Origin of the sequence: Streptomyces sp. NPDC057099 (assembly GCF_042671245.1) — a bacterium.
GTDB classification, from domain to species: domain Bacteria; phylum Actinomycetota; class Actinomycetes; order Streptomycetales; family Streptomycetaceae; genus Streptomyces; species Streptomyces purpurascens.
In genome coordinates, this window is record NZ_JBHUTX010000026.1 from 1 (window position 1) to 54487 (window position 54487).

Genomic DNA, 54487 nt, shown 5'->3' on the forward strand with positions numbered 1-54487 from the left:
AAACGCCCGGTTACATTCCGAACCCGGAAGCTAAGCCTTTCAGCGCCGATGGTACTGCAGGGGGGACCCTGTGGGAGAGTAGGACGCCGCCGAACAATCATTCAAAGGAAACCCCCGTATCTTCGGATACGGGGGTTTTCTGCGTTTCAGGGCAGTCACGACGGCTCGACCAGTTTCGTGTCGTACGCCAGGATGACCGCCTGAATGCGGTCTCGGGAGCCCGTCTTCGCGAGGATGCGGCCCACATGGGTTTTCACCGTCGACTCGGCCAGATGAAGGCGAGTGGCTATCTCCGTGTTCGTCCAGCCCTGGCCGATGACCGTGAGGATTTCGCGTTCCCGGTCGGTGAGGGACGCGAGGCGTGCGTCCTCTTGGGGCAGGTCCTCGGTCGAGGAGTCGGTCGGCAGGTGGTGGACGTAGGCGTCCAGGAGGCGGCGGGTCAGGCTGGGGGCGACGACCGCGTCGCCGGTGGCCACCGCGCGGATGCCGGAGAGGAGTTCCTCGGGCTGGGCGTCCTTGACCAGGAATCCGGAGGCGCCGGCGCGTAGGCCGGCGTAGGCGTATTCGTCCAGGTCGAAGGTGGTGACGATCAGGATGCGGGTGCGGTCGCCGGCGGCGGCGATGCGGCGGGTCGCCTCGATGCCGTCCAGGCCGGGCATGCGGATGTCCATGAGGACGACGTCGGGGTGGAGCTCAGCCGTCATGCGGACCGCTTCGCTGCCGTTCGCGGCCTCGCCGACGACCGTCATGTCGTCCTGGCTCTCCAGGAGCATGCGGGAGCCGAAGCGCTGGAGGGGCTGGTCGTCGGCGATGAGGACCGTGGTCACTGCGGGGATTCCTCCGGGAGATGGAGACGGACGCGCCAGCCCTGCTCCGGGTGGGGGCGAGGGCCGGCCTCAAGTGTGCCGTCGTACAAGGCGGTTCGCTCGCGCATTCCGGGTAGTCCACGACCGTCCCGCGGAGGATCGTCGTCCGTTCTGCGGCCGTTGCCTGTGTCCGTGATGTCGATGGTGACGGCGGCCTTCTCCTCGTAGGACAGGGCTATCTCCGCGGTGGCGCCGGGGCCTGCGTGTTTGAGGGTGTTGGTCAGGGCTTCCTGGATGACGCGGTAGACGGTGAGCTGGCGGCCCGGGGGGAGTGTGGGGGTGCCGTGGGTCGTGAGGTGGACGGGGAGGCCTGCGGAGCGTACGCCGTCGAGGAGTTGGTCGAGGTCGGTGAGGCCGGGCTGGGGGGTCAGTTCTGCCTTGTTCTTCTCCTCCTCCCGTAGGACGTCGAGGAGGCGGCGGAGTTCGGTCAGGGCCTGGCGGCTGGTGGTGGCGATGGCCTCGAGGGCCTGGGCGGCACGCTCGGGGGACTTGGCGGCGGCGTATCTGCCGCCGTCGGCGAGGCCGGTGATGACGGAGAGGTTGTGGCCGATGATGTCGTGCATCTCGCGGGCGATGCGGGCGCGTTCGGCGGCGGTGGCGAGTTGGGCCTGCTGGTCGCGTTCGGTCTCCAGACGGCGGGCGCGGTCCTCCAGGGCCTCGGTGTAGTTGCGGCGGGTGCGGACCGTGATGCCGATGAGGGCGGCCACGGTGACGGACATCAGCTGGGAGCCAATCTGCTGGTCCCAGCTTCCCTCGCCGTAGCGGGTGATCGATACGAGGACCGGGGCCATCACCAGGGCCGTGGCCCACCACAGGTCGTGCAGGGTGCGGCGCAGGGCGATGTGGTAGATCACGGCCAGCTGGAGCAGGGCTGCTTGGAGCGCGGCGCCGGTCCATGCGTTGACGAGGGCGAAGGGCACCATCGCGGCCAGGACGGCGCCGGGGTGGGTGCGGCGCCGGAGCAGGGGGACCGAGAGGCCGAGGCTCAGGGTGAAGAGGAGCCAGCCGGGGACATCCAGGTTGTGCGCGTTGTGGCGCCAGCCACCGCCGCCGTAGTCGATCAGGGCCGCCGTCACCCAGAAGCCGGTGAAGTGCAGGTCCCACAGCAGCGGGTGGCGTTGGTCGAAGGCGCGCACCTTGCGGGTGATGCGGTGGGCGTACTCGGTGAGGGGCTCCGGCGCCCTGTCTTCCGTCACGGGGTCCATCGTGGGGGCTTCCGATGCCGCGTGTCAGACGTCTCGGCGGCGTAGGACCGTCGCGGCAAGCGCCAGAGTCGCCGTCGTCCACAGGAGCATGGCCAGCAGGGCCGTGCTCGGGGAGGTCGCGCCGGGCAGCGGCTGGGCCGTGGTGAGGGCTTCCAGGGCCTTGCCGGGGAAGTGGCGGACGGCGTCGTCGACGAACTCGTACGGGAGCATGGCCAGGATCTCCGGGACGATCATGACGAGGCCGATGAAGGCGCCGATGGCCATCGGGACCGAGCGGACCAGGGCGCCGATGCCGAGGGCGAGGACGGCGAGCAGGGTGAGGCCGGCCGCGTTGCCGGCGAGGGCGCGCAGGACGCCCGGGTCGCCGAGGGCGGCGGACTGGTCCGTGCCGGAGAGGAAGGACTGGGCGAGGGGGAAGGTGAGGAGGTTCGTCGCCAGGGTGAGGGGGAACGCCACCGCGGCCAGGACGGCGGCCTTCGACCACAGGACGGGCAGGCGGCGGGGGACCGCGGTCATCGTGGCCCGGATCTGGCCCGTGGAGTACTCGCCCGCGGTGGCCAGGATGCCCAGGACGGCGAGGTTGATCTGGGCGAACTGGGTGCCGAGGAGGACGAAGAGGACCGTGTCCATCCCGCCTTCGCCGGAGCCGTCGTAGGAGGCGGCGAGGCCCGCGCCCATGGCGGCGGTCAGGGCGCTGGTGACGGCGAGGGTGACCCAGGTGGAGCGCAGGGTCCGGAGCTTGTGCCACTCGGAGCGCAGGACGCGGGCCGGGGTCACGCGGTAGGGGAGGGCCGTCGTGGTCATGCTGCCGCTCCTTCCAGGGTCGCCGTGTACTCGACCGCGTCGCGGGTGAGGTCCATGAAGGCCTCTTCCAGGGAGGCGGTGTTCGGGGTCAGTTCGTAGAGGGGGATGCCGTGGGCGGCTGCCGTGCGGCCGATGTGTTCGGCGTCCGTGCCGCGGATCTGGAGGGTGCCGGGGGTGTCGGTGGTGATGGCGATGCCGGGGGCGGTGAGGAGGTCTACGAGGGCGGCGGCCTCCGGGGTGACGACCTTGGTGGTGCCCGCGCCGGAGTCGCGGACGAAGTCGGTGACCGTGGTGTCGGCGAGGAGGCGGCCGCGGCCGATGATGACCAGGTGCTCGGCGGTCAGGGCCATCTCGCTCATCAGGTGGGAGGAGACGAAGACCGTGCGGCCCTCGGCGGCGAGGGACTTGAGGAGGGTGCGGATCCACAGGACGCCCTCGGGGTCGAGGCCGTTGACCGGTTCGTCGAGGACGACGGTGGCCGGGTCGCCGAGGAGGGCGGCGGCGATGCCGAGGCGTTGGCCCATGCCGAGGGAGAAGCCCTTGACGCGGCGGTGGGCGACGTCCGTGAGGCCGGTGAGGGCGAGGACCTGGTCGACGCGTGCGCGGGGGATGCCGTGGGTGTGGGCGAGGGCGCGCAGGTGGTGGTAGGCGGTGCGGCCGGGGTGGACCGAGCGGGCCTCCAGCAGGGTGCCGACCTCGGTGAGGGGCGCGGGGTGGGCGGCGTAGGAGCGTCCGCCCACGGTCGCGTGGCCGCGGGTGGGGGCGTCGAGGCCCAGGAGCATCCGCATGGTCGTGGACTTGCCGGCGCCGTTCGGGCCGAGGAAGCCGGTGACGGTGCCGGGGCGGACGGTGAAGGACAGGTCCGTGACGACCGTCCGGTCGCCGTAGCGTTTGGTCAGTTCGTGTGCCGTCAGCATGCTTCGATGCTCGTGCGCGCGGGGGCGGCGGGCGTCGGACCGGCGGGGGAATCGGGGTGAGGGGTGTCGTACCCGGGTACTACCGTGGCCCGCATGAGCTATGTGATCCGGTCCGTCCGTGCTGATGAGTGGCCTGCGGCGAAGGAGCTGCGGCTCGCGGCGCTGCGGGACCCGGTGGCGCACCTCGCCTTCCTGGAGACGTACGAGGAGGCCGTGGCCAAGCCGGACTCCTTCTGGCAGGAGCGGACCGCGCGGGCCTCCGAAGGGGCGGACGCGGTGCAGCAGATCATCGCCGAGGGGCCGGACGGGCGGTGGGTGGCGACGCTGACCGTGCTTGTGGAGGAGCCCGGGACGACGGACTGGGCCGGGTTCGAGGTGGAGCGGAAGCAGGGGCACGTCGTCGCGGTGTTCGTACGGCCCGAGGAACGCGGGAGCGGGCTGACCGAGGTGCTGTTCGACGCGGCCCTGGAGTGGTCGTGGGCGCAGGGGCTCGAGCGGGTGCGGCTCATCGTGCACGAGGAGAACGGGCGGGCGCAGCGGTTCTATCGCCGGGCGGGGTTCGTGCCGAGCGGGGTGACCGTGCCGCTGGGGGACGCGGGGGAGCGGGAGTTGGAGTTCGTGCTCGAGCGGGAGTGAGCGCGGCTATACGGGCAGCTCGTCGTGCGGCCAGCGGGCGCGGGCCTGTTCGCGGGACCGGAGCAGGGCCAGGGTCGGCATGCCCCGGTCCGCTCCGGTGGCCAGCAGCTCCGGCAGCTGGGGAAGCGGAGCCACGGCTGCGACGTCGTCCAGGACGAGCGTCATTGGTGGGTCGAGGCGACCGGAGGATGACCGTTCGGCCATGTGCCGGCCGCGCTCGACCACGCTGGAGACGAGGGCCGTCAGGAGGGGCATCGCGCCCGGCTGTGTCCTGGGGTCCTCGATGGATTCCCCCACCACATAAAGCGTGCCCCCTTCGTGGACGAAGGAATCCAAGGCGAGGGCATCACTTCGGTTGGGAGTGCAGGCTTCGCGGATGTTGACCGTGGAGAGGGCGGCGAGGGCGCGGGTGGTCAACTGCTGGGCCATGTCCCGGCGTTCGGGGTGGGCGGTGAGGGTGCCCTCGAGTTCGCCTGCCGCGCCGGGGGCCGCCTTGGGGTTCGTACGGAGGATGCGTACGGCGTCCTGGATCTGGGTGCCCTGTGACCAGCGGTGGACGTGGCGGATGGTGCGGCCGTCGATGGCCGCGGCGTGCAGGTAGCTCCGCAGGAGGGTCTCGGCTGTGTCGCTGAGGGCTTGGTCGAGTTTGGCGGTGGGGCGGACGGGGGTGAGGAGCGCGGTGGCTCTCGCGGTCGCCGTTGCCTTGTCCTCGCAGCCGGCTGTGGGGGACCAGTGGAGGCGGGACGGGGTGTCGCAGAGGTGGGTGGGGTCGTAGAGGTGGGTGGGGCCCAGTTTGGCTCTGGCGTCCTTGGTGCTGTGCCAGAGGGCGGGGTTCGAGGTGACGATGAGGGCTGGGCCCTCCGCGTCGCGTACCGCCTGGGTGGCTGTGGTGTGGCGGGTTTCCCTTGGGGCTACGAGGATTTTTTCCCACCCGGCCACCCGTTCCTGGGCGAACGGAGATGCCGGGGTCGCTGACGCGTCCAGGGGGCTCGTGGGGTCGGAGGGCGAGCGGCGGGGGGTGGGGAGCTCGTGTTGCGGTGCTGGGGGTGTGTGCCCGTGTGCCGCTGCCTGGAGCGTGTGCTGGGCTGCCGGGGAGGCGGGCTCCTGCGTCGCTGCCGGGATCTCGTGCTGCGCCGCTCCCCGGACGTCGTACTGCTCCCGCGCCGGGACCTCGTGCTGTGCTGCCGGGAGTGTGCGCTCCTGCGCCGCCGCCCGGGTCTCCTGCCGCGCCGGGGCGTGTGCCTCGTACGGGCCCGATACCGCAGCCGTCGCCCTCTCCTCGCGGCGTCTCGCCCGTACCGCCCGCCACCGGGCCACCGTGCCCATCACGAAGACCGTCAGGACGACCAGGATCATCAGCTGGCCGATGAACAGGCCCCAGAACAGGCCGTAGCCCGAGAGGTCGCCGGGGGGTGTGTCCGGCCAGGCGGCGGGGATGTCGTGGGGCTGGGCGATGAGGCCGCGCATGGCGAGGGGGGTGCGGGTGAAGGTGACGCCGGACGGCCAGGAGCCGTGGGCGAACAGGGCGGCGAGGCCGGTGGCCGTCCACACCAGCAGGGTCATGCCGAGGAGGAACGCGAGTATGCCGATCAGCAGGCCGTCGGGGATGCCTCCCTGGCTGTCCCGCTGGGTGCGGCGGTCGTCCGGTCTCACGCGTTCTCCCTCTACGCCACCGTCGATTCGGAGTCGCCCAGGTGGTGTTCCACGAAGGCCGCGGCCCGTTCCTCCGCCTCCAGTTCGGCGGCGCGCAGGGCGTCGTCGTTCGCGAGGTCTGCGGAGGACTCGGTCATCGCGCGGTCGGTGAAGACCAGCGGGCGTTCGGTCTCCGTGATCAGGTGTTTGACGACCTGGACGTTGCCGTTGACGTCCCAGACGGCGATGCCGGGGGTGAGGGTCGGGATGATCTCGACCGCCCAGCGCGGGAGGCCCAGCACTCTGCCCGTCGCCCGTGCCTCGTCGGCTTTCTGGGCATAGATCGTCCGCGTCGAGGCCATCTTCAGGATGGCCGCCGCCTCTCTCGCCGCCGCGCCGTCGACGACGTCCGAGAGGTGGTGGACGACCGCGACGAAGGACAGGCCGAGCCGTCGGCCGAACTTCAGCAGGCGCTGGAACAGCTGCGCCACGAAGGGGCTGTTGATGATGTGCCAGGCCTCCTCGACCAGGAAGATGCGCTTCTTCCGGTCGGGGCGGATCCAGGTGTGCTCCAGCCACACGCCGACGATCGCCATCAGGATGGGCATGGCGATGGAGTTGCGGTCGATGTGGGACAGGTCGAAGACGATGAGGGGCGCGTCGAGGTCGATGCCGACCGTCGTCGGGCCGTCGAACATGCCTCGGAGGTCACCGTCGACCAGACGGTCCAGGACCAGCGCGACGTCCAGGCCCCAGGCCCGTACGTCGTCTATGGCGACGTTCATCGCCTCCGCGGACTCCGGCTCGGGGTGGCGGAGCTGCTCGACGATGTCGGTGAGGACCGGCTGGCGGTCGACGATGGTCTCGTTGACGTAGGCGTGCGCGACCTTCAGGGCGAAGCCGGAGCGTTCGTCCAGGCCGTGGCCCATCGCGACCTCGATGATCGTGCGGAGCAGCGCGAGCTGGCCCGTCGTCGTGATCGCCGGGTCGAGCGGGTTGAGGCGGATCCCCATGTCCAGGGCGGCCATCGGGTCCAGGCGGATGGGGGTTATACCCAGCTCCTGGGCGATGAGGTTCCACTCGCCGACCCCGTCCTCGCCCTGGGCGTCCAGGACGACGACCTGGCGGTCGCGGAAGCGGAGCTGGCGCAGGACGTACGTCTTCTCCAGCGCCGACTTGCCGTTGCCGGACTCGCCGAGGACCAGCCAGTGGGGGGCGGGGAGCTGCTGGCCGTAGAGCTGGAAGGGGTCGTAGATGTAGCCCTTTCCGGAGTACACCTCGCGGCCGATGATGACGCCGGAGTCGCCGAGGCCCGGGGCCGCCGTCGGCAGGTAGACCGCCTGGGCCTGGCCCGTGGACGTGCGCACCGGGAGCCTGGTCGTCTCGACCTTCCCGAAGAGGAAGGACGTGAAGGCGTCGGTGAGGACGGACAGCGGGTCCCGCATCAGGTCCTACCTCCGAATGCCGGTGGCGAAGGGAAGGGTGTTCACGAAGGCGCGGTGGTGCTCGCGGTCGCACCATTCCAGCTTCAGGTACGACTTTCCGGCCGAGGCCCTTATCGTCCGCTTGTCGCGGGCGAGGGCGTCGGGGGTACGCGAGGAGACGGTGATGTAGCCGACGAGGTTGACGCCGGCCGCGCCGCTGGCGAGGTCCTCGCCGCGCTGGTCGAGCCGGGAGTTCGCGGCGACGTCGCGCGGGTCGACGGTGCGGTTCATCTTGGCGGCGCGGGACGCCTCGGCCTCGTCGTTGGTCTTCTCGGTGAGCATGCGCTCGATGGCGACCTCGGTGGGTTCGAGGTCCATCGTGACGGCGACCGTGCGGATGACGTCCGGGGTGTGGACGAGGAGCGGGGCGAGGAAGTTGACCCCGACGGGGGTCATCGGCCACTCCTTCACCCAGGCGGTGGCGTGGCACCAGGGGGCGCGGGTGCTGGACTCCCGGGTCTTGGCCTGGAGGAACGTGGGCTCCATGGCGTCCAGCTCGGCCGGCCAGGCATTGCGCTTCGACATCGCCTGGATGTGGTCGATCGGGTGGTCCGGGTCGTACATGGAGTGGATCAGCGAGGACAGTCGCCCCTGACCGAGCGGCTGCCGTACGCGGATGTCGGCCTCCTGGAGGCGCGAGCAGATGTCGGTCAGCTCGCGGGCCATGACGACGGCGAGTCCGCCGTCCCGGTCGACCTTGCCGCCGTGGCCGCGGGCGGCCCGGGCCATGGCGTTGGCCTCGGCGGCGAGCTCGCGCGTGTAGTGCATGCAGGCGACGAGGTAGGCGCGGTGCTGCTCGCTGCTCGTGGACACCATCGACTGGAGCTGGTCGTACGACTGCTGCAGCCACGGCGGTGACTTCTCGTCGCCGCGGACGGAGACGTCCTTGGCGTGCGCGTCCGGGTCGGCGGGGAGGGTGCGGGCGAGCATCTGCAGGCGGGTGACGAAGCCGTCGCCGTTGGCCACGTGCTTGAGCAGGGTGCCGAAGCGGTCGACCAGGGCCTCCTGGTCCTCGGAGTCGCGCAGGCCGACGCCGGGGCCCTCGATCTCGATGGCCGCGGTGACGGTCTTGCGGTCGGCGTGCAGCAGTACGGCGATCTCGTCGGGCCCGAAGGGGGCGGCCAGCCAGGTGACGCGGCCGATGCCCGGGGGCGGTCCTACCTCGACCTCACGGCCGTCCAGCCGGGTGCCGGCCTCGACGGCCGTCGAGCGGTAGGTGGTGCCCCGCTTGAGGGTCCTCTTGTAGCTGCGGTTGATCTCGAACCACTTGTAGAACGTGCGGTGCTTGAAGGGCACGTACACCGCGGCCAGCGCCAGCATCGGGAACCCGGCCAGCAGCACGATGCGCAGGGACAGCACGGGGACGAGGAGTCCGCACATCATGCCGAGGAACGCGCCCACGACGATCAGGGCGATCTCGCCGGTCTCGCGGTTGCGGCCGATGATCGCGTTCGGCCGGGCGCGACCGATCAGATATGTACGGCGGGGCGTGACCGGATGGGACACGTGGGACTCGGTCGTCAACGCCCTTCACCTCCCGTGCGGTTGCTGCTGCTGTTGCGGGTGTTGCTGGCGTGGGGAGTGTTGACGGGGCTGCTCGAACGGGGTGCGGGTGCGGCGGAGGGGACAGATCCGCCGCCGCTGTTCGAGGGGCGCGAGCTGTGTGCGGCGACTCCGCCGGAGGCGGGGTTGCTCGGGCGGGGGGCGGAGGACTGGCTGCCTCCGCCGCCCTTGTTGTCCGCGCGGGAGCTGTGGGTCTTGATGCCCTGCGCGACCAGGGTCGCCGGGGAGCTGATGACCGCGGCGGCCTTGCCCTCGGCGCCCTGCATGAGGCGGTTGTTGCGGGAGCCGGCGATCTCGTCGCCGAAGCCGGGGACGAAGCGGTAGATCATCGCGCTGGCGAAGATGGCGAGCAGGATGATGGCGAGGCCGGAGACGACGGCGGAGAAGGCGTCCGGGCCGTCGTCGGCGGAGAGCGCGCCGGCGAGGCCGAGCACGATGACGATGACGGGCTTGATCAGGATCACCGCGATCATGATGCCCGCCCAGCGGCGGACGTGGCCCCAGAGGTTCTTGTCGACGAGGCCGGCGTAGACGACGGTGCCGAGGAGGGCGCCGACGTAGAGCAGGGCGGCGCGGATGACGAGCTCCAGCCAGAGGACGCCGGCGGCGAGGATGCTGACCAGGGAGACGACGATCAGCATGATGGGGCCGCCGCCGATGTCCTCGCCCTTCTTGAGGGCCTCGGAGAACGTGCCGAAGAAGGCGTCGGTCTGGTCGCCGGTGGCTTTCGCGAGGACCTCGGTGATGCCGTCCGTGGCCGATACGACGGTGTAGAGGATCAGGGGGGTGAAGGCGGAGGCCAGCACGGTCAGCCAGAGGAAGCCGATGGCTTCGCCGATGGCGGTGCTGAGGGGGACGCCGCGGACGGCTCGCTTGGCCACGGCCATGAGCCAGAGCAGGAGCGTGAGGACCGTCGAGGCGGCGAAGACGACGGCGTACTGCTGGAGGAACTTGGGGTTGGTGAAGTCGACGTTGGCCGTCTCCTTCACGGCGACGCTGAGCTTGTCGACGGTCCAGGAGGCGGCTTCGGCGCAGCCCTTGGCGAGGGAGGAGAGGGGGTCGAGGGTGGAGGTGGGGTCGAGGCGGGACGTACCGCCTCCGCCGCCACCGGCGCTTCCGGTGTCGCCTTCGCAGATCTCTCTGGCCCTGCCGGAGAGCAGGGAGCAGTTGTCGTCGCTGGGCGTGGGCGAAGGCGTGGGCGCCGCGACCGCTCTGCCGGCGAGCAGGACCACGGTGGTCTGTACGGCTGTGAGGGTGGCGGCGAGCTTGACTGCGCGGCGCGGGCTACCGGCCATACGTGAACCCTCCGAACTCCTCGACGGCCTTCGAGATGTCGTCCGACGTCGACACCTTGTTGTCGCCGTTGACCGGCGCGGGGCCTTCCTTCTGGGAGAAGCTGTCGACCTTCCAGTCGCCGTCGGTCCAGCGCAACTTCAGGGTCATCGTGAACCAGTCGTTGGTGACCGGGTTCTGCGAGCTCTCCCCCGTCATCCCGAACACGCCGGTGCACCAGACCTCGACGGTGGCGGCGCTGCCCGAGTATTCGGTGGTCCTGGTGCCGACCGGCATGGTGCGGGAGACGTAGGTGCTGCCCTTCGGGGCTTCGCCGTTCTCGTCCAGGCCGACCTTGTCGAGGAACGCCTTGTCGTACACCTGGTCGAGGTTTCTCTCCAGCTCGGAGACTCGGCCGGCGTCGAACACCTGCCGGACGATCTCGGTGCGCCGCACGGGCTTGAGGATGTCGGCCGAGACCAGCACCACGGCGTAGTTCGCCGCCGCGCTCTCCGCCCCCACCTGGTCCTGCCCGAAGCCCGACGGGATGTCGCCTGACTTGGACTGGACGGGGCGTTGGCCCGAGGGCGCTGTCGCCGCTGTCTCCGGTTTGTTGCCGGAGGAGTCGGTCTTGTCGGGGTCGCCGTCCCCGCGGTTCGCGAAGGCGATGGCTGCGAGGAGGAGGACTACTACACCGACCACCGTGACCAGGCTGCGGGATGAGGAGCGGGGGGTGCGGCGGGGCTGGCCGTAGGCGTCGGGGTCGGTGTCGGGGAGGCGGGTGCGGGTCTGGCCCGTGCCGCCGTAGCCGCCGGAGGCCTCGTGCTCGTCACCGAGACTCATGCCGCGTACGCCCCCTCGACGTCGTGCGGAAACACTTGGTACCGGTCGTACTTCTCATACTCCTCGTACGACGGTAGCCGTGCTGGTTCCCGCGCGGGCGCGGTGTGGTGACTCGACATCAGGGAAACGCAACCTCAGCCGGTGGGCACGACGGGCGGGTGGGATGGAGAGGAGCCGGGCGCGCCCGGCCGGGCGGACGGTGCCCGGGCTACACGGCCATGCCGTACACGATGGTGAACAGCGTGCCGAGGGAGCCGATGATGAAGACTCCTGTGAGGCCGGCGATGATGAGGCCCTTGCCCTGTTCCGCGCTGAAGGTGTCCCGGAGGGCAGTGGCGCCGATGCGCTGCTTGGCCGCGCCCCAGATGGCGATGCCGAGGCAGAGCAGGATGGCGACCGCCATCACGACCTCGATCATCACCTTGGCCTCGTTGCCCAGGCTGCCGAAGGGGCCCCAGTCCGGAGCGATCCCGCCGATGATCGTGTTGATGTCTCCCTTGTCGGCCGCAAAGAGCATGTAAGTCACCGCCCCTGTTGGGTAGTTACGTACCCTCTGCGGTCGTGCAGAGGTCAGGCCTCATTGTCGCCGACAATGACGCTGTCGGATGTCGACTTGGCGTCATTGATTGGCGGGTTTCGTACGAATACCTTGCCACCGTTCCGCGCTTGCCCCTAGGGGAGGCGATGGAAGGTGTGCGAAGGATCGTATGGTCACTCTGTGTATCACGGCAGGTCACGACGGGCAATGAGGCCTGAGCGAAACCTGTCGTGAGGTTCCGTCGTTGTTCCTTTTTACGTCCCGTGTCACCTTTATGGACCGTTTTTGACGGTCGGTCGGGTGAGTGGTCGTGCCCGTGTTCTCCGGGTGAAGGCTACCGAACGCGGCGAACGGGCCGCTGCTGGGATGCCGCGGCCCGTTCCCCGGTGACGTTCCGTCACGAGGTCGGAGGGGTCAGCCGGTGAAGGCGCCGAGTCCCTCGGGAGTGCCCCAGCCGGTCGGGCCGTCGTAGCCCGTCCGGGCGGTGCAGAAGTAACCGGTGGTGCAGCTGCCGTTGGAGCCGCTGGTGACGTCGTTCAGGGCGGAGGTGTTCGCGTAGGGGAACTTGGCCGGGTACGAGCCGCCGGACGGGGTGCCGGCCAGGGCGGAGGCGCTGGTGCCGCCGTAGGTGGCCCAGCCCTGGCCGTCGGCGCCGTAGGTGTCGTAGGCGGAGCAGCCGGAGCCGGTGCCTTCGGTGCTGCTGGTCTTCCAGACGCTCTCGGTCCAGCCGCGGCTGGTGAAGGACGTGGCGAGCTTGGTGCCGCCCACGGCCGTCACGTACCTGGAGGCCGCCGGGTACTCGGCGCCCGACTCGCCGCCGCCGTAGCTGTTGGAGACGTACCTGGCGCGCTCGCCATGTCGAGGTCGAGGGAGATCTCGCCGGCCCAGCCGCTGTCGGCGGTGGGGAGGGAGGTGGTGGAGCCGGTCTGGCTCACCTTCTTGAAGCAGTCGTTGGCGGTGGTGCAGGCGGGCGGGCCGTAGTGCGAGCGGTGCGTGGCGAGGTCGGACTCGGCGTTCGGGTCGTCGTAGGCGTCGACGACGGCGATGGTCCGGCCGGAGCCGTTGCTCGCGGCGGCGGAGGTCAGGCCGTAGGCGTCCTGGAGGTCGGCGGGGCCGTAGCCGGAGGGGGCGGTGGCGTCGGCTGCCGCGGGGGTCTTGGGGGAGACGCCGTGCTGCTGCTGGAAGGCGGTGCGGCCGCCAGTGACGCGCAGGGCGTCGCAGGCCATCTCGTCCTTGTGCCGGGGGACGGCGCAGGAGCGGGTCCAGGTGACCTTGGCGGAGCCGGCCGGGGCCGCGTCCGCGTGAGCAGGAGCGCGGCGGTGGCGGTGAGGGCGGAGCCGATGCGGCGCCATCTGCGGGCAGGCCGTAGTGCGAGCAATACGTGGCGAGGTCCGACTCGGCGTTCGGGTCGTCCTGAAGGGGAGGCCGGGCTTACCCGTCGATGGCGGCTCGATGGCCGGGGGAAGGGCGCGGCTTGACCAAGGGGCCCGGGGTCAGCGGGGCTTGAGGCCGTGCAGCAGGAGGTGGACGAGCTCCTCGATGCCGTCCAGGGCCGCCTCGGGGGCGAGCATGCCGCCCGCCGCGAAGGAGGCGATGCCCTGGAGGGTGGCGCCGGTCAGCAGGGTGAGGTGCTGCGGGTCGCCCGCGATGATCTCGCCGCGCTCCTGGGCGTCGGCGATGACCCGCTCCAGGGAGCCCACGGTCCGGTCGACTGCCGCGGCCATCTGCTCCGAGGCGTCGGGCTCGTGCTTGCGGGCGTACATGAGCTCCAGCAGCTCGGCGTTGTCGATCGCGAAGGCGAGATAGCTCCGGGCGAGGGCGGTGAGCCGCCGCTCCAGCGGGAGGGTGTCGTCGTCGGCGCCGTCCAGCGCCTGGCCCAGCCGGTCGTATCCGGCGAGCGCCAAGGCGTTGAGCAGGGCCTGCTTGTCCTTGAAGTGGCGGCCGGGCGCGGCATGGCTGACGCCGGCCTCGCGGGCCAGTTCGCGCAGCGAGAGCGCGCCGACCCCCTTCTCCCGCAGGGTGCGCTCAGCACCGGCGAGCAGGGTGGAGCGCAGGTCTCCGTGGTGGTAGGGGCGGCTCTCGGGCATGCTCACCATCGTATCCCGATGTTGATACCGCCATCATTGTTGTCGTTGACAGCATTGTTGGCGGCGTCTACATTCGAGGGTATGGCTGACCAGAAGACGAAGAGCAACGAGACAGGGAACGCGCGCCGCCTGCCCGACCTCACCGGCCGGACATTCGTCGTCACCGGAGCCAACAGCGGCATCGGTCTCACCGCGACCGACGCGCTGGCCCGGGCGGGGGCGCACGTCGTCCTCGCCGTACGGGATCCGGAGCGGGGTCGGGCCGCGGCGGCCACCGTGCGCGGCAGCACCGAGGTGCGACGCCTGGACCTGGCGGACCTCTCCTCCGTGCGGGAGTTCGCCGAGGGCTGGCGGGAGCCGCTGCACGCGCTGATCAACAACGCCGGCGTGATGATGCTCCCCAGGCAGCTCACCAAGGACGGCTTCGAGATGCAGTTCGGCACGAACCATCTCGGTCACTTCGCCCTGACCAACCTGCTGCTCCCGCACATCACCGACCGCGTCGTCACGGTCTCCTCGGGCGCCCACCGCTGGGGCGGCGCGCGGATCGGCTTCGACGACCTGGACCTGACGGCGAACTACACCCCGCAGCGCGCCTACGCCCGGTCCAAGCTGGCGAACCTCCTGTTCACCCTGGAACTCCAGCGCCGGCTGGCGGAGTCGGGCTCCACCGTCCGCGCCCTGGCCGCCCACCCCGGCTACGCGGCCACCAACCTCCAGAGCCACGCGGCCAACCCGACGGCGCGCGCCTTCATGCGCCTCGGCAACAGGTTCTTCGCGCAGGACGACCGGGCGGGCGCCCTCCCCACCCTGTACGCCGCCACCCAGGACCTGCCCGGCGCGAGCTACGTCGGACCCGACGGCCTGGGCGAGATGCGCGGCGCCCCGACCCTGGTGGGCCGCTCCCGCGCGGCCAGCGACCCGGTGACGGCCCGCCGGCTGTGGCGGGTGTCGGAGGAGCTGACGGGCACGGTGTTCCCCCTGGCCGTGGGTGAACCGGCGTAAGGGGAGCGAGTCACCCGCCCCTGTGGCGACCCCGTGCGCCGGTTCCGCCGGCCGTGCCTCCGCCGTGCCGCCCGTGCCGTGGCCGGTTCTTCTTTCCGCCCCCGACTCTCCTCTTCGTGATCATTCCTGAGCGCGGCGGCCCCCTCTACACTGACCAGGCGACGGACTCGCGTGCGGTGAGGGGCGGTTGACGGTGCGTAAGGCATGGATCGTGGCGAGTGTTGCGATCAGCTCCGCCCTGGCCTTCGTGATGCTGCTGGTCGTCGGGGTGTACATCGTCGCCGGGAACCTCGCCAACGGCGTGGGCGGTGGGGCGAAGGCGCTGGCCAAGGGGTCGGTGCCCGCCGCGTACTCGGCCCTGGTGCAGAAGTGGGGCAACCTCTGCCCCGCCATCAGCCCGGCCCTGCTCGCCGCCCAGCTCTACCAGGAGAGCGGGTTCAACCCGAGGGCCCAGAGCCACGCCGCCGCGCAGGGGATAGCGCAGTTCATCCCCGGCACCTGGGCCTCGCACGGCATCGACGGGGACAAGGACGGGGACCGGGACGTCTGGGACCCCAAGGACGCGATTCCCTCCGCCGCGTCGTACGACTGCGAACTCGCCTCGTACGTGAAGAAGGTCGGCGGGAATCTGACCGAAAACATGCTGGCCGCTTACAACGCCGGGGCGTACGCGGTGATCAAGTACGGGGGCGTGCCGCCGTACAGCGAGACCCGGAACTACGTGAAGACGATCACGACGCTCTCGGAGAGCTTCGCGGCGCCCGTCGGGCGGGTCGACCCCTCCGAGCAGGCCGCCGGCGCGATCGAGTACGCGCAGAAGAAGCTCGGCACGCCCTATCTGTGGGGCGGCACCGGTACCGCTGAGCAGGGCGGACGCTTCGACTGCTCGGGGCTGACCCAGGCCGCCTACGAGACCGTGGGCATCAAGCTCCCGCGCGTCGCCAACGACCAGTACAACGCGGGACCGCACCCGAGCCGGGACGAACTGCTCCCCGGCGACCTCGTGTTCTTCTCGGACGACCCCACCAATTCACGGGCCATCCGGCATGTCGGTATTTATGTCGGAGGCGGGTACATGATCGACGCGCCGCGTACGGGTGCTGTGATCCGGTTCGACCCGATCGACACCCCCGACTACTTCGGAGCCACCCGAGTCACCGAAGATGGCGCGAAAGCACTGCCCACGACGGTGTGAGCCGAGCGTGAACCCACCCCCTGAGCTGCGAAGACGTATCTCTCTTCGATAACGTCTGCGTGATCATTCGGTGGAGTGTGGAACGTATCAACGGGGACCGTGCGTTCCTGATGACGTAGCCGAGCGGACGTCAGTACGGAAGCGGATCTACAACCACGGGGGTGGCAGGAGCGGCGTACGCACAGGTGCGCCGGGAGAGACGACGAAGGGGCCCGCAGCACCATGGCTGGACTCGCCGAATCCGGGTCGAACCCTGACGTCGACCTGCTCTACGACATCAATGGCCTGGCCAAGGACGCGCCAGGGTGGTTCGACCGGGTCATGGAGTACGTGGGCGAATACGGGCTTCTGCTCGCCATCGTCCTGCTCGTGGTCTGGTGCTGGTGGACCGTGCGGCGCCGGGGGGACGAGGACGCGGCGTCCTCCGTCGCGGCGCTGGTCTGGGCGCCGCTGGCGGCGGGGATCGCCGTGCTGGTGAACGTCCCGATACGAGGGTTCGTGGAGCGGCCGCGGCCGTTCCTCGACCATCAGGGGCTCGAGGTTCTTGTCAGCGGCAAGACCGACTACTCGTTCGTGAGCGACCACGCGACGATCGTCATGGCGATGGCGGTGGGGCTGTTCGTCGCCCATCGGAAGTTCGGGCTCGTCGCGTTGGTACTGGCGGTGTTCGGCGGGTTCATCCGGGTCTACATGGGTGTGCACTATCCGACGGATGTCGTGGGCGGGTTCGCGCTGGGGACGGCTGTGGCGTTGCTGTTGTCGCCGGTGGCCATGGCGTTGTTGACGCCGGTGGTGCGGGCGGTTGAGCGGTCGCCTCGGGTGGGGTGGCTGGTGCGGGCTCGTGGGCGTGGGGCCGGTGACGGGGAGGGTGCGGTGATTCCCGGGGCTCGGCGGGAGTCGGCGTCTGAGCGGGACCTCGCTGCGTAGTGACCGGCGTTCCTGCTGGGGGCGGGTGGGTGCGCAGCCCGGCGGAGCGGGGTGCCGCTCTCTTTGGGACGGGCGCCGCCCCTGGCGGCACGCATGCCCGCAGCCAGGTCAGAGTGCTTGTGGGTACGTGAAGAAGCGGGTCGGGTCGTACTCGTTCTTCACCTTCTTCAGGCGGCTGGCCGCGTCCCCGTAATACGCCTCGCGCCAGTTCGTCAGGGTCGGGTCCGTGTAGTTCTGGTAGGCCGCGCCCGAGGCGTGGGGGCGCATGGACTTGTGGGCGGAGGCCAGCCAGTCGCGGGCCGTGGTGCCCGTCGTGCCCGGGCGCCAGGCGGCGATGTACTGGGCCAGCATGCGGGAGCGGCGGTGGACGAAGGCCGTGGAGGTGGGGGAGACGCGGTTGACCGCTCCGCCGAGGGCCGTGAGGGCGATGCTGCCCGTGCCGCCGCGTACCGAGCCGATCTGGGCCAGCAGCGTGCGGATGCCGGCCGCGGAGAGGGAGCGGTCGAAGAAGTCCGACGCCGCGGCGTACGTCTCGCGGCCCAGCGCGCCCTTCGGGGAACGGCCCGGGATCGAGCCGGGCAGATGGCACTGCGCGTCCGTCGGGAACGAGGAGCAGCCGGCGTACACCTCCATCGACTCCTCGTAGGAGCGCCGCTTCAGGGAGACGCTGCTCGCCGGGGCGCCGACGCGGTCGGCGAGGCGGTCGACGGCGTTCTTGAGCTCGCCGTAGGTGCCGAGGGAGAAGGCCGCGACGGAGACGGTCGGCCTGCCGCCGGCGGCGCTCGCCAGGTGGAGGGACGACCAGATCTCGTCGGGCTGTGACGGGCCCCACTCCTGCCAGGCCTTCACCACCGCGGCGGCCTTCGTCGAGGGCCAGGACAGGTACGCCGAGACGCCCTGCGGTGCCGGGTGGGTCTTGAAGTGCAGTTCCGTCACGACGCCGAAGTTGCCGTTGCCGGCGCCGCGCAGGGCCCAGAAGAGGTCCTTGTTCTCGCGGGCGTTGGCGGTGAGCTGCTTGCCGTCCGCGGTGATCAGCGTGGCCTGGGTGAGGCTGTCGCAGGTCAGACCGTACGCGCGGGAGACCACGCCGTGTCCGCCGCCGAGGGTGAGGCCGGAGACGCCGACCGTGGGGCAGGAGCCGGCGGGGATGGTGACGCCCTTCGCGGCCAGGGCGCGGTAGACGTCGATGAGTTTGGCGCCGGCGCCGACCACGGCGGTGCTGCCCGAGGCCCGTACGCGGTTGAGTTTCGAGACGTCGACGATCAGGCGTCCGTCGCCGGAGGACCAGCCGGCGTAGGAGTGGCCGCCGTTGCGGATCGCCACGCGCAAGGAGTGGGCGCGGGCGTAGGCCAGGGCCGTGCGTATGTCGTCCGGGTGGTCCACGTACGCGACCGCGGCGGGCTTGAGCGTGTCGAAGCGGGTGTTGTAGAGCTGCCGGGCCGTGGTCCAGGCGGTGTCGCCCGGGCGGACGAGAGGGCCGTCGAGGTCGCGGGCGAGGGCGGACCAGTTGGCGGCGGTGACGTTCGACTTGGTGGTGGCCGCGGTCCTGGCGGTGGCTCTGGCCCCGGAGCCCGTGTCCGACTTCGTGCAGGCGGTGGTGAAAGGGGTTGCGGCTGCGGCCATGCCTGCCGTGCCGGCTGCGAGGAATGTACGCCGTTCCATGGGGCCTCCCGGTGGTTCCGTCGTGGGAGACGGGGCCGTGGGGGGTGGGGGTTCCATGGTGTTCGGCCTTGTCAGCCCGCCGCGTGCTTCTCCGCGTCCGTGCGCGCCTGGCTTCTCGCTCTTCTGGCCGGGCCGCGCCAGCCGCAGGTGCAGTGGGCCATGCAGAAGCGACCCTTCTCCGTTGTGCTCGTGAGGTGTTCCGGCCCGTCCTGCTGCGCCACGGGGACCACGTTACCCACCCCGGGTAAAGGGTTCGCATGGCGGCGGTCGCGGGCTCGCGTGACGGGGGGCACATACCCGTCGTTATCCGGAACAACGAGGGGGCCCGTGACGGACGTACCGGCTGGGGGTAGGCAGGCGATGACTGGGCGGCAGCGGGAACGGTGGCACAGGCGGACGGGCGCGGCGGTCGTCGCGGCCGTGATCGTGGCCGGGGTGGGGCTGGGGGCCGGCGGGTGTGCGGGCGGCGACGCGGCCGCCGGGGACTCCCGCGGCGGGGACGCGGTCGTCGTGCTGCACCGGGCCGCCGACCGGCTGGTGGAGGCGGGGAGTTCGAAGGCCCGTACATCGATGGAGATGGCGGCCGGCGGGACCCGGGTGACCATCCGGGGCGCCGGGGTCTACGACTACCGGAAGCGGATGGGGCGGCTGAAGGTGCTGCTGCCGCAGGATCCCGCGGGAGCCACGGAGCATCGGCCCATCACCGAACTGCTCGCGCCCGGGGCGCTGTTCATGAAGAACCGGGGCGCCGGTGTGCCGCCCGACAAGTGGGTGCGGGTGGACACCCGGACCCTGTCCGACGGGAACCTCGTCACCGGCGGGGCCACCGATCCGTTCGCGGCGGCCGAGGTGCTGCGCGGGACGCGGACGGCGAGGTACGTGGGCAGGACCGAGGTCGCGGGCACCGGGGTGCGGCACTACCGGGGGACGGCGGATCTCGCCGCCGCCGCGCAGCGGGCCTCCGGCGGCAACAAGGGTGCCCTGGCCGCGGCGGCGAAAGGGTTCGCCACGGCCGAGGTGCCGTTCGACGCCTACCTCGACGACGAGGGCCGCATCCGCAAGGTCAGGCACCGGTTCAGCTTCGTGGGCGGGCAGCAGCAGAGCCCCGTCACCGTCGCCTCGACCACGCTGCTCTACGATTTCGGGGCTTCGGTGCGCGTACGGTTGCCGGACGGCGACGACATCTACGCGGGCAAGATCGCCGAGAACTGACCGGCGTGAACTAGCCCGTCCGTGCCATGCGCGGTGTGTAGGCCGCTCCCTACTCTAGGAAGTCGGTAACGGCAGAGACGAGGTGATGCACGTGGCTCCGGTCGGCGGTACGGCAGTTCAGGACCACGTGGCCCTCGCCGAGATCGAGCTGTGCGGGGAGCTGATCATCGCGGCCTCGGCCGCGCACGAGGAGCGGCTCAGCCTGGAGAGCATCGACGAGGTGCTGAAGGTGGCCGAGGAGCGGGACGCCTCGGCTTCCAGGAGGTAGGCGGCTCAGGATCCGCAGCGACCGGAGCAGGTCCGCGGCAACCGCCTCAGGTTCGCAGCAACCGGCTCAGGTCCGCATCATGCGGGCGATCGCCTGGGTCGCCTCCTTGACCTTCGCGTCGATCTCGTCACCGCCCTTGAGGGCCGCGTCGGCGACGCAGTGGCGCAGGTGCTCCTCCAGCAGCTGCAGGGCGAAGGACTGCAGGGCCTTGGTGGAGGCGGAGACCTGCGTGAGTATGTCGATGCAGTAGACGTCCTCGTCGACCATGCGCTGCAGTCCGCGGATCTGACCCTCGATGCGGCGCAGACGCTTGAGGTGCTCGTCCTTCTGCTTGTGGTACCCGTGAACACCGGCGTCAGTGACATTTCCGACATCGGTGGCGTCGGTCACGTCCGTCATCGGGTCCTCCTGGTGAGCAGCGGGCCGACATATACCCCTAGTGGGTATATGGTACCGAACTTTGCTGGGTATACGGCCCCTCGGACCGCCCCCGTGCTCACCACTGTGCCCGATGGGCGACACTGGGGGGCGGCCCGATAGCCGTGGCCGGATGATGCGCCTAGCATCGGCCTGACCGAAACCGAAGCACCCCGAGGACCCCACGTGCGCTTTCGTCTGACCCCCAGGGAGACGAGCTTCTACGACATGTTCGCCGCTTCCGCGGACAACATCGTCACGGGCTCCAAGCTCCTGATGGAACTGCTCGGGGCGGACGCATCCGCCCGGGCCGAGATCGCAGAGCGTATGCGGGCAGCGGAACACGCAGGTGACGATGCCACGCACGCGATCTTCCACCAGCTGAACTCCTCGTTCATCACGCCGTTCGACCGCGAGGACATCTACTCCCTCGCCTCGTCCCTCGACGACATCATGGACTTCATGGAGGAGGCCGTCGACCTGGTCGTCCTCTACAACGTCGAGGAACTGCCCAAGGGCGTGGACCAGCAGATCGAGGTACTGGCGCGCGCTGCCGAACTGACGGCCGAAGCCATGCCGCATCTGCGGACGATGGAGAACCTCACCGAGTACTGGATCGAGGTCAACCGGCTGGAGAACCAGGCCGACCAGATCCACCGCAAGCTGCTCGCGCACCTCTTCAACGGCAAGTACGACGCCATGGACGTCCTCAAGCTCAAGCAGATCGTGGACGTGCTGGAAGAGGCGGCGGACGCGTTCGAGCACGTGGCTAACACGGTGGAGACCATCGCCGTCAAGGAGTCCTGAGCCCTACATGGACACCTTCGCTCTGGTCGTGACCATCGCGGTCGCGCTCTTCTTCACGTACACCAACGGCTTCCACGATTCGGCGAACGCGATCGCCACGTCCGTGTCCACGCGGGCACTGACGCCGCGCGCCGCGCTGGCCATGGCCGCGGTGATGAACCTCGCCGGCGCGTTCATGGGCTCCGGGGTCGCCAAGACCGTCAGTGAGGGGCTGATCCAGACGCCCGTCGGGTCGAAGGGGATGGGGATCCTCTTCGCCGCGCTGGTGGGCGCGATCGTCTGGAACCTCATCACCTGGTACTTCGGGCTGCCCTCTTCCTCCTCGCACGCGCTGTTCGGCGGCATGGTGGGCGCGGCGCTGGCCGGCGGGACGACGGTCTACTGGAGCGGGGTGCTGGAGAAGGTCGTCATCCCGATGTTCATCTCCCCCGTGGTCGGTCTGCTGGCCGGCTATCTGGTGATGACCGCGATCATGTGGATCTTCCGCAAGGCCAACCCGCACAAGGCCAAGAGGGGTTTCCGCATAGCCCAGACCGTCTCGGCGGCCGGTATGGCGCTGGGTCACGGTCTGCAGGACGCGCAGAAGACGATGGGCATCGTGGTGATGGCGCTCGTCATCGCGGATGTCGAGGACTACGGCGATCCCATTCCGGTGTGGGTGAAGATCGCCTGTGCGGTGATGCTGTCGCTCGGCACGTACGCCGGTGGCTGGCGGATCATGCGCACGCTGGGACGGAAGATCATCGAGCTGGACCCGCCGCAGGGCTTCGCTGCGGAGACCACGGGCGCGTCGATCATGTTCACCACGGCGTTCCTCTTCAAGGCGCCGATCTCCACGACGCACGTCATCACCTCCGCGATCATGGGCGTGGGCGCGACGAAGCGCGTGAACGCCGTGCGGTGGGGCGTCGCCAAGAACATCATTCTCGGCTGGTTCATCACGATGCCGGCGGCCGCGCTGGTCGCCGCGGCGTCGTACGGGATCGTGAGTCTGGCGTTCCTGTAGCAGGCGCTCCCGCAGACAGCTGAGCGAGTACGCGAAAAGGCCCGCCCCTGGGAGTAGGGGCGGGCCCTTTTCGGCCTCGCGGTGGCACCGCCATGCAGCACCGCGAGGAGTCTCGGCGGGATCAGCCGAAGCGGCCGGAGATGTAGTCCTCCGTGGCCTGGACCGACGGGTTGGAGAAGATGCGCTCCGTCTCGTCGATCTCGATGAGCTTGCCGGGCTGGCCGACCGCCGCGAGGTTGAAGAACGCCGTGCGGTCGGAGACGCGCGCCGCCTGCTGCATGTTGTGCGTCACGATGACGATCGTGTAGCGCTCCTTCAGCTCGCCGATCAGGTCCTCGATGGCGAGGGTGGAGATCGGGTCGAGCGCCGAGCAGGGCTCGTCCATGAGGAGGACGTTCGGCTCGACCGCGATGGCCCGCGCGATGCACAGGCGCTGCTGCTGGCCGCCGGAGAGGCCCGAGCCGGGCTTGTTCAGGCGGTCCTTGACCTCGTTCCAGAGGTTCGCGCCCTTGAGGGACCGCTCGACGATGTCGGAGAGCTCGCTCTTCTTGTAGCTGCCGTTAAGGCGCAGCCCCGCCGCCACGTTGTCGAAGATCGACATCGTGGGGAACGGGTTCGGCCGCTGGAACACCATGCCGACCTCGCGGCGCACGGACACCGGGTCGATGCCCGAACCGTAGAGGTCCTCGTCGTCCAGCAGGACCTTGCCCTCGACCCGGCCGCCGGACGTCACCTCGTGCATGCGGTTCAGCGTGCGCAGGAACGTCGACTTGCCGCAGCCGGACGGGCCGATGAACGCCGTCACCGAGCGCGGCTCGACGGTCATCGAGATGTCCTCGATCGCCTTGTGGGAGCCGTAGTAGGCGGTGAGTCCGCTTACGTCGATTCGCTTGGCCATTAGTACGTCACTTCCAGACTCAGACAGTCGCTGTATGGCCGCGTCAGCGACCGGTCTTCGGGGCCTTCCAGCGGGCGATCCCGCGGGCCACCAGGTTCAGGAGCATCACGAAGGCGATGAGGGTGAGGGACGCCGCCCAGGCACGGTCGTAGGCCGCGCCGGAGCCCGCGCTGTTCGCGTACTGCTGATAGATGTACAGCGGCAGCGAGGCCTGCGCACCCTCGAAGGGGTTGGCGTTGATGAACGCGTTGCCCCACACCAGCAGCAGGACCGGTGCGGTCTCGCCGGTGATGCGGGCGATCGACAGCATGATGCCCGTGGTGATGCCGCCGATGGAGGTCGGCAGGACCACCTTCAGGATGGTGCGCCACTTCGGGACGCCGAGCGCCAGGGAGGCCTCGCGCAGCTCGTTCGGGACGAGCTTGAGCATCTCCTCCGTGGAGCGGACGACGACCGGCATCATCAGGATGGCCAGGGCCAGCGAGCCGGCGAAGCCGAAGGGCTGCATGTCGAACATCAGCATGAGGCTGAGGATGAACAGACCCGCGACGATCGACGGGATGCCGGTCATGACGTCGACGAAGAACGTGATGGCCTTGGAGAGGTTCCCCCGGCCGTACTCCACGAGGTAGACCGCGGTGAGCACGCCGATCGGCGCGGCGATCACCGTGGCGAGACCGACCTGCTCCAGGGTGCCGAGGATGGCGTGGTAGATACCGCCGCCGGGCTCGGTGTCGGCGACGACGCCCATGGAGTGCGTCAGGAAGTAGAGGTCGAGGACCTTCACACCGCGCGCGACGGTCGACCAGATCAGCGAGGCCAGCGGTATGACGGCGAGCAGGAAGGCGACCCAGACGAAGGAGGTCGCGATGCGGTCCTTGGCCTGGCGCTTGCCCTCGACGGCCGTGGCGATGCCGTACGTGCCGAAGAGGTAGAGGAGCGCGGCGATCAGGCCCCACTGGACCCGGCTGTGCAGTCCGCCGGCGAGGCCGATGCCGATCGCGACGGCGACGGAGCCGGCGGCGATGCCGTACGGGGCCCACTTGGGCAGGCGGGCGCCGCGCAGGGTGCTGGGGCCCTTGGGGGCGATGGTTGCGGTGCTCATGCGTTGGCCCCCGAGTACTCCTTGCGGCGGGCGATGATCGCGCGGGCCGCGCCGTTGACCAGCAGGGTGATGACGAACAGGACCAGACCGGAGGCGATCAGCGCGTCCCGGCCGAACTCGGTGGCCTCACCGAACTTGCTGGCGATGTTCTGCGCGAACGTGCCGCCGCCCGGGTCGAGCAGGCTGGTCTCGATCAGGAAGGTCGGGGAGAGCACGGTGGCGACGGCCATGGTCTCGCCGAGGGCGCGGCCGAGGCCGAGCATCGAGGCGGAGATGACACCGGAGCGGCCGAAGGGCAGGACCGCCATGCGGATCACTTCCCAGCGGGTGGCGCCGAGCGCCAGGGCCGCCTCCTCGTGCATCTGCGGGACCTGGCGGAAGACCTCGCGGCTCACGTTGGTGATGATCGGCAGGATCATGATCGCGAGCAGGATGCCGACGGTCAGCATGGAGCGGGGGGCGCCGCCCTGCCAGGAGAAGATGCCGGTCCAGCCGAGGTAGTCGTTCAGCCAGCTGAAGAGGCCGGTCATGTTCGGTACGAGGACCAGTGCGCCCCAGAGGCCGTAGACGATGGACGGCACGGCGGCGAGCAGGTCGATCACGTAGGCGATCGGGCCCCTGAGCCGGCGGGGGGCGTAGTGCGTGAGGAACAGCGCGATGGCGACGGCGATCGGGACCGCGATGACCATGGCGATGATCGAGGAGACCACCGTGCCGAAGGCCAGGACGGCGATGCCGAAGTTCGGCGGGACGAGGTTGGTGTCCCACTCGAACGTGGTGAGGAAGTTGCCCTGGTCCTTGCTGATCGCGAGGGAGGCGCGGTAGGTGAGGAAGACCGCGATCGCGGCCATGATCACCAGCAGCAGGATGCCCGAGCCGCGGGAGAGACCGAGGAAGATCCGGTCTCCGGGCCGGGTGGCCCCGCGCGCCGCGCGCTTGTCGGTGGACGGCTGCGGAGCGGGGGGAGGTGCGTCGGTTATCTGTGTGGATGTGTCCATCAGGTTCTCCGGTCTGCGGAGCCGTACGCGGTGTGCGATGACTCTGCGGAGCCGTACACGGGGTACGGCCACTGGCGGCGGTGCACCGGACGGTGCGGCCCGGTCCCGGGGAGGGGACCGGGCCGCACGCGGGTCAGCTCAGGCCTTCGACGGTGGTGCGGACCTGGGAGATGATGTCGGCGGGGATCGGCGCGTAGTCGGCCTCGGCGAGGATCTTCTGGCCCTCCTCGGAGGAGATGTAGCGCAGGAACGCCTTGGTGGCGGGCAGCGTCTCGGCCTTGTTGCCCTTGTCGCAGACGATCTCGTAGGTGACGAGGACCATCGGGTAGGCGCCCTCGGCCTTGGTGCCGTAGTTCAGCTCCAGCGCGAGGTCCTTGCCCGTGCCGACGACCTTGGCCTCGGAGATGGCCTTGGTGGCGTTCTCGACGGTGGCCTTGACCGGCTGGGCGGCGCCCGTGTCGAGGTCGACCGTCTTCAGGCCGTCCTTGGCGTACGACAGCTCGAAGTAGCCGATGGCGCCGTTGGTCTGCTTCACCTGCTGGGCGACACCGGAGGAGCCGGAGGCGGACTGGCCGCCCTTGGCCTGCCAGGTCTTGCCGCCGTCGTACGGCCAGTCCTTCTTGGCGGTGTCGATCAGGTACTTGGTGAAGTTGTCCGTGGTGCCGGAGTCGTCCGAGCGGTGGAACGCCTGGATCTTGAGGTCCGGAAGCTTCGCGTCGGGGTTCAGCTTCTTGATCTGCGGGTCGTTCCAGTTGGTGATCTCGTTGTTGAAGATCTTCGCCAGGGTCGCGGCGTCCAGGACGAGGTTGTCCACGCCGTTGACGTTGTAACCGACCGCGATCGGGCCGCCGACCATCGGCAGGTCGATGCCCTGGCCGCCGGTGCAGACCTTCTTGGAGGCCGTGACCTCGTCGGGCTTCAGCGCGGAGTCGGAGCCGGCGAAGGCGACCTGGCCCTGCGTGAACGCGGTGACACCGGCGCCGGAGCCGCCGCCCTTGTAGTTGATCTGCGTGCCCTGGCAGGCGGCCGTGAACTGCTTGACCCAGGCGTCGATCGCGTTCTTCTGCGCGGACGAGCCGTCGGCCAGCAGCTGGCCCGTGGCGTCGTCGCACTTGATGCTGCCCGGCTTGGCGGCCGCGGACGAGCCGCCGCTGCTGGTGCCCGTGTCGTCGGAGCCGCACGCCGTGAGGGCCAGGGCGCCGGAGACGGCGAGAGCACCGAGAGCGAGGGCCCGCCGGTTCATGCGCTGAAGCTTCACTTGAGTTCCTTCCAGGAGCCGCCGTCCTGATTCGGCGGCGTGCGGAGTCCGGATGACGCGCGACGCTGACACGCGGCAGGCGCGGTTCGCGTCGGGTAAGGCTGAAATTAGGCAGATCAGGTGAAGCCGCCTATGGCCATAAATGAACGAGGGGTGAACCCCTGCCGAAGGTGTGGTTAGGTCACGGAACGCTTACGGGGAGAGCACGTGCGGGTTCCGCTTTCCGGAGCGGGTAACGCGAGCAGCGCGTCGACCAAGGGGCGGTCGTGGGGCTGCGTCAGACGGGCCCGGGCGGCGGCGGGTGTCAGCCACAGGACCCGGTCCACCTCGTCCGACGGGGAGAACTCACAGGTCATCGCCTCGGCCGCCCAGTAGCGGACCTGCTTGGGGCGGCCGTTCGCGAGGTAGTGCTGGGTGGGCAGCTCGGTCCCCGGCACGGCCCGGCAGCCCGTCTCCTCGGCCACCTCGCGCAGGGCCCCGGCGAGTGCCTCCTCACCGCGTTTGAGCTTCCCCTTCGGCCAGGACCAGTCATCGTATTTCGGCCGGTGGACGAGGCAGACCTCCAGCTCGCCCGTGACGGGGGAACGGCGCCACAGGACGCAGCCCGCCGCCTGAACGGTCGTGTCGTCGGGGGAGCCCACCTGACCGCCTCCTCGGTGCCGTGGCCCGGTCATGACGTGCCGACGGTTTCCTTCTGCCAGCACTGCTGGAACGCGAAACGCGCCGCCTCGACCTCGTGGCGCTGGTCGGCATGGAGCACGCCGAGGGCGTACGCCGTCGCGGGGGCGATGCGCGGGGTACGGGCCGCCTGGGCCGCCGCTGCCGCCGCCTCCGAGGCGTCGCGGTGGCGGTTCAGGGCCTGGCCGGCCGAGAGCAGACGCAGATCGACGACGGCGTTGCCGTTGGGCTCGCCGCGCAGGGCCTCGCGGGCGTAGCGGTGCAGGCGCAGCAGCAGCCGGACCTGGTGCCAGGGGGCGTCCTGCGGGTGCGGGACGGTGTCCGGGGACAGGCCGTGGACGAGGGCCGAGGCGTTGTACGGATTTCCCGCGGTGACGAGGGGGAGGGCGGCCACGGCGTCCGTGAGGCGGCCCTCGGCCGCCGAGGCGAGGGGGCGGAGGTCGGTGGTGACGGCGGCCTTGATGAGGGGGACCTCGCTGGCCAGGACCGCGACCTTGTCCGCGATGGCGTGGAAGCGGCTGCTTCCCAGGGCCTGCAGGGCCGTGGAGTGGGCTCGGGTGCGGGCCAGGTTGAGCTGGCGGTCGAGCAGGGCGCCCGCCTTGGCCGCGCCGACGGTGAGGTTGCCGCGCTCCGGTGCCGCGGCCGGGGGGATCGGGGCACCGGCCTGGGCGGGTGCCGCCGCGGCCGACGCCTGCCCCGGGAGCGTCGTGGAGCCCGAGAGGCGGTGCAGCGCGCTCAGCAGGCGTTCCAGGCGGGAGGTGTACGCGTGTTCCATGGCCAGGGTTCCCGAGACCCAGGCCAGTTCCGGGCGCATGCCCTCGCACCAGTCCGTGTCCAGCAGGGACTGGAACGTGTGCAGGCTGGCGCTGATACGGCGGGCCGAGCGGCGCAGGGCGCGCGCCGCGTCGGCGGACCCCTCCGAGGCGCCCGCGCCCGACCCCGTCTCACGGTGCAGGCGCAGTGCTCGGAGGAACTCCGTGGCCTGGGCCCGCAGGTAGCCCGCGAGGGCGTCCCCGGTGGGGGCGGGCCCGGTCAGGGGGTTCGTCGGGTCAAGGTGTCGCTGTGCCACGCCGGCGCCTCCGCGCGTCTATGAGCATCTCCTGGACGTTGCGCAGAGGCTGGCCGTCCGCGTCGGTCGCATGTCGCGTCCAGTCGCCGTCCGGGCCGAGATGCCAGGAGGCGGTGCCGTCGGACATGCCGGTCTCCAGCAGCCGGTTCAGGGCTGCCCGGTGCGCCGGGTCGGTGACCCTGACCAGGGCCTCTATCCGGCGGTCGAGGTTGCGGTGCATCATGTCGGCGCTGCCGATCCACACCTCGGGCTCGCCGCCGTTGCCGAAGCCGAACACCCGGGAGTGCTCCAGGAAGCGGCCGAGGATCGAGCGGACCCGGATGTTCTCCGACAGGCCGGCCACGCCCGGGCGCAGCGCGCAGATGCCGCGCACCCACACGTCCACCGGCACGCCCGCCTGGGCCGCGCGGTAGCAGGCGTCGATGACGGCCTCGTCGACCATCGAGTTGACCTTGATACGGACGTGCGCGGGCCGGCCCGCGCGGTGGTGCTGTATCTCCTTGGCGATCCGCGCGACCAGGCCGTCGCGCAGCGACTTGGGGGCGACCAGGAGACGGCGGTAGGTCTCGCGGCGGGAGTAGCCGGAGAGACGGTTGAAGAGGTCCGAGAGGTCCGCGCCGACCTGGGGGTCGGCCGTGAGCAGACCGAGGTCCTCGTAGAGGCGGGCCGTCTTCGGGTGGTAGTTGCCGGTGCCGACGTGGCTGTAGCGGCGGAGCGTGTCGCCCTCCTGGCGGACCACCAGCGACAGCTTGCAGTGGGTCTTCAGACCGACCAGGCCGTAGACCACGTGGCAGCCGGACTCCTCCAGCTTGCGCGCCCACTTGATGTTGGCGTGCTCGTCGAAACGGGCCTTGATCTCGACCAGGACCAGGACCTGCTTGCCGGACTCGGCGGCCTCGATGAGGGCGTCGACTATGGGGGAGTCGCCCGAGGTCCGGTACAGGGTCTGCTTGATCGCGAGGACGTCCGGGTCGCCGGCCGCCTGCTCCAGGAAGGCCTGGACGGAGGTGGAGAACGAGTCGTACGGGTGGTGCAGCAGGACGTCCCGCTCCCGCAGCGCGGCGAAGATGTCCGGCGCGGACGCCGACTCGACCTCGGCGAGATCGCGGTGGGTGCCGGCGACGAACTTGCGGTACTTCAGATCCGGGCGTTCCAGGGAGGCGATCCGGAAGAGGCCCGTGAGGTCCAGGGGACCCGGCAGCGGGTACACCTCGGCCTCGCTGATCTTCAGCTCGCGCACCAGCAGGTCCAGGACCTCGCGGTCGATGGACTCCTCGACCTCCAGGCGCACCGGGGGCCCGAAGCGGCGCCGCATGAGCTCCTTCTCCAGGGCCTGGAGCAGGTTCTCCGCGTCGTCCTCCTCGACCTCCAGGTCCTCGTTCCTGGTCAGGCGGAAGGCGTGGTGCTCCAGGACCTCCATGCCCGGGAACAGCTCCTCCAGGTGGGCGGCGATGACGTCCTCGATGGGGACGTAGCGGCCCGGGGAGCTCTCCAGGAACCTCGACAGCAGCGGCGGCACCTTCACACGGGCGAAGTGCTTGTGGCCCGTGACCGGGTTCCGTACGACGACGGCCAGGTTCAGGGACAGGCCGGAGATGTACGGGAAGGGGTGCGCCGGGTCGACCGCCAGCGGGGTCAGCACGGGGAAGATCTGGTGCCGGAACAGGGTGAACAGGCGGGCCTGCTCCTTCTCCTGCAGCTCGTTCCAGCGGACCAGGTGGATGCCCTCCTCCGCGAGGGCGGGGGCGACGTCCTCGTGGTAGCAGGCGGCGTGCCGGGCCATGAGCTCGCGGGAGCGGGCCCAGATCATCTCCAGCACCTCGCGGGGCTGGAGGCCGGAGGCGGAGAGGGTGGCCACGCCGGTGGCGATACGGCGCTTCAGACCGGCCACCCGGACCATGAAGAACTCGTCCAGGTTGCTGGCGAAGATCGCGAGGAAGTTGGCCCGCTCCAGCAGGGGGGTGTTCGGGTCCTCCGCGAGTTCGAGAACGCGTTCGTTGAACGCGAGCCAGCTGCGTTCCCGGTCGAGGAACCGGCCCTGCGGCAGCGCGGGGGCGCCGTCGGCCTGCGACTCCTCGTACGCGTCGAGATCGGCGTCGATATCGGGTTCGAGGTCGGAGACGGCCGCCGCGATGGTGTGCGGGCGGTGGGCCGCGATGGAGCCCACGGAGGGCTGCGCGTGCTGGACCTGTGCCTGGGTGTTCGGCTGGCTCATGGACCCATTCTTCCGCGCCGCGAGCATCACGGGCGCGTCGGACAGCGCGGGCGGGATCGGGGGCGTCACATGAGTGTTCCCGTTCCCCGCAGGCCCCTCTCGGGGTGGCGAAGGCTCTGGCACGGCGGGATTCATTGCCCGAGCGTCGCAAGCTCGTCTGAATCGATGGTTACGGAGACATGACGTGCGGGATAGCGGGGGGCGGCTCGCGGGGGTTCTGGGGTTGCCCACAGGCTGTGGACGAACTCGGTGCCCCCGGCCGGTCGGGCCCCCCGGGGTGGTTCTCGCGGTCCGCGCGTCCATCCCCCGCGGAAGGGCGCGCGGACCGGGTTCATGGGAGGCGATGGGCCAAGAGGGCGAAGGCGGCGGCCGTCGCGGCGGCGGCCACGGCCAGGAGCAGGCCGGTTTCCACGTACTGCAGGGGCCAGAAGTGGGACGGGGGGTGGAACGTGGTGCGGGTGATCTGCGCGCCGTTGGGGGTGTCCGAGGAGAGCGGGAAGGCCGAGCGGGGCAGTTCGATGCTGTGCGGCGCGACGCGGGTGAGGGCGGGCCAGAGGTCCTCGCGACGGCGCTCCAGGAAGCCGTGGAGCAGCAAGGAGGCGCCGAGGGCCACTCCCGCGGCCGGCAGCGCCCGGCGCCACACCAGGCCGGCGAGAACGCCGAGGGCGAGACCGGCCAGGGCGTACGCCACGGCCGTCGGGCCGGTCGACACGAAGACGTCCGCGTCGTACCAGTCGCCGGTCAGGTTCGGGTTGCTGTCGCCTCGGGCCCAGAGGTTCAGCAGGACGAGTCCGCCCGTGCCGGCGGTGAGCAGCGCCGCAGGGAGCGCCAGTTTCGCGGCCAGCCAGCGCAGCGGGCTGACCGACTGGGTCCAGGCCAGCTGGGCGGTGCCGTTCTCCAGCTCGCGCCCGGTGAGCGCGCCGCCCGCCCAGGCGGCCACGGGGAACAGCGCCCAGGACAGCACGGTCGCGATCACGGCGAGACCGCTCGCGTAGGTCTCGTCGGCGGTGATCGCGTCGACCGCCGCGCAGGAGGGGAGCACGCCGCTCGCGGGCGTCGCGCAGGCGCTGACGCCCGCGCGAGCCTCGTCGCCGAGCGAGTGCAGCCAGCCCAGGGCGGCTGCCGCGGCGGTCAGGACGACGCCTGTCAGCAGCAGGGCCGGGCGGTGGGTCCGCAGGAGCGTTCGGTGCAGGCCGCCCGGGCCGGTGCGCCGGGGGGTCGGGTGGGTCCGGGGCCTGGGTGTCGCGCTGAGGGTGGTCATGCGGCGGCTCCGGTGTGGCGGTGCGGTGGCTGGGTGGCTGCCGCGGTGGTCGGGGTGCGGTGGGGCGGGGGCGGGGCCGGGCGGTGGGTCCGCAGGAGCGCTTGGTGCAGGCCGCCCGGGGTGGCGGGGCGGGCCCCGGTCCCGGGCGTTGTGCCGAGGGCGGTCATGCGGTGGCTCCCGCGCGTCGGCGCAGCAGCCAGAAGGCGGCGGCGACGGCCAGGGCGGCGACGGCGAGGGCGATGCCGCTCTCCATGAGCTGGAGGGGCCAGAAGTGGGAGGACGGGTGGTAGACGGTGTAGAGGCCGGTGATGCCGGACTCGGCGGGGCAGGTGGGTTCTCCCCAGCAGTCCGGTACGGGCACCCGGGCGCCGGTGGCGGTGAGGGCGCCCCCCTCGACGAAGAGGCCGGGTAGGTCCGGGGTGTCCTCGACGGACGTCACCATCGCGGTCGTGGGCCACAGGTGCGGACGCAGTTCGTCGAGCAGGTAGACCAGGGACGCGACGGCCAGGACCGCGACGCCGAGGGCGGGCAGGGCGCGGCGCAGCAGCAGGCCGGCCAGGACGCCGAGGGCCAGGGCGGCGAGAACGTGGGCGGTGGCGACGGGGCCGTTGACCTCGAAGACGCCGTCGTCGTACCACTCGTACCAGCTCTGGAAGCGGCCCAGGGAGTTCTGGGACGACGACCACAGCATGCGGAGAAGCAGGGTGATCGCGAGCGTGCCCGCCATGAGCAGCAGGGCCGGGACCGCGAGCTTGGCGGCCAGCCAGCGGGCCGGGCTGACCGACTGGGTCCAGGCCAGCTCGGCCGTACCGCTCTCCAGTTCACGCCCCGTCAGGGCGCCTCCCGCCCAGGCCGCGGTGAGCACCGGCAGCAGGGCGAGGAGTCCGGAGGCGATCGCCACGGCTGTCTGGTAGCGGGTGTTCGCGGCCTCGGGGAAGCGGCAGTCCGGGACCGGGATCGGCTCTTCGCAGCCGAGCGCCCGGTATTCGGCCAGCGCGGCATCGGCGCCCGGGCCCGCGGCCCACAGCAGGGTGCCGATGCCCACGGCCGTCAGCATCAGCCAGAACAGCAGCGCCGAGCGGTGCACGCGCAGCATGGCCAGGACCAGGCCGCGCGGTGCCGTGAGGCGCTGGGCGGCGACGGGTGCCCCGGCGGTCACGGCGGTCATACGGCGGCCTCCTGCGCCTCGCACACGAGCGGCGGGGCCTCGGGGGAGCGCAGATGGGCGAGGACCATTTCCTCCAGGGAGGGGCGGTCGCTGTGCCGTCCGTCGCCGAGCGGGCCCGCGGGCCGGACCAGTGCGGTCAGCTGGCGGCCGGTGGTGCGGGAGTCGACCACGGTGTGCGGGTCCAGGGTGTCGCCCGCGCGGCCCGTGACCAGGGCGTGCGCGGCGAGCAGGTCCTCCAGCGGCCCGGCCAGCCGGACCCGGCCGCCGCCGAGCAGCAGCAGATGGTCGCAGGAGCCCTCCAGCTCCCCTACCACGTGTGAGGACATGACAACCGTGGTGCCGCGGTCGGCGGCGTCGGCCATGAGGGTCGCCATCAGCTGGTGCCGGGCGAGCGGGTCGAGGTCGGCCATCGGCTCGTCCAGGAGCAGCAGTTCCGGGCGCTTGCCGAGGGCCAGGGCGAGCGCGACGCGGGTGCGCTGGCCGCCCGAGAGCGAGCGGATCTTGGCGTCCGGGGCGAGGTCGCCCTCCGCGACGATCCGCTCGGCGGTCCGGGCGTCCCAGCGCCGGGGGTTGAGGTCGCGGCCCAGACGCAGGGTGCCGGCGACGGTGAGCTGGGGGTGGAGGGGCTTGTTCTGCGCGACGTAGGCGAGGTGTTCGCGGGCCGCGGCCGGGGTCCGGCCGAGCACCGTGATCGAGCCCTCGGTGGGTCTCGATAACCCGGCCGCGAGGGCGAGCAGGGTGGACTTGCCGGCGCCGTTCGGCCCGACGACGGCGCACACGCGGCCCGTCGGGAGCCGGAACGCGCAGCCGTCCAGGGCCTTTCTGCGGCGCCGCCCGAAGCTCCTGCCCAGCGCTGCCGCCTCGATGGCGGTGTCGGTCATACGTCCCCCTTGAGTCGCGCGAAGTGCGCGTCGAGTACGGAAGTGAAAAGAGCGTCCACGTCGTCGCGCTCCAGCCCGGCCTCACGGGCCCGGGCCGCCCATGCCTCCAGCTCCGCGCGGAGCGGGGAGTCGGCGGGGGCGGTGCCGAGGGACTTGCGGACGAACGTGCCGAGTCCGCGGCGCGCCTCGACCAGGCCCTCGCGCTCCAGCTCCCGGTAGGCCTTGAGGACGGTGTTCGGGTTGATGGCGGTCGCCTCCACCACCTCGCGGGCCGTGGGCAGCTTGTCGCCGGGCTCCAACAGGCCAAGGCGCAGGGCCTGTTTGGTCTGCTGGACGATCTGGACGTAGGTGGCCACGCCGCTGCGCCGGTCGATGCGGTAGTCGACCACTGCCTTGCACCACCCTTTCACTAATTGAGTAGTGAAAGGGTGGTGCAAGGTCGGGCCGAAAGTCAAGCGTGGTTTCGTGAACCGTTCGCGTGGGGCGGTCCGATGAGGAGACGTGAGCGAAACGAGAAGCGACGGGGAGCTGCTGCGGGCCATCGCCGCGGATGCCGACCGGCGTGCCTTCGAGGAGCTGTACCGGCGGTACGCGCCGTGGCTCCGGGCCCGGTTGCGGGGGCGGTGCGCCGATGCGGGGGTCGTCGACGACGTCGTACAGGAGACGTTCCTCGCGGTGTGGCGGGGCAAGGCCCGCTATCGGGAGGACGTCGATGTGGCCGGGTGGCTGTGGCGCATCGGGTCGCGGCGGCTGGTGGACGCGCTGCGCGGTGACGGGGCACGGGGGCGGTTGCGCCAGGCGCTGGCGCGGCTGCGGCACCGGGACGAGGTGTCGGCGGAGGAACGCGTGCTCGCGGGGGTGGAGCACGGGGACCTCGCCGGCGCCCTCGTCCGGCTGTCGCCGGAGTTGCGGGCGGTGCTGCAGGCGACGGTCATCGACGGGCTCACCACCCGGGAAGCGGCCGTACTGCTCGGGATTCCGCCGGGGACGGTCAAGACGCGGGCGATGCGGGCCCGCAAGCAGTTGCGGGAGGCGTTGGCATGAGTTGGCACGTGCCGGAAGAGGACCTGCGCGCCTATGCGCGGGGTGAGTTGGCGGCACCGGCTCTGTGGTCCGCCGATGCGCACCTGGCGGCCTGTGCCCGGTGCCGGGGGGTGCTGGGCGAGGTCAGTGACCCGGTCGTCCTCGACGCGGGGTGGGAGCGGCTCGACGCCGAGATGGACGCGCCCCGGACGGGGCTGCTGGAGTCGCTGCTCGTGCGGCTCGGGGTGCCCGGGCACACCGCGCGGCTGCTGGCGGCGGCACCGGTGCTGCGCCGCTCCTGGCTGGGAGCCGTCGTCGCCGTGCTGCTCCTGAGCGTGGCGGCCGGGCATCTCGTACGGGGCGGCGAGTCCCCCACGCTGTTCCTCGCGCTCGCGCCGCTGCTGCCGCTGGCCGGGGTGGCCTTGTCGTACGGGCCCGCGCTGGATCCGACGTACGAGATGGCCGTCGTCGCGCCGATGCACGGGTTCCGGCTGCTGATGATCAGGACGGTGGCCGTGCTGGGCGTGGTGCTGGGCCTGAACGGGCTGGCGACCCTCGCGCTGCCCGCGTACGGGCTGGGTGCGCTGGCCTGGCTGCTGCCCGCCCTGGCGCTCACCGCCACGGGGCTCGCGCTGACGCCCCGGCTGGGGCCGGTGCTCGCGCCGTCGCTGGTCGGCGGGGCGTGGGTCGGGCTGCTGTTGCTGGCCGATGCCCTGCGAGCGGGCGCGCAGACGCCGCTCGCGCCGTTCACCGTGGCCGGGCAGGGCGTGGCGGCGGCGGTCGCCGCGCTCGCCGCCGGGCTGCTCTTTCTCCTCCGTGACCGATTCGACCTCTTTCAGGGACGTGCCGTATGACCCCGACCGTGTCCGCCTCCGGGCTCAGCCTCCGCTACGGAGGCACCCGCGCCCTCGACGACGTGTCGCTGCGGCTGTCCGCCGGCGTCACCGGACTGCTCGGACCCAACGGCGCAGGCAAGACCACGCTGCTGCGGGTCCTCGCCACGGCTCTGCCCGCCGACCGGGGCGCCTTCACCGTGCTCGGGCATGACCCGGGCACCGCGCGGGGCCGGCAGGAGGTGCGGCGCCGGCTGGGCTATCTGCCGCAGACACCGGGGTTCCACCCGGACTTCACGGCCTTCGAGTTCGTCGACTACGTGGCGATCCTGAAGGAGATGACCGACCGGTCCGCCCGGCACCGGGAAGTGCGGCGGGTGCTGGACGAGGTCGGGCTCACCGACGTACGCGGGAAGCGGATCCGGAAGCTGTCCGGCGGGATGCGGCAGCGGGTCGCCCTCGGGGCCGCCCTGGTCGGTGACCCCGGGTTCCTGGTCCTCGACGAGCCGACCGTCGGGCTCGACCCCGAACAGCGCATGCGGTTCCGGGAGTTGATCGCCGGTGCGGGGGAGGGGCGCACGGTGCTGCTCTCCACCCACCAGACCGAGGACGTGGCGATGCTCTGCCACCGCGTGCTGGTCATGGCCGGCGGTCGGCTGCGGTTCGACGGCACCCCCGCCGAGCTGACCGCACGGGCCGCGCGGCGGGTGTGGAGCAGCACCGAGCGGGACCCGGGCGCGAAGGCGGGCTGGCGCACGGGGACCGGTTCCTTCCGGAACGTGGGGGACCCACCGGACGGCGCCGAGCTCCTCGAACCCACCCTGGAGGACGGCTATCTGCTCACCCTCGACGGTGACGCCGTGGAGGTGGCGGCATGACCGCGGTGATGGAGAAGCCGGTCGCGTCCCACGAGCGGGCCGAGGGCGGCCGGCCATGGGCCGCCGTGATCGCCCTGGCCGGGTTCGAGACCCGCCGGCTGCTGACGATGCTGCCGATGCTCATCGCCTTCGTCGTGTACATCGGCTGGACCGTATGGCGCACGGGCAAGGACTGGGGCGGCTTTCCCGCCCTCCAGGACGCCGACCGCGCCACCCAGAGCGCGCCGCTGCTCATCGGGCTCACGGTGCTGCTGTGCGTCAACCGCGCCGCGCTGCGCTCCCGGCGGCACGGGACGGAGCCGTACTTCGGGACGCTGGTCATGCCCCCGTGGCGGCGTACGGTCGCCCACGCGCTGTCGGCCCTGGCCGCGGCCCTGCTCACCGCCGTGTGCGTGGCCGCGCAGTTCGCCCGGGAGGCGTTCCGGCCGGGCGCGATCGGGCACGGTTCGGTGAGCGAACTGCTCGTGGGACCGCTGACCGTGCTGCTGGCCGGGCTGGTCGGGCTCCTCCTGGCAGGGCTCCTGCGCTCGGCTCTGGCCGCGCCGCTGCTGGTCGTGTTCGCGCTGTTCCTGTTCCTCTTCCTCTGGGGCACGAGCGACGACGGAAGCCGCTGGCTGCTGCCCGTCGTCGTCGAGTCGACCAACAACACCCTGCCTTCCGACCTGCTGGGCCGGCCCGCCGGCTGGCACGCCCTGTACCTGGCCGGGCTGGCACTGTGCGTGGGCCTGACGGCGGTGCTGCTCGCCGGTGGCCGCAAGCCGCTTCTCCTGGTGGGGATCGCCGGGGCGCTGGCCATGGCGCTGGTGGGCGGGGTGATCCAGACGGGCGGCGAATCCCCCGAGCTGGTCCGGGCCCGCGAACGCGCCTCGGACACCCCCGAGCAACTGCAGTCCTGCGTCGAGCGGGACGGGTCGACGTACTGCGCGTTCCCCGAGTGGGGGCCGCGGGTCGGGGACTGGGACGGGGTGGTGGACCGGGTGCGGTCCCTGGCCGGGGGCGGTGCCCAGGACCAGAAGATCGTCGTACGGCAGCGGATCGCCGCCCGCGACGGCCTCTCCAGCGACAGCGCGCTGACGCCGCTGGAGCGTCCGCACGAGGTGACGGTCGGCACCCAGTGGGGCGGCAACCGCGTCCCCGAGTTCTCGGCCGCCGTCGCCGGAGTGCTGGTCGCGGGCGATGAGAAGGCTTCGACCTCGATATGCGACGGCCGCATCGTCACCGTCATGTGGCTGGCCCTGGGCTGGGAGTCCGACCCGGTGGCCGCGCTGCGGCGTGTCCGTCTCGACGACAGCGACACCGGCTCGGCCATCGTGCTCCAGCCGACGGACGGCCTGTCCATGACCGAGGCCCAGACGGAGGTGCTGCGCGAGCTGCTGGCGCGGCCCCGGGGCGAGGCCACGGCACGCGTGAAGGCCAACTGGGCCGAGCTGACCGAGCCGAAGGTGACGGCGGCCCGGGCCGCGCGACTGCTGGGCGTGGCCGCACCCGAAGGGGACGACAAGTGCGCGTAGTGAGCAGGGAGTTGACTGTCGCCGTCTGCCGGACCATGCCGTTGGGCCTGGTGGGGGCGGCCGGTGCGGCCGGGCTGCTGATGGCCGGACTGACCCGGGCCACCGGCGAGGCGGGGGAATGGCTCGCGCTGCCTCTGCTCCGGGCGGCGATCCTGGCCTTCGCGATCGGCCTGGTCTTCCTGCTGGACGACCCGGCCCGGCACACCACATCCACGGTGCCGACCCCGCGCCCGGTCCGTACCGGGCTGCGTGCGGCACTCGTCCTCCCGGTCGTGGCGGCCTGGTGGACGCTGGCACTCCTGCTCGTGCCGCGGGACCTCCGGCCCCCGGTCGCCGACATCACCCTGGAGGCCGGGTCCGCCTTCGCCCTGGCGGTGGCCGCCGCGGTGCTCGCCGTGCGCCACAGCGACATCGCCCGCCCCGGGGCACGCCTCGCGGCCGGCCTGCTGACCTCGGCGGTACTGGCCCTGCTGTTCTGGCCCGGGCGGTGGGCGCTGTTCGTGCCGGTGCAGGACGAGCGGTGGGCGGCGGCGCATGACCGGTGGGCGGTGGTGCTGGCGGTGGCCGTGCTGGTGGGGGTGCTGGGGGCGGGGGAGCCGGTGCGGCGGTGGGCGTGGCGCGGGGGCCCGGGCCGCAGGCCGTACTCCTAGAGTGCCGACGTGGACCTCAAAGCCGTACGAGCGTTCGTCGCGATCGCCGACTCCGGGCAGTTCCAGAAGGCCGCCGTGGATCTGGATCTCACCCAGCAGGCCGTCTCCAAGCGGATCGCCGCGCTGGAGAAGGACCTCGGGGTGCGGCTGCTCGTGCGCACGGCCCGGGGAGCGGACCTCACCATCGACGGGCAGGCGCTCCTGCCGCACGCCCGGGCCCTGCTCCGGGCCGAGGAACGGGCGGTGGCCGCCGTGAGCCCCGGGGACCGTGCGCTACGGGTGGACGTCGTGGGGCGCCGGGTCGCCACGGCCGGGCTGGTACGGGACTTCCACCTGGCGCATCCGGAGATCGCTCTGGACGTCGTCACACTGTTCGGCGCCGATACGGCGCTGGCCGCGGTGCGGGACGGGGCCGTCGACGCCACGTTCCGTGCCGTGAGCATGCCCGGGCACCGGCTGCCCGACGGCGTCGAAGCCGTTCCGGTCCTCGACGAGCCGCTGCGCCTGTGCGTCGGCCCCGGCCACGAGTTCGCCCGGGCCGCCTCGGTGACACCCGCGCAACTGGCCGGGCACCGGATCTGGATGCCGGGCAACGAGCCCGGCACGGAGTGGGCCGCGTACTACGACGAACTCGCCGCGACCTTCGGCCCGACCCTCGACACCATCGGTCCCAACTTCGGTATCGAGGCCCTCCTCGACACCATCGCGGCCTCCCCGACCCTGGCGACCTTCCTCAGCGAACGAACGCCCCTGGTCTGGCCGACCGACCACGACCTGCGCCTCGTCCCCGTGCGTGACCCGATGCCGGTCTACCCGCACGCACTGCTCTGGCGCACGGACAACCCCCACCCCGGCCTCGCCGCCCTCCGCGACCACCTGTTGGCGACGCGGCCCCGCCCGACCGAGGGGGAGACCTGGCGTCCGTCGTGGGCTGAGCCTGTGCGGTGAGCGGAGGCTAGCCCCGCCCTTGGGGGAGGGTCTGGGGCGGGCGCCGGGTGGCGTGGAGGGAGCCGAGGAGGCCCAGGGCCTCGGCGCTGGAGCTGCCCGGCTCGGCGTGGTAGATGACGAGCTGCTGGCCGGGCGCGTCCCGTACGTCGAACGCCTGGTAGGTGAGGGTGAGCGCGCCGACGTCCGGGTGGAGGAGGTGCTTGGCGTCCCGGGTCTTGCCGCGCACGGTGTGGGCGTTCCACAGGCGGGTGAACTCCGTGCTGTGCTCGGTGAGGGTGCGGACCAGTGCCCGTAGCCGGGGGTCGTTCGGGTCGAAGCCCGCCGCGTGGCGCAGGTTGGCGACGGTGGCCTGGGCAGCCCGGTCCCAGTCCGTGTAGAAGTGCCGGCCCGCGGGGTCGAGAAACGTCATACGCGCCAGATTGTCCGCCCGGTCGAACGGCGCGTAGAGGGCGTCGGCCAGGGTGTTGGTGGCGAGGATGTCCAGGGCACGGTCGAGGACGAAGGCGGGCGTGTTCGGGTAGCCGTCCATCAGCTGGCGCAGCGCGGGGCTGACCGAGTCGGCGGAGTGTACGGCGACCTGGTCGCCCGGAGCGGCCCCCGCAAGCCGGTACAGGTGCGCGCGGGTATCCGTGTCGAGCCGCAGCGCGCGGCTGAGGGCGTCGAGCACCTGGGGTGAGGGGTTGCGTTCGCGCCCCTGCTCCAGGCGCGTGTAGTAGTCGGCGTTCACTCCGGCCAGGACGGCGACCTCCTCACGGCGCAGTCCGGCGACCCTGCGGGTCCCGTAGCTCGCCATGCCGACGTCCTCCGGCCGCTGATCGGCGCGGCGCGCGCGGAGGAAGTCGCCCAGGTGGTTGTCAGCCATGCGTCCAGGCTAGGCGTGGGGTCCCGGCGCTGCCTGGGTGTGCCGCACCCAGGCAGCGTGCGGCCTGGGCGATGGCCCTTGACCTGCCCAGTCTCGGTGGAGAACGACAGCCGCGAGACAGGGACGTGAGATGAGCACCACCACGACGGGACGACTGGCAGGAAAGACAGCGCTGATCACCGGCGCGACAGGTGGCATCGGCCGGGCCACCGCGGAGTTGTTCGCGCGCGAAGGAGCGCGTCTCCTGGTCACCGATGCCGCCGCCGACGCCGCGGCGGACCTCGCGGCGCGGCTGCGGGGCGGCGGCGCCGAGGCGGTGGGCATCGGTCTGGACGTGGCCTCGGCACAGCAGTGGGACGAGGCCGTCGCCCAGGTCGAGCGGCACTTCGGGCGGCTGGACGTTCTGGTGAACATCGCGGGCGTCGTGGACTGGCCCGGTGTCGAAGACACCGATCGTCAGGCGTGGGACCGGGTGATCGCGGTCAACCAGACAGGGACCTGGCTGGGCATGAAGGCGGCCATGCCGTTGCTGCGCGCGAGCGGCAACGGCTCGGTGATCAACACCTCGTCCGTCCTGGGGCTGATCGGCAGCGGGGCCGCCGCCGCGTACCAGGCGTCCAAGGGAGCGGTACGCCTGCTCACCAAGACCGCCGCGGTGGAGTACGCGACTCGGGGTGTTCGCGTGAACTCCGTGCACCCGGGCGTCATCGCCACCCCGATGATCCAGGCGATCCTCGACGCGGAGGGGGATCAGCAGCCCGATATCGCACGGACCCCGATGCGACGGGCCGGCCGCCCCGAGGAGATCGCTCCCACGATGCTGTTCCTGGCCGGTGACGAGTCCTCGTTCGTCACCGGGGCGGAGTTCGTCGTCGACGGCGGACTCACCGCGCACTGATCCGCCGGCTCACCGGTCCCGGCCTCGCCCGGCTCCCTCAGGTCTCCGTCCGGTACATCAGATCCACCTCGTGCGTCTCGAACCCCAGCCGCTCGTACACCGTCACCGCCGCCTTGTTGTCGGCGTCGACGTAGAGCATCGCCGTGGGCAGGCCCTGCCGGGCCAGATGCCGCAGGCCGATCGTGGTCAGGGACTTGCCGAGGCCGCCGCCCTGGGCGCCGGGGCCGACGCCGAGGACGTAGACCTCGCCGAGGCCCTCCTGGGCGTGGACCTTGGTCCAGTGGAAGCCGACGAGTTCGTCGCCGCGGAAGGCGAGGAAGAAACCGGCGGGGTCGAACCACGGCTCGGACTTGCGGTCGTCGAGGTCCCGCTGGGTGAGGGAGCCCTGCTCGGGGTGGTGGGCGAAGGCGGCGGCGTTCACGGCGAGCCAGGCCGCGTCGTCCCGGCCGGGGACGAAGGCGCGGACGCTGACGCCCTCGGGCAGCCTCGGGTAGGGCGCGTCGAAGTCGCTCAACGGGCGCCGCATCTGACGCAGTTCACGGAACAGGGTCAGGCCCAGGACCTGCGCGAGATGCCGGGCGGCGGAGTGACCGCCGTGCGCCCAGACTCGCAGCCGCTTCCCGGACGCGGCCAGCAGGGCGGACCCGAGCGCCCGCCCGTGCCCGTGCCCGCGATACCCGGGGTGGACGACCAGCTCGGCGGCCGGCGGCTCCACCGGGTCGGTGTCCTCCAGCTGGGCATAGCCGACGAGTTCGCCGTCGACGGTGAGCAGCAGATGCGCCACGCCCTCCCGCTCGCCGCCCCGCAACTGCAACCGGCCCTGTTCGGACACCGCCTGCTGCCCGTCGGTCCGGGCCGCCTCGGCGAGCAGCCCGAGCACGGCCTCGGTCTGCTCCGCGGAGAGCGCGGCAAGGGTCTCGATCGAGCGGGGGCGGCCGGGCCGTACGGTGTCGTCGCTGGTCATGCGTACGAGGGTACGGGGACCCACCGGGAAAACGGCGGCAAAGAAGCAACCCAGATGTAACCACGAAACACCTGTCGCGCTACGCGCGTTGACTCTAGGCTGCGCCGGACGACTTCACGTCCGAACAAGACGACATCAGTGTCGCGACAAGACGACATCACTGTCTGAACAAGCAGCAGCAGACCCACAGGGGGGCGAATGCCAGCCACTTCACCGGCATCGGTGCACCAGGAGCGCCGTAGACGTCGTACGAACCGTTTCGCCGCTCTCGCCGCCGGTGTCGTCACCGTCGGCGCGCTGGCCGCCGCCGGGCTGCCGGGGTCGGCGACCGCGGGCGAGGACCACCGCAAGGGCGGTCACTGGCCCGGCCGCTACCAGGATGTCCAGCTGCTGTCGTTCAACGACCTGCACGGCAACCTGGAGCCGCCGGCCGGTTCCTCCGGCCGGGTCACCGAGCAGCAGGCGGACGGTACGACGAAGACCATCGACGCGGGTGGTGTGGAGTACCTGGCCACGCATCTGCGCGAGGCCCGCAAGGGCGAGAAGTACTCCGTCACCGCCGCCGGCGGCGACATGGTCGGTGCCTCCCCGCTGATCTCCGGGCTCTTCCACGACGAGCCGACGATCGAGGCGCTGAACAAGCTCGACCTCGACGTCACCTCCGTCGGCAACCACGAGTTCGACGAGGGCGCCAAGGAACTGGGCCGTCTGCAGAAGGGCGGCTGCCACCCGAAGGACGGCTGCTACACGGACAAGAAGTTCAAGGGCGCCGACTTCCCCTACCTGGCCGCCAACGTCCTCGACGAGAAGACGAAGAAGCCGATCCTCAAGCCCTACTGGGTGTGGAAGAAGAAGGACGTCAAGGTCGGCTTCATCGGCGTGACCCTGGAGGGCACCCCGGACATCGTCTCCGCCGAGGGCGTCAAGGGCCTCTCCTTCAAGGACGAGGTCGAGACGATCAACAAGTACGCCAAGGAGCTGCGGAAGAAGGGCGTGAAGTCGATCGTCGCCCTCATCCACGAGGGCGGCTTCCCGGCGTCGACGTCGTACAACTACGACTGTGACGCCCCGGGCGCGGGCGACGGCATCTCCGGGCCGATCGTCGACATCGCCAAGAACGTCACGCCGCAGGTGGACGCGCTGGTCACCGGCCACACCCACAACGCGTACGTGTGCAGCATCGACGACCCGGCGGGCAAGCCCCGCATGGTCACCTCGGCCGCGTCCTTCGGCCGCCTCTACACCGACACCACGCTGACCTACGACCGCAAGACCGGCGACATCGCCCGTACGGCCGTGAAGTCGGCGAACCGCGTCGTCACCCGGGACGTCCCCAAGGCGCCCGACATGACGCAGCTGATCAGCAAGTGGAACACCCTGGCCGCGCCCATCGGCAACAAGCCGATCGGCTACATCTCCGGCGACATCGGCAACACCGGCAGCGAGTCCCCGCTCGGCGACCTGATCGCCGACGCCCAGCTCGCCCACGGCAAGAAGCTCGACCCGGAGACCGACCTGGCGCTGATGAACCCGGGCGGTATCCGGGCACCCCTGACGTATGCGGCCAAAGCCGGTGAAGGCGACGGTGTCGTGACATACGCGGAGGGCTTCACGGTCCAGCCGTTCGCCAACACCGTGAACCTGCAGAACTTCACCGGCACGCAGCTGATCCAGATTCTCAAGGAGCAGGTGACCGGCGCGAACGCGGCGGCGCCGAAGGTGCTCCAGGTGTCGTCGGGCCTGACCTACACGCTGGACCTCACCAGGTCCGGCGCCGACCGCGTCGTCACCGACTCGGTCAAGCTGGACGGCAAGGCCATCGACCCGGCGGCCACCTACCGCGTCGCGACGAACAGCTTCCTCGCGGGCGGCGGCGACGGATTCCCGACGCTGGGCCAGGGCACGAACGATGTCGTCGGTCTCGACGATCTGGCCGCTCTGGAGCAGTACTTGACGGCCAACTCCTCGGCCTCGGACCCGCTCGCGCCGCCGAAGGCGGACCGGATCACGATCGTGAAGTAAATCGCATACCTGGGGTTCAGGTTGCGGGGTGGGGCGGTGCGCATGGTCGGATGAGACGATGCGCACCCCCCACCGCATAGACACGCATCATCCCGACGACCGCTCCGAACAGCCCCACAACCCTTACGACGAGCTCGGCGCCCTCGATGACGGGCCTCTGGAGGCGACCCCTCTGCAGGACTTCCTCGGCGAGGACGCGGAGCAGCGGGACGAGCAGGAACCGGAGTGGTCGCCGCCCGATCACCGTCGCGGCGGCCGACGTCGAAAGAATCGTTTCGCCGGGCTGCCGCTCGCGGTGAAGGCGGTGGTGGGCCTGGTCGTTCTCGCCTCGTTCGCCGCCCTCGGTGACCGCTGGGCGGTGCTGTACGCCGAGCACAAGGCCGCGGGCACCCTCAAGGACCGCCTCGACCTGGCCGCCGCGCCCGAGGTGGAGATCGGCGGCTTCCCCTTCCTCACCCAACTCGCCGACAAGCGGCTGGAGTCGGTGAAGGTGACCGTTCCGGACGTCGCCGCGGACCGGGTCTCGCTGGCGAAGGTGTCGGCCACGGCCCATGACGTCCGGCTGAACGCCGACGGCCTGACCTCCGTGCGCGGTGCGGATGTTCCCCGCTTCGACGGGGACGTCATGCTGTCCTTCGAGGATCTCAACCGCGAACTCGGCGCGTCCCAGGTGACGTTCACCGGCGAGGGCCGGGACCGGGTGCGGGCGCGCGGCACCCTGCCGGTCGCCGGGCACAACCTGAAGCTGCGGGCCGAGGCCCGGATCCAGCGGCAGGGGGAGCGGGGCATCGCCACGGAGATCGGCGGCATGCGCCTGGACATCGGGGACCTCGCCACCTACCGCCCCGGCAAGCGCGCCTCGGAGGGGCTGCATCTGACGCCCAAGGCGTCCGCCGACCTGGCCCGGGAGACGCAGAAGGCCAAGGCGCTGCTGTCGGTCCCCGCCATCGTGAAGCGCATGGGCGTCCCCGAGGCGACCGTGAACGAGGCCCTGGCCGACGACGGCAAGCTCGCCGAGCTGACCGGCTCCCCGCGCTTCGCCCGCCAGGCCGAACGCCTCAACCTCATCGACCTCGCCCTGAACAACCCCGACGTCCTCAAGCGCCTGGGCCTCGACCCCGCCCTCCTCGGCGAGCTCTCGGGCCTGACCCGCCCGGTCCTGGCCGACCGTCTCGCCCTGGCGTTCGAACTGCCGAAGCCGGAGCAGGGGGACGTGAAGCTGGAGGACGTACGGGTGGAGAAGGACGGCATCAAGGTGCGGCTGTCGGGTTCGGGGCTGTCGGTGGGCAGCTGAACCACTCCGGGGTGGGGCCTGGGCCCGCAGGGGTGAGGGCTGGGCCCGCAGGGGTGGGGGCTGGCCCCGCCGAGTTCGGGCTGAGTTGCACTGGCTCCGAGGCCGGGCCCTGTCGGGTTCGGGGCCGGAACTCGCCGGGTCCGAGGCTGAGTCAAACCGGCTTCCGGCACCGCCGTGGCCGGGGCCGCAGAACGCCACCGGCTCCGAAGCTGAGCCCCACCGGGTCCGGGCTGGCCCCGCCGTGCCCGCAGTCGAACCCACACCGGCTCCGGGGCCGAACTCACCAAGCCGCCCGAGGCTGAACCTCACCAAGCCGCCCGAGGCTGAACCTCACCAAGCCGCCCGAGGCTGAACCTCACCCGCTCCGAAGCTGAACCTCACCCGCCCTGAGGGCTTTTCGCGCAGCGGAATGTGCCCGGAAGTCTGGCCCCCGGGCGCTGTCCGCGCTCCGCGATCGCCAGGAGACTGGGCCGGGCGTACCGGACCGAGACGAGGATGATGCGGATGCACAGGCACGGTAGGTCCCCGGAATCCGAGGCGGACGCGCGGGCCGGACACCCCCACCGGCCCCTGCTCAAGCCTCATGAGGACGGCTCTCAGGCGGCCCAACTGGCAGCCGGCGGGCAGCTGACACCGGACGCGGCGATGTCCCTCCAGCGCACCGCCGGGAACGCCGCGTTCTTGGCCGTTCAGCGCATGCCCCAGGGCGGCAACGGCGAAGGCCCGGCCGAGGAGAAGCCCATGGACGGGCTGAGCCGGTTGCGCAGGGCGAACGCGCGGGCGGAGAAGCGCGGTCAGGCGGCGCCCACGCTCGGGCAGGCCGAGAGCCCCTTCGGCGCCTACACGGTGAACAAGGGGCGGGGTGCCGGCCCTTACATCACGTCGAACGTGAAGCACCAGCACCCGGGGAGCGAGAGCCTCGGAACCACCTACGAGGAGTTGGTCCGGGCTCTCGACGCCGAGCATCTGCCGCTGGTGGCGCAGGCCGCGCGCAGTGGCGCGGAACTGGACGAGGAGATCCTCGGCAGCATGGACGCGACGCAACGGCGAGCCGCCACCATGCTCTACGGGATCATGACGCAGTCCGAGGAACGCAGGTTCCCGGGGGCCGGCAAGGCCATGCGCAGCGCCCTGGCCAAGCAGGGCGACCCCTATCACGAGGCCGAGGAGTTCGACGAGGACTTCCCGATGGCCAAGGAGAAGGGCGCGCAGTACTACCGCGAGGTGCTGGCCGGGAAGAAGCAGCTCTCGGACAAGGCCCGCAAGAACCTGGAGGACATGTCCTCGTCGTCTTCGGACGGGGAGAAGTCCTCCTGAGGCCTGACACCGGGGGCCGCGGTTCCCTGGGTGAAACTTTGTGTGCAGATGTGTTGACCTCTGTTCGAGTCTCCTTCTAGTTTCGTGCTCCACTGAGCGGTCCGACTACGGGCTGCTCACCTTCGCACATGCTCAGAATGGGGATGTCGTGTCTCAAAAGAACCACCGTGGGACAGCTTGCGTGGGGGCGCTGCTGGCCTGCGTCACGGCATTCGGCGGAGCGCTCGCCTCCCCCGCTGCCGCCTCACCCGCCCACCGCCCCGCCACGCCGCCGCCGGTCAGCGACTTCAAGGGCGTCAACTGGGCCGACCCGCGCGACAACTACGCCGACGACGCGGTCGTGCCCTCGGGCCTGTCCACCACCGACAGCTACGCCACCACGTACGCCAAGTCGAAGGCGATCATCACCGGCTTCTCCAAGCTCGGCGCCAACACGGTCCGCCTCCCGGTCAACCCGACCTCGGTGAACGGCCCGTTCTGGAAGTCGTACCGGGCCGCGATCGACGCCGCCACCGCCAAGGGCTTCAAGGTCATCCTGGGCTACTGGGAGGCCGACAACGCCAAGGACGGCAAGATCGACGACCAGGCCTCCTGGGACCGCATGTGGGCGCGGATCACCACCTCGTACGCCCACAACTCCAAGGTGTACTTCGAGCCGATGAACGAGCCGTTCGGCTACACGGCCGAGGAGTGGACCGACATCGCCGCGCAGTGGGTGAACACCCACCGCTTCATACCCCGCGACCGGATCCTGATCGGCGGCTACAAGTACAGCGAGGACGTCAAGCCGGTCTGCGCCGACCCGCGCCTCAAGGGCACGCGCCTGGCCCTGCACAACTACGGCTTCTGGCACACCGACTGGACCAGCGTCGACCAGTGGAAGGCCGACTTCAAGGAGCGCATCGGCACGTGCGCCTCGCGCACGATCCTGGACGAGTTCGGCGCCTCCATGACCACCGGCCTGGACTACAACGGCCCCGTCGGCACCTCCAACGAGATCGCCTACATCCAGGCCGCGACCGACACCATCCGGGAGCTGGGCCTCGGCTCGGTCTACTGGCCCGGCCTGCGCAACGGTGACACGTACTCCCTCACCACACTTCAGGGCACGGGCACGAAGCTCAGCCTGAAGGTGAACAACCAGAGCGGCCTGGACCGGCTGCACCACGCCTGGAAGCACTGAGGTCGGTGGCCCTTCCGGGCCCGGCGCCGCTTGTCAGCCGGGCCCGGAAGGGAGCCGTCAGGACGCCGAGGGCGTCCAGCCCGCGAGCCAGTCCGCGACCTCCTGGTCGGCGGCCTGCGCGTCGGTGAGGTGAGGACGGTTGCTGTTGGCGCTGCCCGCCCCGGCACCGGAGTTCTTGTACTCGGCGAACCGGTCGTCCTTCCACGAGAAGCCGCTCATGTCGGTCCACGGCGTGGACTTCACGGCGGCACTGAGGCTGGTGTTGCGGACCGTGGTCTGCGGGTCGAGCGAGGCGTCCCCGCCCGCGTGCCAGGGCCGGCCGAGGAAGAAGCTGCCGTTCGAGACGTCGCCGCTCACCGTGGAGTTGGCGATCAGGATGCCCTTGCGGTTGGCGGCGGTGCTCGGAGCCGTGACGTAACCGGCCGAGGTCCCGTCCCAGCGCTTCTTCAGCGTGATGACGGACTTGTCGACGACGGCCGTGGCCCGCCCGAAGATGAAGTCGACGTTGCCGGTGACGTAGGAATTACTGACGTAGACCCGCCCGAGCTTGTCCTTGGCGGCGGTGTCGAGCAGCAGTGTGTCCTGGTCGCCGTTGACGATGATCCCGTCCAGGAACACCTTGTCGGCGGCGGTCCGCAGCGCGACGGCCTGATGCCCGCTGAGGCTCTGGTTGGCCTTCTCGTCGAAGTCGTTGGAGATGGTCAGGTTCCGCGCCTGGAAGTCATCGGCCTCGACGGCGACGGTGGCGCTCCCGCCGGTGCCGTACGTACCGCCGCCCGGCTTGGGCGTACCGGCCGCGTTGTTGTAGACGATCGTCGTGTCCTTGCGGCTGCCGCCGGTCCCCTGGATGGTGACGTGCGGCTTGTTCGCCGGCACCTTCACGAGCTCCCGGTACGTCCCCGGCTTGACGGCGATGACGACCCGGGCGGGATTGTTCGCCGGTACGGCGTTCACGGCGGCCTGCACGGTCCGGTACTGCCCGCTGCCGTCGGCGGCGACGGTCAGGGTGGTCGCGGCGGCGGCCTTGGTGGAGGCGCCGGCTGTCGTACCGATGGAGGCACGGGGCCCCACACCGGACCGGAGGATGGAGGGAAGGTCGGCGGCCTGATCGAGGCTGTACGGGTAGTAGACCTTCGGATCGAAGGCGCTCCCGCCGCTCTCGTTCCTCCCACTGGTCCCGGAGAAGACGCTCCCGCGCTGCACGATCGCGGCGCCGCTGTCCTTGATGACGGGGTTCTTGATGCCCTGGAAGTAGGAGTTCTCCAGGACCATCTTCGTCCCGCCGCGCGAGTAGTTGCCGTACGACGACTTGATGTCGGTACCGGCGGCGTCCTCGAGGAAGTTGTTGTAGAGGTGGGCGTGGGCGGCGTTGTCGGTGGAGGGGTTGCGCTGCTCGGTCTCGCGGATCCAGTTGTGGTGGATCGTGATGTCGGTCTTGACGTTCTCGGTCCAGCCGATGCCGAAGGTCTTGTTGTTGTCGCTCAGCTTGTTCCAGGAGACGGTGACGTTCGTCGAGTCCTTGCGGACGTCGATGAGCCCGTCGGCCATGTGCCGCAGATCGTTGTGATCGATCCACACATGGTGTGCGCCGTCCATCTGGATGGCGTCGAAGTCATGGTCCTTGTCGTTCCAGATGCCCTGGTACGCGTCCCGGATGGTCAGATTCCGGATGATCACGTTGTGCACGCCGGACCCGAGGAAGAACCCGCCGCCGACGATGTGCCCGGAGGTCCCCTGGCCCACGATGGTCTTGTCGGACTGCACCTTGATCTCTTTGCCGACCGGGTTCATGGCGATGGTCCCGGCGACGACGATGACGTACGGCTCGGCGGCGGTGGCGTACTTCTCCAGCTCCGCCTGCGTCTTCACGGTGACGGTCTTGCCGTCCCGCCCGCCGTACGTCCCGTTCTGCCCGAGGGAGTTGACGGAGGCGAACCCGTCGGCGGTGTCGGCCGCCCAGGCCGGGGCGGCGGCGGAGGCCTCCCGGCCGCTGCCACCGAGAACGCCGAGGTCATTGCCGTAGGCGAGGGCACCGGCGGCGGTCAGGGCCAGGGGCACCGTGACGGCCAGGGCCTTGTGGCTTCTGCGGCGCCGGTGCCGGGGCCGGAGTGGGGGGTTGCTGCGCGGCTGCTCACTCATGCGGCGAATCCGTTCCGTGCGGGGGGATGATCCGCGGTGGGGTCGCCGCCCCGCACGAAAAGGTTGCCGCGTTTGCCGAGTCGTCAGCTGGTGCAGGACTTGGGGTCGAGCTTCTCCTCGATCTTGTCCTCACGGCCGTCGGGCTGGCCGCTGGGGAGGAGCTTGTCGGAGATGCCGTCGATGTAGTACCCGTGCGAGTAGATGGTCTGGTACCCCCGGTCACGCCAGCTGTGCGCGGTCCGGTCGCCGTCGCCCTTGTTCCACTGGTAGTCCTCGACGTGGAAGACGGGGTTCACGCGCACCACGCGCTGATACGGCGTCCAGGTCACGGCGACCTGCCGACAGGGCGGAATGGTCTTCTCGCTGCGGGTCTCGAACTTGGACTCCTTCTCCCAGCCCCACTCGTAGCCGGCGCTGCCGCCCACGGTGCCGGAGAAGATGCTCTTGGCGAGGGAGAGGCTGATGGTGGCGCCGACGCTCTTCTTCGCGAACGTCTTGGTGCTGTAGCTGCTGACGAAGGTCTCCTTGTCGTCGGCGGAGCCCTTGTTGCCGATCCACCGGGACGTGCGGACGGTGTCGCCCTTGATCGACCAGGTCGAGGCCTCGGCGTACCCGCACCAGCCGCGGAACAGCTCCCACGGCCCGGCGGGCTTCCACAGCCCGAAGACGTCCCGCAGGTACTCGTCCTGGGTCTTGAACTCACCGGTGTCGACGTTGAGGGCGCCGTAGACGCCCGTCAGGCTCGTCTCCTGACCGCACAGCCGCTCGATCATCCGGTCGGTGTCACCGGGGTCGACGCCCCGGATGTTGGTCGCCCCGGCGGGCCCGGCGCTTGCGCTCCCCGCGCCGGCCAGCAGACCGGATACGGCGAGGGTGGTGGAGGCGGCAACAAGGCCGCTCTTCTTGAGAGTTGACTTACGAATGAGACGCATGGGGGTCGCTCACTCCTGCTTGTCGTTCTGTGACGGCAGTGAAGATGTCAGAACGGGTGCGGGTGTTTGCGGTACTGGTGAGTACGACAGGACATTGACAGCTGGTCGGTCGTCATGTCCCGCTTTATCGGACGCCGGTGTCGCCGCCCCGGCTGACCGCGACCCGCAGTACGTCTCCCAGCGACTCCACGGCCCTCGTCAGCGCGAAACGCACGGCCCGTTCCCCGGCCTTGGCGTCTTCGAGCACGGCCCGGGCACCCGCGAGCACCTGCTCGGCGGAGGCGAGTTGAGCGGCCTCGATGTCGTCGGCGAGCTGGGAGAGGCGGCTGTGGGGGTTGTCGGTGGAGAGGTAGCACGGCTTGCCGTCGTCGCTGGTCCAGGGGAGCAGCCTCATGCGTAGATCTCCAGGGGGTGGAGGTAGGGGCGGATCAGGGGGGTGTCCATGACGAGGGGGTCCGGGGCGAGGGGGCGTGGTGGGGGATGGGGGAGTGGTCGTTGCCTGGGGGCGGCGCGGTGGCGACCTTGGGCGGGCAGGAGGAGTCGTACGAGGGTGAGGAGGAGGGACTCGCAGAGTTCGGCGGCGCGCAGGCGTAGGCGCATGGGGTTCCCTTGGGGAGGCAGGCAGGGGTTCTGACGAGCGGCGATTACCGTTCGTGCCTCGATGGTTACGGCTCACCCGTACGCTGCGGAAGGGGTCAGGTGTTGCCTGGCGCTCCAGGCAACGGTGAGGGGTGACGTGGGCGAAGTGGTTGACGGGGAGCGGGAGTCGGGGCGGGGAGTTCTTGGCAGGACGCTGAAGTTCTTGCGGGAGAAGGAGGGCAAGTCGCTGGGTCAGTTGGCCGACGAGACCGGGTACGACAAGAGCTACCTGAGCCGCTTGGAATCGGGCGAGCGACTCTCCAAGGTCGCGGTGATAGGGGACCTGGACAGCTATTACGGGTCCGGTGACCTGTTGGTGGGCCTCTGGGCGTTGGCGCGGATCGACGCCTTCAAGAACAAGTACAAGAGGTTCATGGGGCTAGAGGCGACGGCCCGCATCATGCACAAGTACACGCCGAACGTCCCTGGCCTGTTGCAGACCGAAGAGTTCGCTCGTGAGGTGTTGTCTGGCCCTCAGGCAACGGATCTATCGGACGCAGAGGCGACAGAGGAACAGGTGGCCGCCCGCCTGGGACGCCAACTCCTGCTGCACAGGCCTCCGATGCCCAACGTACGGTTCATCATCGACGAATTGGCCTTACGTCGTCCCTCCGCGAGTCCAGAGGTATGGCATGGCCAGCTGCAGCACATCGAGGACGCTGCTCAGTGGCCCAACATCGCCATCCAGGTGCTGCCGTTCTCTGCCGGGATCCACCCCTTCATGGCAAAGGGCTCGCTCACCCTGCTCTGGCAGGAGGACGGCAGTGCCGTGGCCTACACGGAAGGTGACAGCAGCGGACTGCTGCTGGACGATCCAGAGGAGGTTCTGCACCACCGTTTGTCCTACGATCTGCTGCGGGATCTGGCGCTGTCCCCGTCGGACTCGCTCACGTTCATCAGGGACGTACTGGAGGAGCACAGATCATGAAGCTGACCTGGCGTAAGTCCAGCTACAGCGACGGGGGCGACAACAACTGCCTCGAGGTTGCCGGCAACTGCCTCGGCGCAGTCCCCGTCCGCGACAGCAAGCTCCCTCACAGTCCGATACTTGTGTTCGGTGCGAACTCCTGGGAGTCGTTCCTGGTCGGCGTCAAGGACGACAGCTCGGCGCACATCTCCGGGTGACTCGTAAGGCAAACGGCCTGGATGGGGTTGGGGCCCGGCCATGGTGGGGCCATGGCAGAGCGCGTGACGATCAAGGTGCCCCGACGAGCCCGAGACCATCTCGCTCAGGTTGCCCAGGAAAGGGGCCTGACCTTGGGGCAACTCGTCGAGCAGTTGGCTTCTCAGCAGCGGACTGCGGCGCAGATCGCCGAACGCGTAGCGGCAGAGCGGAAAGCTGCCCGTGAGGTGATCGGCGGCGACATCAGCGACGAAGAGTTCGAGAGGACGCCGGACGTGCTCGTCAACCTCTACAGCTTGGCTGCCGAAAGGAGAGAACAGGTATGAAGCCCGCCTTCGACCTCAGTACCGCGGTGTGGCGCAAGTCGTCCTACAGCGACGGGGGAGCCAACAACTGCCTCGAGGTCGCCGACAGCTGCCTGGCGTAGTCCCGGTCCGAGACAGCAAGCTGCCCTACAGCCCGGTTCTCGTGTTCGGCGCGAGCCCCTGGGCGTTGTTCCTCGCGCACGTCACCAAGTAACTGTCGGGGCCGCCCGCTTCTTTGCAGTGTCGTGCTTCCACGGCCTGCATCAAGGGCGCTTCGCGTCGCCTTCGGCGATGACCCTTCGGGTCCCCCTTGACCCAGGCCGTTCCAGCACGGGAGAGAAGCGAACGAGCGGCCCGGAAAGGCGGGTGGCCGGGCGGCGTCTGCGATCTTCGGCCCGTTGCTTCGCTGACCGGCGTTGACGTGCGCGGTCGCGCCTCGCATGCACGCCGGGTGGGCTTAGCGGCGATCGGTGAGTGGGTGAGTGGGCGCTGGGAGGGGCTTGGGGCAGTGAATGGAGCGTCTTGGCCTGCTGGGACGTGGTCGAGCCAGGTCAGCAGGGACAGTGGTGGCGCAGATGCTCCACTTGCTCGCGATGCCCGTGCCGAGTGGCCGGCTGAAGAGGGGACCGTCCCTGCTAGCGGGCCTGGGCTCGGTTCTCGCCACCACCCCACCACCGCAGGCCGCCGAGCCCACCCGGCGTGCCGTCCTCCGCCGGATGCGCCGCACATCGCCGAGTGGCCGGGGAGTCGAGGGCTGACTTACGGCTCGCCACCACCCCACACCACCGCAAGTCGCTGAGACCGCCCGGCGTGCCGCCACCCGCCCGATGCGCCCCTCGTCGCCGAGCGGCCAGTCAGCTGACCTAAGAAGCGGGCGGCCCCGACCTCAGGGGAGAGGCAGATCCTCTGGCGGAGGCACCGCCGCCCCCGGCAGTCGTACCGTCGCCACCGTGCCTCCCCCCTCCGCGTGGGACAGCGTCACCTCGCCGCCCGCCTGTTGGACCGTGCGGGCCACGATCGACAGGCCCAGGCCTGATCCCGGCAGTGCTCGTGCGCTCGGGGAGCGCCAGAAGCGGTCGAAGACGTGGG

54 protein-coding genes, 1 rRNA gene and 2 pseudogenes (1 of these 57 cut by a window edge) are annotated in these 54487 nt (G+C 70.6%); 24 read left to right on the forward strand and 33 right to left on the reverse strand.

Features of this window, described 5'->3' with window-relative positions; all coding sequences use genetic code 11:
- Window positions 1-95 (forward strand): 5S ribosomal RNA (gene rrf, locus ACFT4A_RS26860); the annotation flags it as partial.
- Between the two features lie 60 nt (window positions 96-155).
- Here the strand turns inward: rrf and ACFT4A_RS26865 are convergent.
- The 4 genes from ACFT4A_RS26865 to ACFT4A_RS26880 are packed head-to-tail and all read right to left on the reverse strand — an operon-like array spanning window position 156 to window position 3792.
- A complete protein-coding gene (locus ACFT4A_RS26865; protein WP_382834514.1) occupies window positions 156-827 on the reverse strand; it encodes a response regulator in 672 nt (223 codons plus the stop codon).
- A complete protein-coding gene (locus ACFT4A_RS26870; protein WP_382834517.1) occupies window positions 824-2071 on the reverse strand; it encodes a sensor histidine kinase in 1248 nt (415 codons plus the stop codon). The genes ACFT4A_RS26865 and ACFT4A_RS26870 overlap by 4 nt, the downstream gene beginning before the upstream one ends.
- A 24-nt stretch (window positions 2072-2095) precedes the next feature.
- The gene (locus ACFT4A_RS26875; protein ID WP_382834520.1) at window positions 2096-2875 is read right to left on the reverse strand and encodes an ABC transporter permease; all 780 of its coding nucleotides are present in this window, start codon (window positions 2873-2875) and stop codon (window positions 2096-2098) included.
- Window positions 2872-3792, reverse strand: coding sequence for an ATP-binding cassette domain-containing protein (locus ACFT4A_RS26880; protein WP_382834523.1), 921 nt, complete (start codon window positions 3790-3792; stop codon window positions 2872-2874). Before ACFT4A_RS26880 ends, ACFT4A_RS26875 begins: the two co-directional genes overlap by 4 nt.
- 93 nt (window positions 3793-3885) lie before the next feature.
- Between ACFT4A_RS26880 and ACFT4A_RS26885 the strand changes: the two genes are divergently transcribed.
- Window positions 3886-4428: a GNAT family N-acetyltransferase gene (locus ACFT4A_RS26885; protein WP_382834525.1), complete on the forward strand. Its 543-nt coding sequence runs from the start codon at window positions 3886-3888 to the stop codon at window positions 4426-4428.
- Window positions 4429-4434: 6 nt separating this feature from the next.
- Here the strand turns inward: ACFT4A_RS26885 and ACFT4A_RS26890 are convergent, their stop codons facing one another.
- The 8 genes and pseudogenes from ACFT4A_RS26890 to ACFT4A_RS26925 all read right to left on the reverse strand — a co-directional run bounded on the left by ACFT4A_RS26890 (window position 4435) and on the right by ACFT4A_RS26925 (window position 13856).
- The gene (locus ACFT4A_RS26890) at window positions 4435-6081 is read right to left on the reverse strand and encodes a TraM recognition domain-containing protein (RefSeq protein ID WP_382834528.1); all 1647 of its coding nucleotides are present in this window, start codon (window positions 6079-6081) and stop codon (window positions 4435-4437) included.
- A gap of 11 nt (window positions 6082-6092) precedes the next feature.
- Window positions 6093-7505 carry an ATP-binding protein gene (locus ACFT4A_RS26895; protein WP_382834531.1) on the reverse strand — a complete coding sequence of 471 codons (1413 nt, stop codon included), beginning with the start codon at window positions 7503-7505 and terminating at the stop codon, window positions 6093-6095.
- A 6-nt stretch (window positions 7506-7511) separates the two neighbouring features.
- Window positions 7512-9068, reverse strand: a complete 1557-nt coding sequence (locus ACFT4A_RS26900; RefSeq protein WP_382834534.1) for an SCO6880 family protein — start codon at window positions 9066-9068, stop codon at window positions 7512-7514.
- A complete protein-coding gene (locus tag ACFT4A_RS26905; RefSeq protein ID WP_382834537.1) occupies window positions 9065-10402 on the reverse strand; it encodes a hypothetical protein in 1338 nt (445 codons plus the stop codon). The genes ACFT4A_RS26900 and ACFT4A_RS26905 overlap by 4 nt, the downstream gene beginning before the upstream one ends.
- On the reverse strand, window positions 10392-11222 hold the full coding sequence (locus tag ACFT4A_RS26910) for a hypothetical protein (protein WP_382834540.1): 831 nt from the start codon (window positions 11220-11222) through the stop codon (window positions 10392-10394). The genes ACFT4A_RS26905 and ACFT4A_RS26910 overlap by 11 nt, the downstream gene beginning before the upstream one ends.
- Window positions 11223-11430: 208 nt before the next feature.
- Entirely contained in the window at window positions 11431-11739 is a 309-nt protein-coding gene (locus ACFT4A_RS26915) for a hypothetical protein (RefSeq protein ID WP_003991275.1), read from the reverse strand.
- Window positions 11740-12174: 435 nt separating this feature from the next.
- Window positions 12175-13138, reverse strand: a pseudogene (locus ACFT4A_RS26920) (peptidase S8).
- A 115-nt stretch (window positions 13139-13253) separates the two neighbouring features.
- A complete protein-coding gene (locus tag ACFT4A_RS26925; protein ID WP_382834543.1) occupies window positions 13254-13856 on the reverse strand; it encodes a TetR/AcrR family transcriptional regulator in 603 nt (200 codons plus the stop codon).
- A 72-nt stretch (window positions 13857-13928) separates the two neighbouring features.
- Here ACFT4A_RS26925 and ACFT4A_RS26930 point away from each other — a divergent pair, with 72 nt between their 5' ends.
- From ACFT4A_RS26930 to ACFT4A_RS26940, 3 genes are all read left to right on the forward strand, one after another.
- The gene (locus ACFT4A_RS26930) at window positions 13929-14852 is read left to right on the forward strand and encodes an oxidoreductase (RefSeq protein ID WP_382834546.1); all 924 of its coding nucleotides are present in this window, start codon (window positions 13929-13931) and stop codon (window positions 14850-14852) included.
- Between the two features lie 187 nt (window positions 14853-15039).
- Window positions 15040-16047 (forward strand): NlpC/P60 family protein, encoded by a 1008-nt coding sequence (locus ACFT4A_RS26935; protein WP_382834549.1) that lies wholly within the window; start codon window positions 15040-15042, stop codon window positions 16045-16047.
- 222 nt (window positions 16048-16269) lie between these two features.
- Window positions 16270-16974, forward strand: a complete 705-nt coding sequence (locus ACFT4A_RS26940) for a phosphatase PAP2 family protein (RefSeq protein WP_382834552.1) — start codon at window positions 16270-16272, stop codon at window positions 16972-16974.
- A 108-nt stretch (window positions 16975-17082) separates the two neighbouring features.
- Here ACFT4A_RS26940 and ACFT4A_RS26945 read toward each other — a convergent pair whose 3' ends face one another.
- Window positions 17083-18636 carry an FAD-binding oxidoreductase gene (locus tag ACFT4A_RS26945; RefSeq protein ID WP_382834555.1) on the reverse strand — a complete coding sequence of 518 codons (1554 nt, stop codon included), beginning with the start codon at window positions 18634-18636 and terminating at the stop codon, window positions 17083-17085.
- 360 nt (window positions 18637-18996) lie between these two features.
- Between ACFT4A_RS26945 and ACFT4A_RS26950 the strand changes: the two genes are divergently transcribed.
- Window positions 18997-19848, forward strand: coding sequence for a hypothetical protein (locus ACFT4A_RS26950; RefSeq protein ID WP_382834558.1), 852 nt, complete (start codon window positions 18997-18999; stop codon window positions 19846-19848).
- A gap of 85 nt (window positions 19849-19933) precedes the next feature.
- Entirely contained in the window at window positions 19934-20116 is a 183-nt protein-coding gene (locus ACFT4A_RS26955) for a hypothetical protein (protein WP_382834561.1), read from the forward strand.
- Between the two features lie 66 nt (window positions 20117-20182).
- Here the strand turns inward: ACFT4A_RS26955 and ACFT4A_RS26960 are convergent, their stop codons facing one another.
- Entirely contained in the window at window positions 20183-20515 is a 333-nt protein-coding gene (locus tag ACFT4A_RS26960; protein WP_376393397.1) for a metal-sensitive transcriptional regulator, read from the reverse strand.
- 204 nt (window positions 20516-20719) lie between these two features.
- On the opposite strand from ACFT4A_RS26960, the gene ACFT4A_RS26965 reads away from it, so the two are divergent.
- Together ACFT4A_RS26965 and ACFT4A_RS26970 are read left to right on the forward strand one after the other, a co-directional pair.
- Window positions 20720-21340: a DUF47 domain-containing protein gene (locus ACFT4A_RS26965; RefSeq protein WP_062927701.1), complete on the forward strand. Its 621-nt coding sequence runs from the start codon at window positions 20720-20722 to the stop codon at window positions 21338-21340.
- A 7-nt stretch (window positions 21341-21347) separates the two neighbouring features.
- On the forward strand, window positions 21348-22346 hold the full coding sequence (locus tag ACFT4A_RS26970; RefSeq protein ID WP_193479609.1) for an inorganic phosphate transporter: 999 nt from the start codon (window positions 21348-21350) through the stop codon (window positions 22344-22346).
- Window positions 22347-22467: 121 nt separating this feature from the next.
- On the opposite strand, the gene pstB is transcribed toward ACFT4A_RS26970, so the two are convergent.
- The 12 genes from pstB to ACFT4A_RS27030 form a co-directional block, all read right to left on the reverse strand.
- Window positions 22468-23244: a phosphate ABC transporter ATP-binding protein PstB gene (gene pstB / locus ACFT4A_RS26975; protein ID WP_189729568.1), complete on the reverse strand. Its 777-nt coding sequence runs from the start codon at window positions 23242-23244 to the stop codon at window positions 22468-22470.
- Between the two features lie 43 nt (window positions 23245-23287).
- Window positions 23288-24349: a phosphate ABC transporter permease PstA gene (gene pstA, locus ACFT4A_RS26980; protein ID WP_382834566.1), complete on the reverse strand. Its 1062-nt coding sequence runs from the start codon at window positions 24347-24349 to the stop codon at window positions 23288-23290.
- Window positions 24346-25347, reverse strand: coding sequence for a phosphate ABC transporter permease subunit PstC (gene pstC / locus ACFT4A_RS26985; RefSeq protein WP_382834568.1), 1002 nt, complete (start codon window positions 25345-25347; stop codon window positions 24346-24348). Before pstC ends, pstA begins: the two co-directional genes overlap by 4 nt.
- A gap of 133 nt (window positions 25348-25480) precedes the next feature.
- Window positions 25481-26605: a phosphate ABC transporter substrate-binding protein PstS gene (pstS, locus tag ACFT4A_RS26990; RefSeq protein WP_382834571.1), complete on the reverse strand. Its 1125-nt coding sequence runs from the start codon at window positions 26603-26605 to the stop codon at window positions 25481-25483.
- Between the two features lie 176 nt (window positions 26606-26781).
- Entirely contained in the window at window positions 26782-27279 is a 498-nt protein-coding gene (locus ACFT4A_RS26995) for an NUDIX hydrolase (RefSeq protein WP_382834574.1), read from the reverse strand.
- Window positions 27276-28352 (reverse strand): CHAD domain-containing protein, encoded by a 1077-nt coding sequence (locus ACFT4A_RS27000; protein WP_382834577.1) that lies wholly within the window; start codon window positions 28350-28352, stop codon window positions 27276-27278. The genes ACFT4A_RS26995 and ACFT4A_RS27000 overlap by 4 nt, the downstream gene beginning before the upstream one ends.
- On the reverse strand, window positions 28333-30702 hold the full coding sequence (locus ACFT4A_RS27005; protein WP_382834580.1) for an RNA degradosome polyphosphate kinase: 2370 nt from the start codon (window positions 30700-30702) through the stop codon (window positions 28333-28335). Before ACFT4A_RS27005 ends, ACFT4A_RS27000 begins: the two co-directional genes overlap by 20 nt.
- A gap of 196 nt (window positions 30703-30898) precedes the next feature.
- Complete coding sequence (locus tag ACFT4A_RS27010; RefSeq protein ID WP_382834583.1) at window positions 30899-31828, reverse strand: hypothetical protein; 930 nt, start codon at window positions 31826-31828, stop codon at window positions 30899-30901.
- On the reverse strand, window positions 31825-31995 hold the full coding sequence (locus tag ACFT4A_RS27015; RefSeq protein WP_382834585.1) for a hypothetical protein: 171 nt from the start codon (window positions 31993-31995) through the stop codon (window positions 31825-31827). The genes ACFT4A_RS27010 and ACFT4A_RS27015 overlap by 4 nt, the downstream gene beginning before the upstream one ends.
- Entirely contained in the window at window positions 31992-32996 is a 1005-nt protein-coding gene (locus ACFT4A_RS27020; protein WP_382834587.1) for an ABC transporter permease, read from the reverse strand. The genes ACFT4A_RS27015 and ACFT4A_RS27020 overlap by 4 nt, the downstream gene beginning before the upstream one ends.
- Window positions 32993-33877 carry an ABC transporter ATP-binding protein gene (locus tag ACFT4A_RS27025; protein WP_382834589.1) on the reverse strand — a complete coding sequence of 295 codons (885 nt, stop codon included), beginning with the start codon at window positions 33875-33877 and terminating at the stop codon, window positions 32993-32995. The genes ACFT4A_RS27020 and ACFT4A_RS27025 overlap by 4 nt, the downstream gene beginning before the upstream one ends.
- On the reverse strand, window positions 33874-34266 hold the full coding sequence (locus tag ACFT4A_RS27030) for a GntR family transcriptional regulator (protein ID WP_382834592.1): 393 nt from the start codon (window positions 34264-34266) through the stop codon (window positions 33874-33876). Before ACFT4A_RS27030 ends, ACFT4A_RS27025 begins: the two co-directional genes overlap by 4 nt.
- A 112-nt stretch (window positions 34267-34378) precedes the next feature.
- On the opposite strand from ACFT4A_RS27030, the gene ACFT4A_RS27035 reads away from it, so the two are divergent.
- From ACFT4A_RS27035 to ACFT4A_RS27060, 6 genes are read left to right on the forward strand one after another with little or no spacing between them, the layout of a single operon-like run.
- The gene (locus ACFT4A_RS27035) at window positions 34379-34921 is read left to right on the forward strand and encodes an RNA polymerase sigma factor (protein WP_382834595.1); all 543 of its coding nucleotides are present in this window, start codon (window positions 34379-34381) and stop codon (window positions 34919-34921) included.
- Window positions 34918-35754, forward strand: coding sequence for a zf-HC2 domain-containing protein (locus ACFT4A_RS27040; RefSeq protein ID WP_382834598.1), 837 nt, complete (start codon window positions 34918-34920; stop codon window positions 35752-35754). The genes ACFT4A_RS27035 and ACFT4A_RS27040 overlap by 4 nt, the downstream gene beginning before the upstream one ends.
- Window positions 35751-36611 carry an ABC transporter ATP-binding protein gene (locus tag ACFT4A_RS27045; RefSeq protein WP_382834601.1) on the forward strand — a complete coding sequence of 287 codons (861 nt, stop codon included), beginning with the start codon at window positions 35751-35753 and terminating at the stop codon, window positions 36609-36611. Before ACFT4A_RS27040 ends, ACFT4A_RS27045 begins: the two co-directional genes overlap by 4 nt.
- Window positions 36608-38122, forward strand: a complete 1515-nt coding sequence (locus ACFT4A_RS27050; RefSeq protein ID WP_382834604.1) for an ABC transporter permease — start codon at window positions 36608-36610, stop codon at window positions 38120-38122. The genes ACFT4A_RS27045 and ACFT4A_RS27050 overlap by 4 nt, the downstream gene beginning before the upstream one ends.
- Complete coding sequence (locus ACFT4A_RS27055) at window positions 38113-38772, forward strand: ABC transporter (RefSeq protein WP_382834607.1); 660 nt, start codon at window positions 38113-38115, stop codon at window positions 38770-38772. Before ACFT4A_RS27050 ends, ACFT4A_RS27055 begins: the two co-directional genes overlap by 10 nt.
- 9 nt (window positions 38773-38781) lie before the next feature.
- Complete coding sequence (locus ACFT4A_RS27060) at window positions 38782-39720, forward strand: LysR family transcriptional regulator (RefSeq protein WP_382834610.1); 939 nt, start codon at window positions 38782-38784, stop codon at window positions 39718-39720.
- A 7-nt stretch (window positions 39721-39727) separates the two neighbouring features.
- On the opposite strand, the gene ACFT4A_RS27065 is transcribed toward ACFT4A_RS27060, so the two are convergent.
- Window positions 39728-40582: a helix-turn-helix transcriptional regulator gene (locus ACFT4A_RS27065; protein ID WP_382834613.1), complete on the reverse strand. Its 855-nt coding sequence runs from the start codon at window positions 40580-40582 to the stop codon at window positions 39728-39730.
- A gap of 130 nt (window positions 40583-40712) precedes the next feature.
- Here ACFT4A_RS27065 and ACFT4A_RS27070 point away from each other — a divergent pair, with 130 nt between their 5' ends.
- A complete protein-coding gene (locus ACFT4A_RS27070; protein ID WP_382834616.1) occupies window positions 40713-41480 on the forward strand; it encodes an SDR family NAD(P)-dependent oxidoreductase in 768 nt (255 codons plus the stop codon).
- A 37-nt stretch (window positions 41481-41517) separates the two neighbouring features.
- Here the strand turns inward: ACFT4A_RS27070 and mshD are convergent, their stop codons facing one another.
- The gene (gene mshD / locus ACFT4A_RS27075) at window positions 41518-42444 is read right to left on the reverse strand and encodes a mycothiol synthase (RefSeq protein ID WP_382834619.1); all 927 of its coding nucleotides are present in this window, start codon (window positions 42442-42444) and stop codon (window positions 41518-41520) included.
- Window positions 42445-42642: 198 nt separating this feature from the next.
- Between mshD and ACFT4A_RS27080 the strand changes: the two genes are divergently transcribed.
- The 4 genes from ACFT4A_RS27080 (at window position 42643) to ACFT4A_RS27095 (ending at window position 48260) form a co-directional block, all read left to right on the forward strand.
- Entirely contained in the window at window positions 42643-44466 is a 1824-nt protein-coding gene (locus tag ACFT4A_RS27080) for a bifunctional metallophosphatase/5'-nucleotidase (RefSeq protein ID WP_382834622.1), read from the forward strand.
- Window positions 44467-44524: 58 nt separating this feature from the next.
- A complete protein-coding gene (locus tag ACFT4A_RS27085; RefSeq protein WP_382834625.1) occupies window positions 44525-45760 on the forward strand; it encodes a DUF2993 domain-containing protein in 1236 nt (411 codons plus the stop codon).
- 504 nt (window positions 45761-46264) lie between these two features.
- A complete protein-coding gene (locus ACFT4A_RS27090; protein WP_382834628.1) occupies window positions 46265-47077 on the forward strand; it encodes a hypothetical protein in 813 nt (270 codons plus the stop codon).
- Between the two features lie 148 nt (window positions 47078-47225).
- Window positions 47226-48260 carry a glycoside hydrolase family 5 protein gene (locus ACFT4A_RS27095; RefSeq protein WP_382834631.1) on the forward strand — a complete coding sequence of 345 codons (1035 nt, stop codon included), beginning with the start codon at window positions 47226-47228 and terminating at the stop codon, window positions 48258-48260.
- A gap of 57 nt (window positions 48261-48317) precedes the next feature.
- Here ACFT4A_RS27095 and ACFT4A_RS27100 read toward each other — a convergent pair whose 3' ends face one another.
- The 4 genes from ACFT4A_RS27100 to ACFT4A_RS27115 form a co-directional block, all read right to left on the reverse strand.
- Window positions 48318-50399: a pectinesterase family protein gene (locus ACFT4A_RS27100; RefSeq protein ID WP_382834634.1), complete on the reverse strand. Its 2082-nt coding sequence runs from the start codon at window positions 50397-50399 to the stop codon at window positions 48318-48320.
- Window positions 50400-50482: 83 nt separating this feature from the next.
- A complete protein-coding gene (locus tag ACFT4A_RS27105; protein ID WP_382834637.1) occupies window positions 50483-51331 on the reverse strand; it encodes a hypothetical protein in 849 nt (282 codons plus the stop codon).
- 124 nt (window positions 51332-51455) lie between these two features.
- Window positions 51456-51725 carry a hypothetical protein gene (locus ACFT4A_RS27110; protein ID WP_382834640.1) on the reverse strand — a complete coding sequence of 90 codons (270 nt, stop codon included), beginning with the start codon at window positions 51723-51725 and terminating at the stop codon, window positions 51456-51458.
- Complete coding sequence (locus tag ACFT4A_RS27115; protein WP_382834643.1) at window positions 51722-51931, reverse strand: hypothetical protein; 210 nt, start codon at window positions 51929-51931, stop codon at window positions 51722-51724. Before ACFT4A_RS27115 ends, ACFT4A_RS27110 begins: the two co-directional genes overlap by 4 nt.
- Before the next feature lie 136 nt (window positions 51932-52067).
- Here ACFT4A_RS27115 and ACFT4A_RS27120 point away from each other — a divergent pair, with 136 nt between their 5' ends.
- The 4 genes and pseudogenes from ACFT4A_RS27120 (at window position 52068) to ACFT4A_RS27135 (ending at window position 53612) form a co-directional block, all read left to right on the forward strand.
- Window positions 52068-52898 carry a helix-turn-helix domain-containing protein gene (locus tag ACFT4A_RS27120; protein WP_382834646.1) on the forward strand — a complete coding sequence of 277 codons (831 nt, stop codon included), beginning with the start codon at window positions 52068-52070 and terminating at the stop codon, window positions 52896-52898.
- Window positions 52895-53095, forward strand: a complete 201-nt coding sequence (locus ACFT4A_RS27125; protein ID WP_382834649.1) for a DUF397 domain-containing protein — start codon at window positions 52895-52897, stop codon at window positions 53093-53095. The genes ACFT4A_RS27120 and ACFT4A_RS27125 overlap by 4 nt, the downstream gene beginning before the upstream one ends.
- 51 nt (window positions 53096-53146) lie before the next feature.
- Complete coding sequence (locus ACFT4A_RS27130; protein WP_382834652.1) at window positions 53147-53419, forward strand: hypothetical protein; 273 nt, start codon at window positions 53147-53149, stop codon at window positions 53417-53419.
- Window positions 53416-53612, forward strand: a pseudogene (locus ACFT4A_RS27135) (DUF397 domain-containing protein). The gene ACFT4A_RS27130 and the pseudogene ACFT4A_RS27135 overlap by 4 nt, the downstream one beginning before the upstream one ends.
- 672 nt (window positions 53613-54284) lie before the next feature.
- Here the strand turns inward: ACFT4A_RS27135 and ACFT4A_RS27140 are convergent.
- Window positions 54285-54487: the end of a sensor histidine kinase gene (locus tag ACFT4A_RS27140; RefSeq protein ID WP_382834655.1), read on the reverse strand. It continues 1264 nt past the right edge of the window; the window shows 203 of its 1467 coding nt (coding positions 1265-1467); its start codon lies beyond the right edge, outside the window — the gene reads right to left on this strand; the stop codon is at window positions 54285-54287.

Excerpts from the sequence above, each read along its gene's own strand:
- ACFT4A_RS26870 (WP_382834517.1), bottom strand. The coding sequence starts at position 2,071 with ATGGACCCCGTGACGGAAGACAGGGCGCCGGAGCCCCTCACCGAGTAC.
- ACFT4A_RS26875 (WP_382834520.1), bottom strand. The coding sequence starts at position 2,875 with ATGACCACGACGGCCCTCCCCTACCGCGTGACCCCGGCCCGCGTCCTG.
- ACFT4A_RS26880 (WP_382834523.1), bottom strand. The coding sequence starts at position 3,792 with ATGCTGACGGCACACGAACTGACCAAACGCTACGGCGACCGGACGGTC.
- ACFT4A_RS26885 (WP_382834525.1), top strand. The coding sequence starts at position 3,886 with ATGAGCTATGTGATCCGGTCCGTCCGTGCTGATGAGTGGCCTGCGGCG.
- ACFT4A_RS26895 (WP_382834531.1), bottom strand. The coding sequence starts at position 7,505 with ATGCGGGACCCGCTGTCCGTCCTCACCGACGCCTTCACGTCCTTCCTC.
- ACFT4A_RS26905 (WP_382834537.1), bottom strand. The coding sequence starts at position 10,402 with ATGGCCGGTAGCCCGCGCCGCGCAGTCAAGCTCGCCGCCACCCTCACA.
- ACFT4A_RS26910 (WP_382834540.1), bottom strand. The coding sequence starts at position 11,222 with ATGAGTCTCGGTGACGAGCACGAGGCCTCCGGCGGCTACGGCGGCACG.
- ACFT4A_RS26915 (WP_003991275.1), bottom strand. The coding sequence starts at position 11,739 with ATGCTCTTTGCGGCCGACAAGGGAGACATCAACACGATCATCGGCGGG.
- ACFT4A_RS26925 (WP_382834543.1), bottom strand. The coding sequence starts at position 13,856 with ATGGTGAGCATGCCCGAGAGCCGCCCCTACCACCACGGAGACCTGCGC.
- ACFT4A_RS26930 (WP_382834546.1), top strand. The coding sequence starts at position 13,929 with ATGGCTGACCAGAAGACGAAGAGCAACGAGACAGGGAACGCGCGCCGC.
- ACFT4A_RS26940 (WP_382834552.1), top strand. The coding sequence starts at position 16,270 with ATGGCTGGACTCGCCGAATCCGGGTCGAACCCTGACGTCGACCTGCTC.
- ACFT4A_RS26945 (WP_382834555.1), bottom strand. The coding sequence starts at position 18,636 with ATGGAACGGCGTACATTCCTCGCAGCCGGCACGGCAGGCATGGCCGCA.
- ACFT4A_RS26950 (WP_382834558.1), top strand. The coding sequence starts at position 18,997 with ATGACTGGGCGGCAGCGGGAACGGTGGCACAGGCGGACGGGCGCGGCG.
- ACFT4A_RS26955 (WP_382834561.1), top strand. The coding sequence starts at position 19,934 with ATGCACGTGGCTCCGGTCGGCGGTACGGCAGTTCAGGACCACGTGGCC.
- ACFT4A_RS26960 (WP_376393397.1), bottom strand. The coding sequence starts at position 20,515 with ATGACGGACGTGACCGACGCCACCGATGTCGGAAATGTCACTGACGCC.
- ACFT4A_RS26970 (WP_193479609.1), top strand. The coding sequence starts at position 21,348 with ATGGACACCTTCGCTCTGGTCGTGACCATCGCGGTCGCGCTCTTCTTC.
- pstB (WP_189729568.1), bottom strand. The coding sequence starts at position 23,244 with ATGGCCAAGCGAATCGACGTAAGCGGACTCACCGCCTACTACGGCTCC.
- pstA (WP_382834566.1), bottom strand. The coding sequence starts at position 24,349 with ATGAGCACCGCAACCATCGCCCCCAAGGGCCCCAGCACCCTGCGCGGC.
- pstC (WP_382834568.1), bottom strand. The coding sequence starts at position 25,347 with ATGGACACATCCACACAGATAACCGACGCACCTCCCCCCGCTCCGCAG.
- ACFT4A_RS26995 (WP_382834574.1), bottom strand. The coding sequence starts at position 27,279 with ATGACCGGGCCACGGCACCGAGGAGGCGGTCAGGTGGGCTCCCCCGAC.
- ACFT4A_RS27005 (WP_382834580.1), bottom strand. The coding sequence starts at position 30,702 with ATGAATCCCGCCGTGCCAGAGCCTTCGCCACCCCGAGAGGGGCCTGCG.
- ACFT4A_RS27010 (WP_382834583.1), bottom strand. The coding sequence starts at position 31,828 with ATGACCACCCTCAGCGCGACACCCAGGCCCCGGACCCACCCGACCCCC.
- ACFT4A_RS27015 (WP_382834585.1), bottom strand. The coding sequence starts at position 31,995 with ATGACCGCCCTCGGCACAACGCCCGGGACCGGGGCCCGCCCCGCCACC.
- ACFT4A_RS27020 (WP_382834587.1), bottom strand. The coding sequence starts at position 32,996 with ATGACCGCCGTGACCGCCGGGGCACCCGTCGCCGCCCAGCGCCTCACG.
- ACFT4A_RS27025 (WP_382834589.1), bottom strand. The coding sequence starts at position 33,877 with ATGACCGACACCGCCATCGAGGCGGCAGCGCTGGGCAGGAGCTTCGGG.
- ACFT4A_RS27040 (WP_382834598.1), top strand. The coding sequence starts at position 34,918 with ATGAGTTGGCACGTGCCGGAAGAGGACCTGCGCGCCTATGCGCGGGGT.
- ACFT4A_RS27045 (WP_382834601.1), top strand. The coding sequence starts at position 35,751 with ATGACCCCGACCGTGTCCGCCTCCGGGCTCAGCCTCCGCTACGGAGGC.
- ACFT4A_RS27050 (WP_382834604.1), top strand. The coding sequence starts at position 36,608 with ATGACCGCGGTGATGGAGAAGCCGGTCGCGTCCCACGAGCGGGCCGAG.
- ACFT4A_RS27065 (WP_382834613.1), bottom strand. The coding sequence starts at position 40,582 with ATGGCTGACAACCACCTGGGCGACTTCCTCCGCGCGCGCCGCGCCGAT.
- ACFT4A_RS27070 (WP_382834616.1), top strand. The coding sequence starts at position 40,713 with ATGAGCACCACCACGACGGGACGACTGGCAGGAAAGACAGCGCTGATC.
- mshD (WP_382834619.1), bottom strand. The coding sequence starts at position 42,444 with ATGACCAGCGACGACACCGTACGGCCCGGCCGCCCCCGCTCGATCGAG.
- ACFT4A_RS27080 (WP_382834622.1), top strand. The coding sequence starts at position 42,643 with ATGCCAGCCACTTCACCGGCATCGGTGCACCAGGAGCGCCGTAGACGT.
- ACFT4A_RS27085 (WP_382834625.1), top strand. The coding sequence starts at position 44,525 with ATGCGCACCCCCCACCGCATAGACACGCATCATCCCGACGACCGCTCC.
- ACFT4A_RS27090 (WP_382834628.1), top strand. The coding sequence starts at position 46,265 with ATGCACAGGCACGGTAGGTCCCCGGAATCCGAGGCGGACGCGCGGGCC.
- ACFT4A_RS27100 (WP_382834634.1), bottom strand. The coding sequence starts at position 50,399 with ATGAGTGAGCAGCCGCGCAGCAACCCCCCACTCCGGCCCCGGCACCGG.
- ACFT4A_RS27105 (WP_382834637.1), bottom strand. The coding sequence starts at position 51,331 with ATGCGTCTCATTCGTAAGTCAACTCTCAAGAAGAGCGGCCTTGTTGCC.
- ACFT4A_RS27110 (WP_382834640.1), bottom strand. The coding sequence starts at position 51,725 with ATGAGGCTGCTCCCCTGGACCAGCGACGACGGCAAGCCGTGCTACCTC.
- ACFT4A_RS27115 (WP_382834643.1), bottom strand. The coding sequence starts at position 51,931 with ATGCGCCTACGCCTGCGCGCCGCCGAACTCTGCGAGTCCCTCCTCCTC.
- ACFT4A_RS27125 (WP_382834649.1), top strand. The coding sequence starts at position 52,895 with ATGAAGCTGACCTGGCGTAAGTCCAGCTACAGCGACGGGGGCGACAAC.
- ACFT4A_RS27130 (WP_382834652.1), top strand. The coding sequence starts at position 53,147 with ATGGCAGAGCGCGTGACGATCAAGGTGCCCCGACGAGCCCGAGACCAT.